This is a genomic window from Actinomadura rugatobispora (genome assembly GCF_055379765.1).
This window is the reverse complement of sequence record NZ_AP029191.1, coordinates 3,365,156-3,417,266: the sequence shown is the minus strand read 5'-3', so window position 1 is coordinate 3,417,266 and position 52,111 is coordinate 3,365,156. Positions and strand designations below refer to the sequence as shown.

71 protein-coding genes, 1 tRNA gene, 2 pseudogenes and 2 riboswitches (1 of these 76 only partly in view) are annotated in these 52,111 nt (G+C 72.5%); of the genes and pseudogenes, 34 read left to right on the top strand and 40 right to left on the bottom strand.

Annotated features, from left to right (window positions below):
- A protein-coding gene (locus tag ACZ466_RS14550; protein ID WP_378284620.1) for an MEDS domain-containing protein crosses the window boundary here: on the bottom strand, nt 1-356 show its 5' end (the start). The gene continues 568 nt to the left of window position 1, outside the view; 356 of the gene's 924 nt are visible here — the first part of the coding sequence; it begins with the start codon at nt 354-356; its stop codon lies beyond the left edge, outside the window.
- An 80-nt stretch (nt 357-436) separates the two neighbouring features.
- Nucleotides 437-1,426, bottom strand: coding sequence for an anti-sigma factor RsbA family regulatory protein (locus tag ACZ466_RS14545; protein ID WP_378284619.1), 990 nt, complete (start codon nt 1,424-1,426; stop codon nt 437-439).
- Between the two features lie 271 nt (nt 1,427-1,697).
- Here ACZ466_RS14545 and ACZ466_RS14540 point away from each other — a divergent pair.
- Nucleotides 1,698-1,782: transfer RNA gene (locus ACZ466_RS14540), tRNA-Leu, on the top strand.
- A 110-nt stretch (nt 1,783-1,892) separates the two neighbouring features.
- Here ACZ466_RS14540 and ACZ466_RS14535 read toward each other — a convergent pair.
- Genes ACZ466_RS14535 through ACZ466_RS14525 form a run of 3 tightly spaced genes read right to left on the bottom strand, consistent with a single transcriptional unit; the run spans nt 1,893 to nt 3,792 of the window.
- Nucleotides 1,893-2,075 carry a tyrosine-type recombinase/integrase gene (locus tag ACZ466_RS14535; protein WP_378284618.1) on the bottom strand — a complete coding sequence of 61 codons (183 nt, stop codon included), beginning with the start codon at nt 2,073-2,075 and terminating at the stop codon, nt 1,893-1,895.
- Nucleotides 2,036-3,154: a site-specific integrase gene (locus ACZ466_RS14530; protein ID WP_378284617.1), complete on the bottom strand. Its 1,119-nt coding sequence runs from the start codon at nt 3,152-3,154 to the stop codon at nt 2,036-2,038. Before ACZ466_RS14530 ends, ACZ466_RS14535 begins: the two co-directional genes overlap by 40 nt.
- On the bottom strand, nt 3,151-3,792 hold the full coding sequence (locus ACZ466_RS14525; RefSeq protein WP_378284616.1) for a helix-turn-helix domain-containing protein: 642 nt from the start codon (nt 3,790-3,792) through the stop codon (nt 3,151-3,153). Before ACZ466_RS14525 ends, ACZ466_RS14530 begins: the two co-directional genes overlap by 4 nt.
- Nucleotides 3,793-3,894: 102 nt before the next feature.
- On the opposite strand from ACZ466_RS14525, the gene ACZ466_RS14520 reads away from it, so the two are divergent.
- The 9 genes from ACZ466_RS14520 (at nt 3,895) to ACZ466_RS14480 (ending at nt 8,743) form a co-directional block, all read left to right on the top strand.
- A complete protein-coding gene (locus ACZ466_RS14520) occupies nt 3,895-4,116 on the top strand; it encodes a helix-turn-helix domain-containing protein (protein WP_378284614.1) in 222 nt (73 codons plus the stop codon).
- Nucleotides 4,113-4,526: a helix-turn-helix domain-containing protein gene (locus ACZ466_RS14515; protein WP_378284612.1), complete on the top strand. Its 414-nt coding sequence runs from the start codon at nt 4,113-4,115 to the stop codon at nt 4,524-4,526. The genes ACZ466_RS14520 and ACZ466_RS14515 overlap by 4 nt, the downstream gene beginning before the upstream one ends.
- 186 nt (nt 4,527-4,712) lie before the next feature.
- Entirely contained in the window at nt 4,713-6,128 is a 1,416-nt protein-coding gene (locus ACZ466_RS14510) for a DnaB-like helicase N-terminal domain-containing protein (RefSeq protein WP_378284610.1), read from the top strand.
- A gap of 216 nt (nt 6,129-6,344) precedes the next feature.
- A complete protein-coding gene (locus tag ACZ466_RS14505; RefSeq protein WP_378284609.1) occupies nt 6,345-6,551 on the top strand; it encodes a hypothetical protein in 207 nt (68 codons plus the stop codon).
- Nucleotides 6,541-7,203, top strand: a complete 663-nt coding sequence (locus ACZ466_RS14500) for a helix-turn-helix domain-containing protein (RefSeq protein WP_378284608.1) — start codon at nt 6,541-6,543, stop codon at nt 7,201-7,203. The genes ACZ466_RS14505 and ACZ466_RS14500 overlap by 11 nt, the downstream gene beginning before the upstream one ends.
- Entirely contained in the window at nt 7,200-7,403 is a 204-nt protein-coding gene (locus tag ACZ466_RS14495) for a hypothetical protein (RefSeq protein WP_378284607.1), read from the top strand. The genes ACZ466_RS14500 and ACZ466_RS14495 overlap by 4 nt, the downstream gene beginning before the upstream one ends.
- A gap of 103 nt (nt 7,404-7,506) precedes the next feature.
- Nucleotides 7,507-7,881: a helix-turn-helix domain-containing protein gene (locus ACZ466_RS14490; protein WP_378284606.1), complete on the top strand. Its 375-nt coding sequence runs from the start codon at nt 7,507-7,509 to the stop codon at nt 7,879-7,881.
- On the top strand, nt 7,878-8,588 hold the full coding sequence (locus ACZ466_RS14485; protein ID WP_378284605.1) for a hypothetical protein: 711 nt from the start codon (nt 7,878-7,880) through the stop codon (nt 8,586-8,588). Before ACZ466_RS14490 ends, ACZ466_RS14485 begins: the two co-directional genes overlap by 4 nt.
- A complete protein-coding gene (locus ACZ466_RS14480; protein ID WP_378284603.1) occupies nt 8,585-8,743 on the top strand; it encodes a hypothetical protein in 159 nt (52 codons plus the stop codon). Before ACZ466_RS14485 ends, ACZ466_RS14480 begins: the two co-directional genes overlap by 4 nt.
- A 551-nt stretch (nt 8,744-9,294) precedes the next feature.
- On the opposite strand, the gene ACZ466_RS14475 is transcribed toward ACZ466_RS14480, so the two are convergent.
- Nucleotides 9,295-9,573: a hypothetical protein gene (locus ACZ466_RS14475; protein WP_378284602.1), complete on the bottom strand. Its 279-nt coding sequence runs from the start codon at nt 9,571-9,573 to the stop codon at nt 9,295-9,297.
- Nucleotides 9,570-9,884 (bottom strand): hypothetical protein, encoded by a 315-nt coding sequence (locus tag ACZ466_RS14470; protein ID WP_378284601.1) that lies wholly within the window; start codon nt 9,882-9,884, stop codon nt 9,570-9,572. Before ACZ466_RS14470 ends, ACZ466_RS14475 begins: the two co-directional genes overlap by 4 nt.
- 140 nt (nt 9,885-10,024) lie before the next feature.
- On the opposite strand from ACZ466_RS14470, the gene ACZ466_RS14465 reads away from it, so the two are divergent.
- Nucleotides 10,025-10,816: a helix-turn-helix domain-containing protein gene (locus ACZ466_RS14465; protein WP_464043657.1), complete on the top strand. Its 792-nt coding sequence runs from the start codon at nt 10,025-10,027 to the stop codon at nt 10,814-10,816.
- Nucleotides 10,813-11,367, top strand: a complete 555-nt coding sequence (locus ACZ466_RS14460) for a class IV adenylate cyclase (RefSeq protein ID WP_378284599.1) — start codon at nt 10,813-10,815, stop codon at nt 11,365-11,367. The genes ACZ466_RS14465 and ACZ466_RS14460 overlap by 4 nt, the downstream gene beginning before the upstream one ends.
- 55 nt (nt 11,368-11,422) lie before the next feature.
- Here ACZ466_RS14460 and ACZ466_RS14455 read toward each other — a convergent pair whose 3' ends face one another.
- The 4 genes from ACZ466_RS14455 to ACZ466_RS14440 form a co-directional block, all read right to left on the bottom strand.
- Entirely contained in the window at nt 11,423-11,689 is a 267-nt protein-coding gene (locus ACZ466_RS14455) for a hypothetical protein (protein ID WP_378284598.1), read from the bottom strand.
- A 113-nt stretch (nt 11,690-11,802) separates the two neighbouring features.
- Complete coding sequence (locus ACZ466_RS14450; protein ID WP_378284597.1) at nt 11,803-11,979, bottom strand: hypothetical protein; 177 nt, start codon at nt 11,977-11,979, stop codon at nt 11,803-11,805.
- A complete protein-coding gene (locus ACZ466_RS14445) occupies nt 11,976-12,521 on the bottom strand; it encodes a hypothetical protein (protein ID WP_378284596.1) in 546 nt (181 codons plus the stop codon). The genes ACZ466_RS14450 and ACZ466_RS14445 overlap by 4 nt, the downstream gene beginning before the upstream one ends.
- A gap of 89 nt (nt 12,522-12,610) precedes the next feature.
- A complete protein-coding gene (locus ACZ466_RS14440; RefSeq protein ID WP_378284595.1) occupies nt 12,611-13,021 on the bottom strand; it encodes a DUF6011 domain-containing protein in 411 nt (136 codons plus the stop codon).
- A gap of 120 nt (nt 13,022-13,141) precedes the next feature.
- On the opposite strand from ACZ466_RS14440, the gene ACZ466_RS14435 reads away from it, so the two are divergent.
- Complete coding sequence (locus ACZ466_RS14435) at nt 13,142-13,390, top strand: hypothetical protein (protein WP_378284594.1); 249 nt, start codon at nt 13,142-13,144, stop codon at nt 13,388-13,390.
- A gap of 54 nt (nt 13,391-13,444) precedes the next feature.
- Here ACZ466_RS14435 and ACZ466_RS14430 read toward each other — a convergent pair whose 3' ends face one another.
- Both ACZ466_RS14430 and bcp read right to left on the bottom strand, forming a co-directional pair.
- Nucleotides 13,445-14,128: a DUF2637 domain-containing protein gene (locus ACZ466_RS14430; RefSeq protein ID WP_378284593.1), complete on the bottom strand. Its 684-nt coding sequence runs from the start codon at nt 14,126-14,128 to the stop codon at nt 13,445-13,447.
- 314 nt (nt 14,129-14,442) lie between these two features.
- Nucleotides 14,443-14,910 carry a thioredoxin-dependent thiol peroxidase gene (bcp, locus tag ACZ466_RS14425; RefSeq protein WP_378284592.1) on the bottom strand — a complete coding sequence of 156 codons (468 nt, stop codon included), beginning with the start codon at nt 14,908-14,910 and terminating at the stop codon, nt 14,443-14,445.
- A 128-nt stretch (nt 14,911-15,038) separates the two neighbouring features.
- On the opposite strand from bcp, the gene ACZ466_RS14420 reads away from it, so the two are divergent.
- On the top strand, nt 15,039-15,383 hold the full coding sequence (locus ACZ466_RS14420; RefSeq protein ID WP_378284591.1) for a DUF3618 domain-containing protein: 345 nt from the start codon (nt 15,039-15,041) through the stop codon (nt 15,381-15,383).
- Here ACZ466_RS14420 and ACZ466_RS14415 read toward each other — a convergent pair.
- The 7 genes from ACZ466_RS14415 to ACZ466_RS14385 are packed head-to-tail and all read right to left on the bottom strand — an operon-like array spanning nt 15,343 to nt 21,351.
- Nucleotides 15,343-15,651 carry a zf-HC2 domain-containing protein gene (locus ACZ466_RS14415; RefSeq protein ID WP_378284590.1) on the bottom strand — a complete coding sequence of 103 codons (309 nt, stop codon included), beginning with the start codon at nt 15,649-15,651 and terminating at the stop codon, nt 15,343-15,345. The two genes, ACZ466_RS14420 and ACZ466_RS14415, sit on opposite strands and share 41 nt — an antisense overlap.
- Nucleotides 15,652-15,694: 43 nt before the next feature.
- On the bottom strand, nt 15,695-16,855 hold the full coding sequence (locus ACZ466_RS14410; RefSeq protein WP_378284589.1) for a carbohydrate kinase family protein: 1,161 nt from the start codon (nt 16,853-16,855) through the stop codon (nt 15,695-15,697).
- A gap of 38 nt (nt 16,856-16,893) precedes the next feature.
- Nucleotides 16,894-17,571, bottom strand: a complete 678-nt coding sequence (locus ACZ466_RS14405; RefSeq protein WP_378284588.1) for an SIMPL domain-containing protein — start codon at nt 17,569-17,571, stop codon at nt 16,894-16,896.
- 34 nt (nt 17,572-17,605) lie between these two features.
- Complete coding sequence (locus tag ACZ466_RS14400) at nt 17,606-18,790, bottom strand: amino acid deaminase/aldolase (RefSeq protein ID WP_378284587.1); 1,185 nt, start codon at nt 18,788-18,790, stop codon at nt 17,606-17,608.
- A gap of 46 nt (nt 18,791-18,836) precedes the next feature.
- A complete protein-coding gene (locus tag ACZ466_RS14395) occupies nt 18,837-19,787 on the bottom strand; it encodes a CE1 family esterase (RefSeq protein WP_378284585.1) in 951 nt (316 codons plus the stop codon).
- Nucleotides 19,760-20,842 carry an LLM class flavin-dependent oxidoreductase gene (locus ACZ466_RS14390; protein WP_378284583.1) on the bottom strand — a complete coding sequence of 361 codons (1,083 nt, stop codon included), beginning with the start codon at nt 20,840-20,842 and terminating at the stop codon, nt 19,760-19,762. Before ACZ466_RS14390 ends, ACZ466_RS14395 begins: the two co-directional genes overlap by 28 nt.
- Nucleotides 20,843-20,877: 35 nt before the next feature.
- Nucleotides 20,878-21,351: an NUDIX hydrolase gene (locus ACZ466_RS14385; RefSeq protein WP_378284581.1), complete on the bottom strand. Its 474-nt coding sequence runs from the start codon at nt 21,349-21,351 to the stop codon at nt 20,878-20,880.
- A 60-nt stretch (nt 21,352-21,411) separates the two neighbouring features.
- On the opposite strand from ACZ466_RS14385, the gene purU reads away from it, so the two are divergent.
- The 3 genes from purU to ACZ466_RS14370 all read left to right on the top strand — a co-directional run bounded on the left by purU (nt 21,412) and on the right by ACZ466_RS14370 (nt 23,639).
- Nucleotides 21,412-22,320 (top strand): formyltetrahydrofolate deformylase, encoded by a 909-nt coding sequence (gene purU, locus ACZ466_RS14380; RefSeq protein WP_378284579.1) that lies wholly within the window; start codon nt 21,412-21,414, stop codon nt 22,318-22,320.
- Nucleotides 22,321-22,387: 67 nt separating this feature from the next.
- Entirely contained in the window at nt 22,388-23,083 is a 696-nt protein-coding gene (locus ACZ466_RS14375) for a DUF6286 domain-containing protein (RefSeq protein ID WP_464043648.1), read from the top strand.
- A gap of 1 nt (nt 23,084) precedes the next feature.
- Nucleotides 23,085-23,639, top strand: coding sequence for a hypothetical protein (locus tag ACZ466_RS14370; protein WP_378280691.1), 555 nt, complete (start codon nt 23,085-23,087; stop codon nt 23,637-23,639).
- Between the two features lie 110 nt (nt 23,640-23,749).
- Here the strand turns inward: ACZ466_RS14370 and ACZ466_RS14365 are convergent, their stop codons facing one another.
- Nucleotides 23,750-25,216 carry a cation:dicarboxylate symporter family transporter gene (locus ACZ466_RS14365; protein ID WP_378280692.1) on the bottom strand — a complete coding sequence of 489 codons (1,467 nt, stop codon included), beginning with the start codon at nt 25,214-25,216 and terminating at the stop codon, nt 23,750-23,752.
- A 219-nt stretch (nt 25,217-25,435) separates the two neighbouring features.
- Here ACZ466_RS14365 and ACZ466_RS14360 point away from each other — a divergent pair, with 219 nt between their 5' ends.
- The 11 genes from ACZ466_RS14360 (at nt 25,436) to ACZ466_RS14310 (ending at nt 32,744) form a co-directional block, all read left to right on the top strand.
- Nucleotides 25,436-27,118 (top strand): ATP-binding protein, encoded by a 1,683-nt coding sequence (locus ACZ466_RS14360; RefSeq protein WP_378280693.1) that lies wholly within the window; start codon nt 25,436-25,438, stop codon nt 27,116-27,118.
- Nucleotides 27,115-27,792 (top strand): response regulator, encoded by a 678-nt coding sequence (locus ACZ466_RS14355; protein ID WP_378280694.1) that lies wholly within the window; start codon nt 27,115-27,117, stop codon nt 27,790-27,792. The genes ACZ466_RS14360 and ACZ466_RS14355 overlap by 4 nt, the downstream gene beginning before the upstream one ends.
- 242 nt (nt 27,793-28,034) lie before the next feature.
- Nucleotides 28,035-28,472 carry an Asp23/Gls24 family envelope stress response protein gene (locus ACZ466_RS14350; protein WP_378280855.1) on the top strand — a complete coding sequence of 146 codons (438 nt, stop codon included), beginning with the start codon at nt 28,035-28,037 and terminating at the stop codon, nt 28,470-28,472.
- Nucleotides 28,469-28,810, top strand: coding sequence for a hypothetical protein (locus ACZ466_RS14345; RefSeq protein WP_378280695.1), 342 nt, complete (start codon nt 28,469-28,471; stop codon nt 28,808-28,810). The genes ACZ466_RS14350 and ACZ466_RS14345 overlap by 4 nt, the downstream gene beginning before the upstream one ends.
- Complete coding sequence (locus ACZ466_RS14340) at nt 28,807-29,034, top strand: hypothetical protein (RefSeq protein WP_378280696.1); 228 nt, start codon at nt 28,807-28,809, stop codon at nt 29,032-29,034. The genes ACZ466_RS14345 and ACZ466_RS14340 overlap by 4 nt, the downstream gene beginning before the upstream one ends.
- Nucleotides 29,035-29,046: 12 nt before the next feature.
- Nucleotides 29,047-29,250: a hypothetical protein gene (locus tag ACZ466_RS14335; RefSeq protein ID WP_378280697.1), complete on the top strand. Its 204-nt coding sequence runs from the start codon at nt 29,047-29,049 to the stop codon at nt 29,248-29,250.
- The gene (locus ACZ466_RS14330; protein ID WP_378280698.1) at nt 29,247-29,621 is read left to right on the top strand and encodes an Asp23/Gls24 family envelope stress response protein; all 375 of its coding nucleotides are present in this window, start codon (nt 29,247-29,249) and stop codon (nt 29,619-29,621) included. The genes ACZ466_RS14335 and ACZ466_RS14330 overlap by 4 nt, the downstream gene beginning before the upstream one ends.
- On the top strand, nt 29,618-30,256 hold the full coding sequence (locus ACZ466_RS14325) for a DUF6286 domain-containing protein (RefSeq protein WP_378280699.1): 639 nt from the start codon (nt 29,618-29,620) through the stop codon (nt 30,254-30,256). Before ACZ466_RS14330 ends, ACZ466_RS14325 begins: the two co-directional genes overlap by 4 nt.
- 51 nt (nt 30,257-30,307) lie before the next feature.
- The gene (locus ACZ466_RS14320) at nt 30,308-30,892 is read left to right on the top strand and encodes an alkaline shock response membrane anchor protein AmaP (RefSeq protein ID WP_378280700.1); all 585 of its coding nucleotides are present in this window, start codon (nt 30,308-30,310) and stop codon (nt 30,890-30,892) included.
- Nucleotides 30,893-31,218: 326 nt separating this feature from the next.
- Nucleotides 31,219-31,665: a winged helix-turn-helix transcriptional regulator gene (locus tag ACZ466_RS14315; RefSeq protein WP_378280701.1), complete on the top strand. Its 447-nt coding sequence runs from the start codon at nt 31,219-31,221 to the stop codon at nt 31,663-31,665.
- Complete coding sequence (locus tag ACZ466_RS14310) at nt 31,662-32,744, top strand: hypothetical protein (protein WP_378280702.1); 1,083 nt, start codon at nt 31,662-31,664, stop codon at nt 32,742-32,744. The genes ACZ466_RS14315 and ACZ466_RS14310 overlap by 4 nt, the downstream gene beginning before the upstream one ends.
- Here ACZ466_RS14310 and ACZ466_RS14305 read toward each other — a convergent pair.
- Entirely contained in the window at nt 32,741-33,451 is a 711-nt protein-coding gene (locus ACZ466_RS14305; protein WP_378280703.1) for an SDR family oxidoreductase, read from the bottom strand. The two genes, ACZ466_RS14310 and ACZ466_RS14305, sit on opposite strands and share 4 nt — an antisense overlap.
- Before the next feature lie 32 nt (nt 33,452-33,483).
- Nucleotides 33,484-33,828, bottom strand: coding sequence for a 2OG-Fe(II) oxygenase family protein (locus tag ACZ466_RS14300; RefSeq protein ID WP_378280704.1), 345 nt, complete (start codon nt 33,826-33,828; stop codon nt 33,484-33,486).
- Between the two features lie 20 nt (nt 33,829-33,848).
- Here ACZ466_RS14300 and ACZ466_RS14295 point away from each other — a divergent pair, with 20 nt between their 5' ends.
- The gene (locus ACZ466_RS14295) at nt 33,849-34,559 is read left to right on the top strand and encodes an isochorismatase family protein (RefSeq protein WP_378280705.1); all 711 of its coding nucleotides are present in this window, start codon (nt 33,849-33,851) and stop codon (nt 34,557-34,559) included.
- Here ACZ466_RS14295 and ACZ466_RS14290 read toward each other — a convergent pair.
- Entirely contained in the window at nt 34,542-35,153 is a 612-nt protein-coding gene (locus tag ACZ466_RS14290; RefSeq protein ID WP_378280706.1) for a GNAT family N-acetyltransferase, read from the bottom strand. The genes ACZ466_RS14295 and ACZ466_RS14290 overlap by 18 nt on opposite strands.
- 93 nt (nt 35,154-35,246) lie before the next feature.
- On the opposite strand from ACZ466_RS14290, the gene ACZ466_RS14285 reads away from it, so the two are divergent.
- A complete protein-coding gene (locus ACZ466_RS14285) occupies nt 35,247-35,879 on the top strand; it encodes a hypothetical protein (RefSeq protein WP_378280707.1) in 633 nt (210 codons plus the stop codon).
- A 4-nt stretch (nt 35,880-35,883) separates the two neighbouring features.
- Here the strand turns inward: ACZ466_RS14285 and ACZ466_RS14280 are convergent, their stop codons facing one another.
- The 6 genes from ACZ466_RS14280 to gcvT all read right to left on the bottom strand — a co-directional run bounded on the left by ACZ466_RS14280 (nt 35,884) and on the right by gcvT (nt 40,765).
- Entirely contained in the window at nt 35,884-36,267 is a 384-nt protein-coding gene (locus ACZ466_RS14280) for a type II toxin-antitoxin system death-on-curing family toxin (protein WP_378280708.1), read from the bottom strand.
- Nucleotides 36,264-36,473: a hypothetical protein gene (locus ACZ466_RS14275; protein ID WP_378280709.1), complete on the bottom strand. Its 210-nt coding sequence runs from the start codon at nt 36,471-36,473 to the stop codon at nt 36,264-36,266. The genes ACZ466_RS14280 and ACZ466_RS14275 overlap by 4 nt, the downstream gene beginning before the upstream one ends.
- A 37-nt stretch (nt 36,474-36,510) precedes the next feature.
- Nucleotides 36,511-37,884: an L-serine ammonia-lyase gene (locus ACZ466_RS14270; protein WP_378280710.1), complete on the bottom strand. Its 1,374-nt coding sequence runs from the start codon at nt 37,882-37,884 to the stop codon at nt 36,511-36,513.
- Between the two features lie 97 nt (nt 37,885-37,981).
- Nucleotides 37,982-39,253, bottom strand: coding sequence for a serine hydroxymethyltransferase (locus ACZ466_RS14265; RefSeq protein WP_378280711.1), 1,272 nt, complete (start codon nt 39,251-39,253; stop codon nt 37,982-37,984).
- Between the two features lie 3 nt (nt 39,254-39,256).
- Nucleotides 39,257-39,646 carry a glycine cleavage system protein GcvH gene (gene gcvH / locus ACZ466_RS14260; RefSeq protein ID WP_378280712.1) on the bottom strand — a complete coding sequence of 130 codons (390 nt, stop codon included), beginning with the start codon at nt 39,644-39,646 and terminating at the stop codon, nt 39,257-39,259.
- Between the two features lie 21 nt (nt 39,647-39,667).
- A complete protein-coding gene (gene gcvT, locus ACZ466_RS14255; protein WP_378280713.1) occupies nt 39,668-40,765 on the bottom strand; it encodes a glycine cleavage system aminomethyltransferase GcvT in 1,098 nt (365 codons plus the stop codon).
- Between the two features lie 66 nt (nt 40,766-40,831).
- Nucleotides 40,832-40,944: riboswitch (glycine riboswitch) on the bottom strand.
- A 1-nt stretch (nt 40,945) separates the two neighbouring features.
- Nucleotides 40,946-41,042: riboswitch (glycine riboswitch) on the bottom strand.
- 190 nt (nt 41,043-41,232) lie between these two features.
- Between gcvT and ACZ466_RS14250 the strand changes: the two genes are divergently transcribed.
- Entirely contained in the window at nt 41,233-42,525 is a 1,293-nt protein-coding gene (locus tag ACZ466_RS14250; RefSeq protein WP_378280714.1) for a M50 family metallopeptidase, read from the top strand.
- Between the two features lie 50 nt (nt 42,526-42,575).
- Here the strand turns inward: ACZ466_RS14250 and ACZ466_RS14245 are convergent, their stop codons facing one another.
- The 5 genes from ACZ466_RS14245 to cds1 all read right to left on the bottom strand — a co-directional run bounded on the left by ACZ466_RS14245 (nt 42,576) and on the right by cds1 (nt 46,622).
- Nucleotides 42,576-43,067: a MarR family transcriptional regulator gene (locus ACZ466_RS14245; protein ID WP_378280715.1), complete on the bottom strand. Its 492-nt coding sequence runs from the start codon at nt 43,065-43,067 to the stop codon at nt 42,576-42,578.
- A gap of 221 nt (nt 43,068-43,288) precedes the next feature.
- The gene (locus ACZ466_RS14240; protein ID WP_378280716.1) at nt 43,289-43,651 is read right to left on the bottom strand and encodes a hypothetical protein; all 363 of its coding nucleotides are present in this window, start codon (nt 43,649-43,651) and stop codon (nt 43,289-43,291) included.
- A 60-nt stretch (nt 43,652-43,711) separates the two neighbouring features.
- Nucleotides 43,712-44,215 carry a DoxX family protein gene (locus ACZ466_RS14235; RefSeq protein WP_378280717.1) on the bottom strand — a complete coding sequence of 168 codons (504 nt, stop codon included), beginning with the start codon at nt 44,213-44,215 and terminating at the stop codon, nt 43,712-43,714.
- A gap of 32 nt (nt 44,216-44,247) precedes the next feature.
- Nucleotides 44,248-44,913 carry an NAD(P)-dependent oxidoreductase gene (locus tag ACZ466_RS14230; protein WP_378280718.1) on the bottom strand — a complete coding sequence of 222 codons (666 nt, stop codon included), beginning with the start codon at nt 44,911-44,913 and terminating at the stop codon, nt 44,248-44,250.
- Between the two features lie 611 nt (nt 44,914-45,524).
- Entirely contained in the window at nt 45,525-46,622 is a 1,098-nt protein-coding gene (gene cds1 / locus ACZ466_RS14225) for an L-cysteine desulfhydrase Cds1 (RefSeq protein WP_378280719.1), read from the bottom strand.
- A 74-nt stretch (nt 46,623-46,696) separates the two neighbouring features.
- Here cds1 and ACZ466_RS14220 point away from each other — a divergent pair, with 74 nt between their 5' ends.
- Nucleotides 46,697-47,650 (top strand): hypothetical protein, encoded by a 954-nt coding sequence (locus ACZ466_RS14220; protein ID WP_378280720.1) that lies wholly within the window; start codon nt 46,697-46,699, stop codon nt 47,648-47,650.
- Here the strand turns inward: ACZ466_RS14220 and ACZ466_RS14215 are convergent.
- The 4 genes and pseudogenes from ACZ466_RS14215 to ACZ466_RS14200 form a co-directional block, all read right to left on the bottom strand.
- On the bottom strand, nt 47,647-48,891 hold the full coding sequence (locus tag ACZ466_RS14215) for a HEAT repeat domain-containing protein (RefSeq protein ID WP_378280721.1): 1,245 nt from the start codon (nt 48,889-48,891) through the stop codon (nt 47,647-47,649). The two genes, ACZ466_RS14220 and ACZ466_RS14215, sit on opposite strands and share 4 nt — an antisense overlap.
- 38 nt (nt 48,892-48,929) lie before the next feature.
- Complete coding sequence (locus ACZ466_RS14210) at nt 48,930-49,181, bottom strand: hypothetical protein (RefSeq protein ID WP_378280722.1); 252 nt, start codon at nt 49,179-49,181, stop codon at nt 48,930-48,932.
- A gap of 56 nt (nt 49,182-49,237) precedes the next feature.
- Nucleotides 49,238-49,462, bottom strand: a pseudogene (locus tag ACZ466_RS14205) (hydroxymethylbilane synthase); the annotation flags it as partial.
- 74 nt (nt 49,463-49,536) lie between these two features.
- Nucleotides 49,537-49,845, bottom strand: a pseudogene (locus tag ACZ466_RS14200) (hydroxymethylbilane synthase); the annotation flags it as partial.
- Nucleotides 49,846-50,068: 223 nt separating this feature from the next.
- Between ACZ466_RS14200 and ACZ466_RS14195 the strand changes: the two are divergent.
- Together ACZ466_RS14195 and ACZ466_RS14190 are read left to right on the top strand one after the other, a co-directional pair.
- The gene (locus tag ACZ466_RS14195; RefSeq protein WP_378280723.1) at nt 50,069-50,683 is read left to right on the top strand and encodes a UTRA domain-containing protein; all 615 of its coding nucleotides are present in this window, start codon (nt 50,069-50,071) and stop codon (nt 50,681-50,683) included.
- Nucleotide 50,684: 1 nt separating this feature from the next.
- The gene (locus tag ACZ466_RS14190; RefSeq protein ID WP_464043632.1) at nt 50,685-51,293 is read left to right on the top strand and encodes a Uma2 family endonuclease; all 609 of its coding nucleotides are present in this window, start codon (nt 50,685-50,687) and stop codon (nt 51,291-51,293) included.
- Here ACZ466_RS14190 and ACZ466_RS14185 read toward each other — a convergent pair.
- A complete protein-coding gene (locus tag ACZ466_RS14185; protein WP_378280725.1) occupies nt 51,247-52,065 on the bottom strand; it encodes an alpha/beta fold hydrolase in 819 nt (272 codons plus the stop codon). The genes ACZ466_RS14190 and ACZ466_RS14185 overlap by 47 nt on opposite strands.
- Between the last annotated feature and the right edge of the window lie 46 nt (nt 52,066-52,111).

The following is a 52,111-nucleotide window of genomic DNA, read 5'->3' as shown; positions in this document are numbered from 1 at the left end:
ACCGCGCGGAAGCCCTGGCCGAAGGTCTGCGCCGCCTCGTCGGCCAAGGTCTCGAGCATCCGCTCCGGCGAGAACCGGCCGGCGGAGTCGAGGCACGCCCGCTCGCGCGGGATGACCCGCAGCTGCCGCGACCCGGTGAGCTCGTGCAGGTCGAGCGGGGTCCGCAGGCGCATCCCGGGCAGGTCCTCCACCGGGGTGTCGGTCACGTAGACGACCTTCTCGTCGTGTTCGAGCCCCTCGCCGACGAACGCGCCGATCACGCGGTCGCGCTCCTCCGCTCCGGAATAGGCCAGCCAGGCATGGTCGCCGGGGCGTACCTCGCCGACGGGGCGTTTGGCGAACCAGGTGGTCTCCATGGCCTGCCCTACGGGGTCGTCTCGGTCTCGTTCAGCGTACGCCGGTCCGGCCGGATTGGAAGCCCAACGCATGGAGTCCCTCACGCTGTGTTGACGTCGGTCGATGGCCGGGCGGGCGCGGAACCCCCGCCCGGAGCGGGAAGCCGGAACCGCAACCGCACGGTGGTCCCGTGGTCGTCCGTCCGGATCTGGACGATGGAGCACAGCAGCCGGACCGCCCACAGCCCGAACATGCCGGGCCCTCCGTACCGCGGCGGGATCAGCCCGGGATCGGCGCCCGGCGCCCACCGGCCCGCGTCGGTGACCTGGCAGACCAGCGACCGGTCGGCGGGATCGGCCCACATCCTCAGCACGATGGGCGGGTGGCCGTGCCGCATCGCGTTGGTCACCACCTCGGTCACGGCCACCAGCAGCCGCTGCAGGCCGTCGCCGCCGAGCGGGACGCGCCGCGCGCAGTCGACGACCCACTGCCGCACCCAGTACAGGTCGGGCAGGTCGACGGGCAGCGTCTCCGCGCCGGCGGGCGGATCGTTCAGCGGCGCCCGGTCGCACTCCGCGCTGTAGGCCCAGGGGTCCATGTACCGGGGGTTGGCCAGGGCCTTGTCACCCTTGAGGGTCTCCGGGTGGGTGCGGTGCGACGCGGCGACCACGCCCGGCGGGAGGCCGCGCGCGTACGCGCACAGCAGCGAGGCGCCGGTTCCGCTGAACGCGACGTTCACCAGCGCCTCGACCCGCTGCCACTCCAGCACCTCCAGCGGGTCGCGGCCGGTCCACGCCGGCTCGCCCAGCAGCCGCAGCCGCCGCCCCTGCCAGGCCAGCGCCTCGGCCTGGCCCAGGCAGTCCGACAGCGTGCGGCAGGGATGCGCGTACCAGCGCGAGGACTCGGTGAACTCCACGGCGCCGGCCGCCGGGCCCAGCGCGTCGCGCAGCAGCAGCTCGCCGGCCGGCGGCGTCACCACGATGACGCGGTCGCCGGAGTCGATGCCGTCGCGCAGGAACGGGAGGGCACCGGCGAGATAGTCGTCCATCCCGTCGTAGGGAAGCACGCGATGGGTGAAGGGTTCGGTCACGATGACCCCACCTGCGTCGGCGGTCGCGGTGTCGCCCGCCGCGTGCGCGAGACCGCCCGGGGCGGTCGCCCGGCGCACGCGGGAGGGACCCGTCCAGCCTAAGCCGCCGCCCGCCCGATGCCGGGGCCGATTATCACCAACTGAGATATCGCCATTACGGACGGCTCTCCCCGGGGGATGCGGACGGCGAAAGTGATGTCGGACGGGCCGGTCGGGGCGCTAAGCTGTGCTCGCCTTTGTAGGTGACCGGGGCGAACGACCACGGCATCGGGCGGACGTGGCGAAATCAGGCATACGCGGCAGGTTTAGGTCCTGTTGGTGGAGACACCGTGGGGGTTCGAGTCCCCCCGTCCGCACAAGATCGATGCGGAGGACGAGCAGGTCACAGGCGTGCAGCGGTTCGGCGTCCGGGCGCTCAGAGGCCCGTTGATACTCCGCTGATACTTCCCGCCTGTGGATCATGGTTCTACGCCTCGGCGACCAGGGCGGCGAACGAGTCGGCCGCGGCGCGCTGGTTGCCGGGCAAGACGTGCGCGTAGATGTTCATGGTGATCGTCGCGCTGGCGTGGCCGAGGCGCTCGGAGACGACCTTGACCGGCGTCCCCTTGATCAGTAGCAGGGTCGCGTGGGTGTGCCGAAGGTCGTGCAACCGGATCGCCGGGGGCGCCTCCTGGCCGGCCTTGGCGAGGTGCTTCTCGCAGCGGGCGAGGTGCTGCTTAAACGCCTTGGCGAACGTCTCCGGGTGCCGGTGCGTGCCCTCGGCGTTCCCAACACCAGCGCGTCATCGCGGGCGAACTTCAGCGCCAGGCCGCCGCGCTCGCGCTTGTGCGCGCGCAGCAGCGCCACCGTGGTCTCGTCGATGTCGACCGTCCGGGGCTTGCTGGTCTTGGTGTCGCCCTCCTGAATGCGGTTCTTCTGCCCCTTCACCTTGATGACGCCGACCGACCGGCGGATTCTGAGCGTCCCGGCGTCCAGGTCGACGTCGCGCCAGCGCAGCGCGAGCAGCTCCCCGCGGCGCATCCCCGTCATGGCCAGGACCCACCACGCGGTGTGCAGGTGGGAGTGGCTGGCCGACCAGTCCAGGAAGGCACGGAGACGGACGGCCGTCCACGGGTGCATCTCCGGGGGCTTGGCCTCCTTCGCCGTGGGCGGGGTGGCCTTGTCCGCTGGGTTCTTCACCAGGAGGGCGGGCTCGGCGTCGACCGCGTCCTGGAGGGCTGAGCGCAGGATGGTGTGGATGTAGCGGACCGTCCGGGCGCTGAGCCCCGTGCCGGTCGTCTCGCCCTTGCCGTTGCGGCGCCCCGTGGTCTCCAACGTGCGGTACAGCGCGTCGATCTTCGCCGTGGTCAGGGACGCCAGCGGGACCGCGCCGAGGTACGGCTTCAGGTGGAGCCGGATGTTCTTCTTGTAGGACGCCACCGTCGAGTCACCGAGACGCAGGCCGGCCGCCCACGTGTCGAGGTACTCGCCTACCGGCTGCTTGGACGGGTCGACCCATTCGTCCCGGTCGACCTTCCCGAGCGCGTCACGCAGCGCTTTCGACGCGTCGGTGTAGGTCGTCCACTTCTCGCCGTTGGGGCCCCTGCGGCGGAAGACGGTCTTCGTCGTGCCGTCCTCCAGGGGGCGCTGGAACTTGATCCCGTACCGCTCGCCGGCCTTGGTCTTGTACGTGAAGACGCTCCCCTCCCCGGGGCTCCGGCGTCTCCGCTCCTTCTTCTTGGTCGTCACTTCTCCTCCGATCTGTCTCGCTTGGGAAGGTGGGGCTCCAATTCCTTCGCCAACTGCCGGGTGATGTGGCCTCGGCGTGTACGGCGCTGAGTGGGCGTCATCTGCCCGAGCTCGGCCAGCCGACGGTCACGCTCTTCATGCAGGGTTCGCCCGCCCCACAACTCCATTGCGGGGCGGTAGACGTCCTTGGGTTCCAGGCCCAGACGATCCGCCAACTCTGCATCCGCCTGAAACTGGATCTTCCCGTCATCGGGCATCGCGTCGAGAACCTTGCGGGCCGTCCGCCCGGTCATGGTCAGGGGCGGCTTGGGCACTTGCCGGTCGAGCCACCCGCGGTAGTACTCCAACTCGGCGCTGACCTCGGCGCCTAGTCGCACCTCGCCCTTACCCTCAAAGAACCGCGACGGCGGAACATCGTAGGCGAGGGCGAGCACGCTGAACGCGCCGATATCGATCGTCTCCCGCCGGCCGCTCTCGATTGATGCGATGTTCGCGGGCGTCCAGGCAAGTCCGAACCCGCGAACGAACGCCGCCGCCTCACGCTGGGTTTGGCCGCGCGCCTCCCGGAGTTCAGCGAGGTTCCGGCCGACTACCTGCCCGATCGTCCGCACGCGCAGTTTTGCGTCATCTCTTGCCATGGAGCGAACGGTATCAACTGCTCGCTGCTTTGACAGCAGCATGCAGGAGTGAGAGTCTGCTTGCTGTCATCAGTGCAGCATGCAACGACTTAGGCAGGTTCCATGTCTGCTCCCCCTACCACTGAGAGCCTCCTGCGCACGTGGCGCAGGAGGCATGCTCTTTCGCTAGAAGACGTGTCCGGTCTGTCCGGGCTCAGCGTTGCCACGATCAGCCGTGTCGAGCGTGGACAGCGCAACCTCGCCCCGCTCACCAAGGTCAAGGTCGCGCGCCGTCTCGGCGTCAACGTCCGGGACCTGTTCGAGGTCGAGGAACTGTCCGCGTGACCCCCGCCGAACTGCGCGCGCGGAACTTCCTGAGCGTCCGCGAGGCCGCCGAGTTCTTCGCCGACGACCAGCCGTGCGACGAACGCACCGTGCGGCGCGCCATCGAGCAGGGACAGATCCCCGCGGTCAAGGTCGGCACCAAGACCCTGATCCCCGTCGCGCCGCTCCTGGCGATGGTCCAGGCGCCGCCCCCGGCCCCGGCCGAGGCGCCCGCCACCGTCCCGACCGCCGATGCGGTGACGGCCGCGCGGGAAATCCTCCACGGGGCGCTCCGGGCGCTCGACGCGCTCACGGGGTATCACGGTCAGGATCACGGCCCCCTCGCCGAGGGCGGCACCGCTGGTCAGGCCGCCGACGCTGGGGGACCGGACGTCCCCCGACTCCCTTTCGGCGGTGCCCGTGCCTCCTGAGAAGCGAAGCGGCCCCGGGAGGTCACCGGTCCTCCGCAGGGCCGCCAGAACGTCACTCGGTTCGACGCGACATGACACCACCATCGTACGTCGTCACGGTCCGCCCCCGGAGGTACTCGACGACGTGCGCCCGGCCGCGCTGCTCGCGTGGCGCCAGGCCCGCGCGCACCTGCTCGACCAAGGGCTATGGCCCATCGTGCCCGCCTCGGTCGAGCACGCCCTGAAGCGCCGGGGGTGGTGGTGACCGACTTCGACGACCGGCCCCGGCCGCATGACATCGGCGCTGAACAGGCCACCCTCGGTGCCATGCTGTGGTCACCTGAGGCCGCGGCCAAGGTCGCCGAGATCCTTGCCCGTGACGACTTCTACCGGCCGTCACACCAGACGATCTACGAGCGCATCACGGCCATGCGGCGTGACGGAATCCCGGTCGACTCCGAGACCGTGCGGGCCGAGCTGGAGAAGCATCACGAGTTCTCCGGCGACTTCAAGCCGCCGTATCTGCACGACCTGATGACCGCGTGCCCGACCGTCACGAACGCCGACTACTACGCCCGCACCGTTGCGCGTCTAGCCTCACGCCGCCGCGTGCTCGAGACCCTGGAGCGCGCACAACAGCAGGCATGGACCGGGACCGACCTCGCCGAACTGACCGAGCGGGCAGCCTACGACCTGACCGTCGAAACGCGCCTGGCCGACGTCGAGCACGCAGTGACCGCGGTCGAGCTGGACGAGCTGCTCGCCGCTGAGGACGACACGGCCTATGACTGGGTCATCCCCGGCTTCCTGGAGCGCGGGGACCGGTTCGTCCTCACCGGCGCCGAGGGGTCCGGAAAGAGCACCCTCTTGCGCCAGGTGGGTATGCAGGCGTCCAGCGGCATCCACCCCTTCACCGGGGCGCACATCGCCCCCCTGCGCGTCCTCCAGGTCGACCTGGAGAACAGCGAGGCCCAGAGCCGGCGCGAGTTGCGCCCCCTGCGCCTGGCCGCCGGCGACCGCTACCGCGCCGGACACTTCTTCCTGCGCTCCCGCCCCGAGGGGATGGACCTCACCGGGCAGGCCGACCGCGAATGGCTGCGCCGCCTCGCCGAGACCGTTGCCCCTGACCTGCTGATCATCGGCCCCCTGTACAAGATGGCCAACGGCTCACCCATCGAGGAAGAGTCGGCAAAACCCGTCGCGGTCACCCTCGACGCGCTCCGCGTGCAAATCGGCTGCGCCCTGCTCATCGAGGCGCACGCCTCCAAGACCATGCACGGCACCCGCCGCGCCATCGAGCCCTACGGCTGGTCGGGGTGGCTGCGCTGGCCGGAATTCGGGTTCCACATCGGGAAGGACGGCCAGCTCACCCCCTGGCGCGGCCAGCGCGACGCGAGCCGGGACATCCCCGCCGCCCTCCAGCGCGGCGGCACCTGGCCATGGTCGCCCCTCACCCGGCCCCGTGACATCCTCTGGGCCCGCATCGTCGGCTACTGCGAACAGATCGGTGACCGTCCCTCGTACCGCGACCTCGCAGAGATGACCGGCGCATCCGTAGGCGCCGTACAGAAGGCCATCGCAGAGCACCGTGCCGAGTGGGACACGCTCGGAGGTGCCGAATGACCCTCGTGTACGCGCGTATTCGGCCGGTGTATCCGCCCTCTGAACTGCTCGAACAACAGGCGGATACGGATTCGCTGTATCCGCTCCTCTTCGCACACCTTCTGACCTGCGGTGTATCCGCGTATTCGCGTGTACCCCTACGGGGGGCCTTTGGGGGATACGGCCCCCAGGGGCGCGGCCGGTCCCCGGCGCGGCACGCCGCCCGGGAGGTAACCCGTGATTGACGACCAGGCCGCCGACGAACTACGGGCCGCCGTCGACGAGCGGCTCGCCGCACGCCTCGCCGACGCCCGCCGCCGCCGCGAGCAACGCGAGGCCGACCGCAAAGCCAAGAACGCCCGCCGCGCGGCCGGCCTACGCGCCCGCCACGCCCGCATTCTCGCCCGCCGCACCGCCCAGGAGGTGACCACCGATGACCGCTGACGCGCTGCCCGACATGATGCCGCCCGGCGCGGTGGCGGGTCCCTCGCGCGCACGCGCGTGTGTTAGGCGTCCGGCGTCTGTGCGACCGGTCGCGTACCTGCCGGACCCGGACGAGCGCGAGCGCCTGGCCGCCACGCTCGGCGAGACGCTGCGCCGGCTCCGGGCCGAGGCCGGTCTCGGGACGCGGGCGCTGGCGGTCAGGGCGGCGACGACCCGTTCCACCGTGGTCCGGTTGGAGCGGGGGGAGCGTCGGCCGCGCCGGTCGATGCTGTCGTCTCTGGCGATGGGGCTCGATCCCGATCGGCATGTCGAGCTGCTGGAGGTGCTCGCCGCGGCGGCCGGTCCGTCGCTGCGCCCTGAATCGGATGGTTCGGCGCGGTTCCGGCGGCGCCAGATCGAGGCGGGGATCCTGGCCGGCCGGGTGCCGTTGCCGAGCAACATCGCGCGTCCGCTGGCGTTGCACCGGCAAGCCGATGCCGCGTCCCGCAAGGCCGAGCGGATCCTTGCCCGGCCGGGCGCGCTGGATGACGCCGAGGCGCTCGCTGTGGTGAACGAGCTGATGGACGTCGCGCGGCGGCTTCGGGAGCAGGCCGGGCGGCCGTTCACGCTGTACCTCGGTAAGCACAGGATCCGGGTGGGGTACCGGTGGTGACCGGCCCGGAGAAGACGCCCCAGGAGCGGCTACGGGAGTTGCGGCAGTGGCTTGCCGAGGAGCGGCGGCAGCTCGGCGAGGAGGAGGTACGCCGCGGCCGGCGCGGTCCGCGTACCCGTCGGGAGATCGAGATCTGGGAAGAGGCCCGGAAGGGGCGCCGCCCGGCCGCCGACGATGAACCCGGAGAGACGTCCGGATGACTCCCGCACGTGCCATCACCGTGCCATCGGCGCTCATCATCGCAGGTTGCCTGCGGCGGCACCGCTCCATCAAAGCGGTTCCCGAGATGTGCGGCCGCCCGTGATGGCCGAGCAGGAAGCGCCCGCGGTCGTGGTACCGCCGGGCCTGGCCGGGCCACTTCTGCGCGTCCTGGTGCGCGCGTTGGCCCGGGAGGTGCGCGAGGACGGAGGGATGATCCCGCCCGGCCTGGCTCCGTTCCTGTCCGAACTGGCCGCCGTCGCCGACCGGCCGCCGGTTGCCGACAACGGCAACCGCGGGGAGGCGGCGGAGATGATCGATGGTGCCGGGTGGGTCACGGTTGCCCAGCTTGCCGCCGACTCCGGGCACCCTGCCCGGACACTGCGGCACTGGGCGTCCACCGGCCGTCTCCAAGCGCGCCGCGTGGCCCGTACCTGGTTGATCGATCCCGAGTCGCTGAAACGAGGTACCCCACGATGACCGCCACCAAGACCACCCGGAGGACGCCCGCCGCGGCGCCGCGCGACCCGGCCGACGACGTCGCCCAGGCCGAGGCCGAGGCGACCGAGGCCGCCGCACTGGTCGACGCCCTGGAGGAACGCGTCCGGGCTGGCGACGACGCGGTGACCGCGGCCGAGCTGGACGACGCGCACAGGCTGTCGCGGTTCGCCCGGCTCCGCCGCGAGGCTGCCGAACGCAAGGCAACCGTGGCCCGGACCGCCATGGTCGCCGACGCCCGCAAGACGCGCGCCGAGGAGATCAAGGCCGCGGCCCGGTCCGGCGCCTTGGACGTCGAGCCGCTCGCCGCCGCCTACGCGACCATGCGCGACGCCGTGACCGCGTTCGTCTCGGCGGCCAACACCTACAACCAGGCGTGGCAGCAAGCCCGCGACGGCATCGAGGGCTACCCGTTCCGGGAGGAGGAGGGCGGCCCGGCCATGGCCGATCTCGGCGTCAGGGTCGACAGCACGTTCTCGGGGCGCCCTCGGGTGATCGCTGACGGCATCGCCCGGTTCCCGCTGCGGACCAGTGAGCACCTGGCCCGCGTGGTCGTCGACGCCGAGTCGTCCATCTCACCACGGCACGGGCAGCTCCTCCGGCCGGTGGCCGAAGGGATGGCCCGCCACGCCACGATGTATCAGCCCGACCTGGCCGAGGCCGGCGAGGCGGACGGGGGCGCCGCGTGAACCTGGAACAGGCCATCACCCGCCACTATGCCGAGCAGGCCGAGGCCGAGGCGAGCAAGCCCACCAGGACCACGACCGGCCCGCCCGCGACGCTGGAGCACGCCGTCCGGGCCGCGCTGCCACCCCCAAGGCGACGGCGCGTGGCCTCACGGTGAACGCGCTGGTTTACGGCGGCATTCGATCGGCTCGGGACCGCATGTGCCCGACGACCTGGACGACGTAGCCGCGGCTGAAGTATCAGCGGCGGTATCGCGCCCTCGGCCTGCTGGCCGGGGGCGTGTTCCGTTCCTGGTCAGAGGCTCACGGCCTCGGCGCGGTGGGGGACGAACGCTCCCCCCACCCATTCCAGACGGGGCGTGACGGCCGTCGGGTGCTGAGGGGACAGCGCGTCCCGACGACCGCCACGCGCGGAGGCCGTGGTCCCGGCCCCGCTCGCGCATGAGGAGATCCGGGACCACGGGGCTTGTGCGGGGCGGTCCGGCTGCCGCGCCGTTCCGGCCAGGCCGCCCCGCGTCCAGGTGGGGCGGCCGGGGGATTCCACCCCGCCCGGCCGCCCCGATGTGAGCCCCGGTTGAGCTTCCCCGGCCGCCCGGGGCCCACGGTGGTGCCGTACGGCCGCGTGACGACAGGGAGGGACGCACGGCCGTACGACGTGGTCACCCGCGGCCCCAGGTGCGCGCCGCAACCTGCGCGGGCCGCGGGCTGTCTACGCGGGCGCGCGCGGGTGGACGAGCGCGCCGAGCTCGCGGTCGATGTAGTCGACGGCGCCGGGGATGTCGTCGCATCGGGCCATGAGCGCGCCCGTGGACGAGCGGAACCACGGGCCGTCCGGCTCACACGTGACGTTCACGGTCTCGCCGACGACCGGGTTGGACGGGTGCCAGACCCGCAGCCTGATCGGCACCTCGTGATACCGCGGCATGGCGCACCAGTCCTCACCGATCAGGGCCACGGCCAGGGCGCCAAGGAGTTCGGTATCGCTCACGTGCCGCTCTCCGGGACCTGCTCGTCGGTGTCGTCCGCCGTCCGCCACGTCACGCCCTCAGGGTCACGGCGGGCGTAGGAGATCAGGCCACCATCTCGGTATTCATGGCCCGCAATGTGCAGCCGCCGCACTGACCCGGTCGTCCCGGCCGGGGCGGTCTCCAGTTCGTCCTGGACGCGCCCGGCGGCGCGCTGCACGGAGTCGGTGACGCCGCCCGCACCACAGCCGGGGACGTCCCAACCGTAGATCTGCGGCGGCGCCCACCCGTAAAACTCCGCGATGCCTTGTCCGTCCGCGGGTGTTTGGGTCATGACGGAACCATGCCGTCACTCTCCGGCCACACTCGATCCCCCGACGGGTATCTCACGGTGAGATGTAATCTCACGGTGAGATGGAGAGCGCAGCGTACGGGCCCGTAGAACTGCCCGCCTCGGCATGGCGGCGGGCCGATTTGCGCAGCGCGCTCGCTGCCCGCGACATCGCCGCCGTGCTCCGCTTCGCTCAGCAGTATTCCGGCGCCAGTCAGGCCCGCCTCGCCACCGCGACCGGCATGGGCCAGGGTCGCCTGAATGAGATCATCAACGGCAAGCGGACCGTGACCAAGCTGGACGTGTACGAGCGCATCGCGGACGGCCTGGCGATGCCGGACGCCGCCCGCGCGCTGCTCGGTCTCGCGCCGCGGCGCGCCGAGGCCGGCGCGCTGGCCGGGCACGCCGAGATAGCCAACGTGTACGGCAGCCAGGCCGACGTCGCTCGCGAACTGCGTGAGCACGCGGGTACGGCCGAGGCTCTCGACATCCTGGCCGTCCGCGTCCTCGGCTTGGTCGCCATGAACGACTCCCTCCTTCGCGGGCCGCTCACCGGGCGGAAGACGCCCGTCCGCGTCCGCGTGCTGCTGCTGGACCCGGACGCGCCGGCGGCCGCGATCCGTGCCGAGGAGATCGCCGAGTCCGTCGAGTCGTTCACGGCAGGGATACGGTTGTCGCTGGCGCGGCTGGCCGAACTGGACGGGCACCCGCGGATGCGGCTACAGGTCCGGCTGTACGACGACCTTCCGACGTGGCGCATGCTGTCGTTCGACGGGACGCTGTACCTATCGGCGTTCGGGTCCACGCACGAAGGGCACCGGTCCGGGGTGTACAAGCTCACGGCAGCGGCCGATGGCGTGCTGCATGCAGGGTTCAGACGGCATTACGACGACGTGTGGCGGCGGGCACGGCGCCCAGGAGGGGATGACCGGTGATCGAGGCTGAGCTGAAGGCGCGGGTACGCGACCCTGAGGGACTGCGCGAGCAGCTGCGGAAGCGCGCTGAGGAGGAGCCGAGCGTCTACCGGGACACCTACTACGACCGGGTGGACGGTTCGCTGACCGCCGAGGGTCGGGAACTGCGGATGCGGGTGGTCGACCGGAGCGGCACGCGTCAGACGATCCTGACCTACAAGGAGCCGGCCGTGGACGAGGCATCCGGGTCCAAGCCTGAGCACGAGACGAAGGTGGCGGACCCGGCCGTGGTGGACACGGTGCTCCGTGCTCTGGGCGCTGTGGAGCACGTCCGGCTGACGAAGGACTGCGTGAACTACCGGTTCAACGCGCGCGGCATGACCATGCTTGCGACGGTGGTCACCGTGCCCGAGCTTGACGGGACGTTCGTCGAGTTGGAGACGCTCGCCGCCGAGGACGAACTTGCCGAGGCGCTCGGCGCCGTCCGCGCGGTCCTGGCTGAGCTGGGCATCACGGACGCGGACCTGACGACCGAGCAGTACACCGACGCGGTACTTCACGCCCGCGCATGAACGTGCGAGAGCCCCGCCGGTCGGTGACCGTACGGGGCTCCTGTGAGGGCCGGTTCTAGCCGCTGTAGTCGACAGGGAACGGGCGCACCGAGTCGTAGCCACGGCACCACTGCCGGAACTGTTCACGCTCGACCGCCGTCACGGCGTCGAGCCGGTACGGGCATGTCCACAACGTGAACGGCTCTCCGGCCGTCGCGGCATCCCGGCCGCGGCCGTAGGCGTCCCACACCACTGACCACACCCCCGACTCCCCATCGGCGAGCGCTTGGGCGCAAAGCTCGGGACGGGTTTGGGCGTAGGTGCGGCCCCAGATGAATCGCATGGCACGGTCGCGGCCGGCGCGCCCGCGCCACGGGTACGTCTCGAGCGGCAGTCCGCGGCGGGCGGCCACGCTCGCGCAGACTCGCGCCGTACGCCGATCCTGCTCCGACAGGCTCACGACCGGCCGCCCGTGATCACGCGGAAGCTCCGGCGACGCTCAGCCGCGGCCACTGATACCAGCGGCCCCGCCTCGGCCTCGGCGCGCTTGCGCGCGGCCCGGACGCGGGCGAGTGCGTTGGTCAACTCGGCCTCCAGGGCCTGCAACTCGTCGAGTTGCTCGACGCTGGTCACGCCGTGATCGCGTCGAGAACCAGGCGGACCGCCTCGGCGAACGGGTCGCCACCGGGGCCGCGGGTCATCTCCAGGACGGCCAGGAGTTCGCGCGCTTGGCCGGCGGTGAGGACCGCGGCCACGTCGTTCGGGCCGTCCACCACCACGCGGGGCAGCATTCCGGGAACCTGAAAGGGCAGCACCTCGGCCAAGGTGAGCCCGTCGCCGTCTCGGCGGGCGATGAGCACTGGCATGCCCCGGTGGTGGTGGTGCCGCTTGGGGCCTTCGATGCACCAGGCCGGGCAGACGCTCGCCTCGGCGTCCCGCACCGTGGCGGGTTCGCCGGCGGGCCAGTCGTTCGACTTGCCCTCGGCGGCCGGTTCGGTGTGCGAGGCGCAGGCGAACACCTGGGCGCCGTTCACGGTGCCCACGGGGACGCTCGGGATGCCCTGGGCCTCGGCGAGGTAGTCGGCTTTGCAGACCACGCACGCGGTTCCGTCGGCCTGACCGACGGACAGGCGCGCCGGGGTGAACGTCACGCGGTGGGTAGGCTTCTGAGCCATGGGTGAGACCTCTCTTGCAGGTTGAGCCCAGGGGCCCGGCCAGCGCCGGAATCGCTGCGTCCGGGCCCGCCTTGTCAGCGGGGGAAGGGTCAGGCCGCGACGAGTGCGGCGAAGTGGTCAAGGATGTCGGCGGCCACCAGGTGGTTGCAGCGGCCGAGGCGCTGCCCGGCCTTGCAGGTGCATGACCGCTCGGTGGTGTCCACGAGGTAGGTCGAGACGCCGTCCGAACCGTTGGCGAGGTACTGGCCCTCGAACCGGGTCCGAACGATCGCGCCGTCGTCGATCAGCTGCTCGGCCTTGTCGAGCACGCGAGCGCCGTCCTTGAAGGCGGACACGTCGGCGGCGCGGGTGGCGGTGGTGAGCGCCTGGCGCTCGGCGTCCTCGCGACGCTTCAGGGCCCAGCAGCGGGCGCCGTAGCCGCGGGCGACGGAGCGGGCGTTGGTGAGCAGGCCGCGGCAGCGCTGGCAGTTCGCCGTCGGAACCTTGGTCCGCTTCGCCATGTCGCGCTCCCTTGCTCGCTTGCCCTAACCGGGTAGCTACATGGTATGCACAAACCTGGTAGCTACACAACGGGTGTGCGAGGATTCTCCGTAGCTACACGAGCGACGGAGGATGAGCCCGTGGACGACCAGAAGCTCCCACCAGCCAAGACGCCGACCAGACCTATCCGGGTCCCCATCCCGATGTGGGAGGCGTACGGCCGCGTGTGCGCCCGACTTGGCACCGACCGCACGCCCGACCTCCTCGACCACATGCGTGAGCGAATCCAGCAGCACGGGGACGCCCAGGACCTCGCCGACCTGGAGAGCGCAGAGCAGGAGCTGGCCGAGCGTCGGTCACGCAAGGGCGGTCGGCCGCGGCGCACCTGAGCAGCAGCGAGGGCCGTCACCGGCAGCTGGTGACGGCCCTCGGCGTGCTGCTGGCTACGCGCCCTCGGCGAGCGCCTCGCGGATCGCCACGGCGCGCGGGTACCCGACCCGCATCTCTCGGCGGACCGCTCGGACGGACGGCACCGCGCCGGCCGCGAGCACCTCGGCGAACCGGTCGCGGGCGGTCGCGATCACCTCGGGATCGGCGGGACCGTCATCCTCGGCAGGCTCGGACACATCGCCGTTGACCAGCGGCCCCTGGCGGTCGCGACCGTTCGCGACCACCCCGGCCGGCGCCGCGACCGGCACTGTGGGGAACGGTGGCCACCACGTCAACGCCCGCGGCGCCGCCTCGGCCCGGCCGAGCCGGATCATCCCCATGAGCAGCTCGACGACGACCACGAGCGTGACCGCCGGCCAGGCGGCGATGATCGCGCCGATGGGGCCGTGAGCGATGCCGTGCAGGACGTTGACGGCCACCGTTGCCCCGATGCCCAGAGCGAGCGCGACGCGCGCCAGGACGGGCGCTGAGACCCGGCGGCGGGCCGCGTCGAGCAGCACGAGGGACGCGACGAACACAAGCCCGTCGATGGTGAGGGGTAGGAGGCGGCCGGTGGTGCCGGTCTCGCCGTGGGCGATGGCTACGCCGTAGGCGTGCCGGTAGGAGATGAAGGCCGCGATGGCGCCGATGGCTACCACGGTGGCCGCCGCGCTCGCGCGGATGAAACGATCGTGCATGGGTCCGGGACTCCTCCGGGCCAAGGCCCCGGCCGGTGGTTGCATCACCGCGTCCGGGGCCGTCTGCTGTGGACGGCTTCTCCCCCCCGGAGTCCTGGTGTGGGGGAGCGCGGGCGTGATCCCTACGGTGATACTTCGCGTGATACGGCCGCCCGTGTATCGGGATGCTCCCGGATGTGCCTCGTACGGGGCGGGGGCGGCGAAGTGGCAGCGTACGGCGCGGTTCTGGGTATCTGCGGGACGGGGGGTGTATCACCCTTTGGGGGAGTTCGAGTCCCCCCGTCCGCACAGCACCCCGCCGGCCGCGCGGCGCCTCACAGCTCCAGGTCGCGGCGCAGCCGCTCCACGTGCCCGGTGGCCTTCACGTTGTAGTACGCCTTCTCCACCTTGCCCTCGGCGTCGATGATGAAGGTCGACCGGATCACCCCCACCACCACCTTGCCGTACAGCTTCTTCTCGCCGTACGCGCCGTAGGCCTTCAGCACCTCGGTGTCGGGGTCGGACAGCAGCGGGAACGTCAGCCCCTCCTTCTCCCGGAACTTGGCCAGCTTGGCGGGCTTGTCGGGGGAGACGCCCACGACCGTGACGCCCGCCGCCTCCAGTTCGGCCAGGTTGCTCTGGAAGTCGACCGACTCCTTGGTGCAGCCGGGCGTCATCGCCGCCGGGTAGAAGTAGAGGATCACCCGCCTGCCGCGCAACGACGCCAGGGTCACCGGGGCGCCGTCGGCGTCCAGCAGCTCGAATTCGGGTGCGACGTCGCCGGGCTCCAACCGATCGGACACCGGGTACCGCCTTTCTGTGGGATGGTCGGCTCCACCGTACCGGCTGGGGTGGAGCGGGCGTTTCCCGGCAAGACCTGCAAGACTGTTCGGATCATGCGTGGCTGAGGCTCGAACGAGAAGGAACTGGCATGGCTGACAGGTCCCGCGACCCGGAGGCGCTGGAACGGCGGATCGAGCGCACCCGCCAGGAGCTCGCACAGACGATCGACGAGCTGGCGGAGCGGGTCAACCCCCGCAACGTGGCCCAGCGCGGCGCCGAGCGGCTGAAGGACGAGGCGGGCCAGGTCGCCAAGGCCGTCAACGCGATGATCTCCCCGGCGTTCGACGGGGCCGGCGGCAAGGACAAGAACGAGGACGAGGACGACGTGCCCGGCGCGGGCGGCGGCGTCGACCCCCGGCTGGTCCTGGCCGGAGTGGGCGCCGCGGTCATCGTCACCGCCCTGGTGGTCTGGAGGCGGCGCAGGCGCCGTTGAGCAGCCTGGACGAGGCGCCGGAGGGCCGCGTGCGAGCGCGGCGCCCGGCGCCTCGTTCCGTGCGGGGCGCCGCGGCCGCCTCGCCGTCGGCGGGGGCCATCGTCCGGGTCAGCAGATCGGCCACCGCGCGAAGCTCGTCCAGCTCGGCCCGGCAGCCGCCGCAACCGGCCAGGTGCTCGCGCAGCACGGCGGCCTCGTCCCCGGCCAGCCGCCCGATGGCGTAGACGCCGAGGCCGACCCTGTACTCCCCGCAGTCGGTTCCTCCCACGCCCTCAGGTACGCGCCGCGCCCCGCGGGCGTTCACGCGATGTTCAGAACGCGCCGTGCCGCAGGGTCGGCTCGGCCCTGGTGACCGAGTCGGCGCCGCGTTCCAGCTCGGCCTCGGGAATGTAGGGCACCACGAACGCGTACCGCTCCAGCACCTCCGGCGGCACCTCCCCGTCCTCGCCGAACGCCGCGATCTCGCCCCAGCACGGGGCGCCCAGCGAACCGCTGTGATGCCGCACCGACAGGCCCGCGCACAGGTTGGCGAAGCGCAGCCGGTGGTCCAGCGACCAGCCCGCGAGCGTCCCGTACACGAAACCCGCGGCGAACACGTCCCCGGCGCCGGTCGGGTCGAGCGCGGTCACCGGCAGCGCCGCGGCCGACGCCCGCTCCCCGGTCGCCGAGTCGACCGCGATCGCCCCCTGCGCCCCCTGCTTGACCACCACGACCGGGACCCGCTCGGACAGCGCGGCCAGCGCGTCCTCCGCGGTGCGGGTGCGGGTGTAGGCCATGGCCTCCACGGCGTTGGGCAGGAACACGTCCACATGCTCCAGCCGGTCCAGCACGTCGGTCGACCAGGTCTCCGTCGGATCCCACCCCAGGTCGCCGAAGACCAGCGCCCCCGTGGCGCGCAGCGCCCGCGCCCACCCCGGCACGGGACGATCGATGTCGACGAAGCAGGTCGCGGCCCGCGGCGGCCCGGCGACCAGATCGTCGGCCGGCAGCGGCAGCGGCCGCGCGAACGTCACCATGCTCCGGTCGGAGGCGTAGGCCAGCGACACCGTCACCGGGGTCGACCAGCCCGGGACCCGCCGCGCCCAGCGCAGATCGACGTTCTCCTGCTCCGACAGCGCGCGCCACAGGTAGGCGCCGAACATGTCGTCGCCGAACGCCGCCGCCAGCCCGGTGCGCAGCCCGAGCCGGCTCATCGCGACCGCGATGTTGGCGACCCCGCCCGGAGCCGAGCCGAGCCCGTCGGTGACCAGCTCCGTACCGGGCGGCGGCAGCCCCGGCAGCCCGGTGAAGATCATGTCCATGAACACCTGGCCGGTCAGGAACACGTCCAGCTCGCGCGCCGCGGTCTCGGGCCGCCCGTGCAGATGCAGCAGATCCCCGGCGGGGACCCGCTCACTGCAGGGATCCTCCAGCGACGGCTCGGGCGCCCGCCCGATCCCCGGTGGTGCCGCCGTCTCCTTTTCTGTGGTCATCTACCCCCTCTTTTCATTGTGGGGGGTCACTGTGGGTGTCAGTCCAGGTCGGGGGATGTGGCGGTGAAGCGGGCCTCGACGGCGGCGCGGACGATCTGGGTGGCGGGTTCCAGGTCGATGGACGGGGGTTCGGCGCCCTCGGCCACGGCGGCCGGGGCGCCGTAGCCGGCCATGAGGGCCATGGGCTGGGCGGGGGCGCGGGTGTCGCTGGTCAGGCCCTCGTCGGCCAGCTCGACCAGGCCGGTGAGGCGGGCGCCCAGGGCCTCGGCGTAGCTGCGGGCCCGTTCGACGGCCTCGCCGGCGGCCTGGCGGGCGGCCTGCTTGTAGATCTCGCTGTCGCGGCGCAGGCCCCAGTCGGGGCCGTGGACGTAGGCGCGCTCCAGGTCGCCCAGCCGGGTCACCAGCTCGCCGAGCACGGCGAAGTCGGTGACGGTGAAGCGGATCCAGACCGTGCCCTGGTAGGCGCGGATGTCGCCCTCACGGCGCCGGTACTTCAGCTGCGGCGTGATCGACAGGCCGCCGGTCTCCAGCTTCTCGATCGCGTCCCCGTACGACCTGATCAGCTCCAGCGCGGCCTGGTTGCGTTCCACCAGCCGGTCGAGCGCCTCCCGCCGGTCGCGTTCCTGGGACTGGACGTGTACCGACAGCCGGGCGATCTCCGGCTCGACCTCCAGGACCGCCTCGCCGCGAACGCTGATCAGGGGTGCGTGGGTCATACGGGCCAACGTAGCCGGTCAGGGCCCCTCCGGGTCAAAGGAACGTGGCGCCCTCGCCGCGGTAGGTGGGGACGGTCCGGACGAGGCGGTCGCCCTCCAGCAGATGGAGCGTAGCGAAGCGCTCGCACAGCTCGCCGGCCTTGGTGTGGCGGAACCAGACGCGGTCGCCGAGGTCGAGGAGGTCGGCGGTGGCGCCCACCAGCGGGGTCTGGACCTCCCCGGCGCCCTCGTCGGAGTCGTAGGAGAGCCCGGTCGGCAGGTAGGGCTGGGGGAGCCGCAGCGGGTCGGCGGGGCCGGAGGCGAGGTAGCCGCCGCCCAGGCAGGTGACGACGCCGGGTCCGGGGCGGCGGACGACGGGCAGCGCGAACAGGGCGGCCGGGCGGCCCTGGAAGTTGGAGTAGTGGTCGAACAGGTGCGGCTGGTAGAGCCCGGAGCCGGCGGCGATCTCGGTGATGGCACGTTCCCGGGCGGTCTTCTCGACGCTGCCGGTGCCGCCGCCGTTGACGAACTCCAGGTCGGCCAGTTCGCGGACGGCCCGGACGATCTCCGCGCGGCGGATCGCCAGCTCCAGCCGGGAGCGGTGCTGCATCGCGCGGATGGCGCGGGCCCGCGCGGGCTTGCCGGGCGGGGTGTCGCCGACCCCGGCGATCTGCGACTCGTAGGCCATGAGCCCGGTCAGCCGCAGGCCGGGCCGCTGGACGATCTCCTCGGCGAACGCGTGCGCGTCGGCGGCGGTGCGCAGCGGGGAGCGGCGGGCGCCGAAGCGGAGGCGCCCGCCCAGCGGGCGGTACGAGGCGTCGATGTCCACGCAGACCCGGATCGGCCGCCCGCCCGCGTTCTTCTCGATCAGGTCGAGGTGGGCGGGGGAGTCGACCATGAGGGTGACGGTGGCGGCGGCGCGGTCGTCGGCGGCGAGTTCGGCGATGGCCGTGCGGTCGGCGGTGGGGTAGGCGACCAGGATGTCGTCGCTGGTGCCGTGCCGGGAGAGCCAGAGCGCCTCGGGGAGGGTGAACGCCATGACGCCGGCGAAGCCGTCCATCGCGAGCACCTCGTCCAGGAGGGCCCGGCAGCGCACCGACTTGCTGGCCAGCCGGATCGGTGTGCCGGCGGCGCGGCGGACCAGGTCGGCGGCGTTGGCGCGGAACGCGGCGAGGTCGACGGCGGCGAACGGCGCTTCCAGCGTGGCGGTGGCGGCGTCGTAGCGCTCCCGGAGGTTCATGGGGACCACAGTATCGGGAGAACGGGAAGGTGAAAACTTCTCGCGTTTACCGTCGCGGATGGTCGGCGAAGAAGTTCCACAGCATCCGGCTCGCCCCCGCGGGCCAGCGGTGCGTGCCGCCCTCGATCTTGCAGAACGTCACCTCGGCGCCGCGCGCGCCCTTGCCCGTCCCGGAGCACTCGGCGCCGTTGCTCAGCCCGCGCAGCGGCCGTTTCGGCGCGGGCAGGTCGCCGACCCGCCGCCAGAAGTCGACCGCCTCCGACACCGGCGGGAACGGGCGGCCGTCGTTGAAGTCGCGGCGCCCGCCGCCGTCGAACGGCACGCTCTTGTCCGCGGTGCCGTGCACGATCATCGCCGACACCGGCCGGTCCGGCTCGCACGGCGTGACCAGGGCGCCCTCGACCACCCCGATCCCGGCCACCTTCGCGGGGCGCTCGCAGGCCAGCCGGTAGGCCATGCCGGCGCCGTTGGAGAACCCGGTGACGTGCACCCGGTCGGGGTCGGCCAGCCCGGCCCCGGTCAGCTCGTCGATCAGCTTGCTCAGGAAGCCGACGTCGTCGATCTTCCCGAGCTTGGCGGCGCCGCAGCAGTCGCCCGCGTTCCAGGTGGTCATGAACCCGTCGGGGTAGGCGACCAGGAAGCCCTTGTCGTCGGAGATGGCGTCGTAGCCGGTCAGGTCGCGCATCTGCTGCATGGTGGCCAGCCCGCCGTGCAGCGCGAGCACCAGCGGCAGCGGCTTGGCCGGCTTCCCGTCGCGCCAGGCGCCGCGGGTGAGCTTGGGCGGTACGTGCAGCAGGTACTCGCGGTGACCGAAGGTGCCCACGTCCAGCTTCCGCTTGTGCGTGCCGGGGGCGGTGGGGATGCCCTTCACCTTCTCGGGCGGCTTCTCGGTCGCGTCGGGTGTCTTCCTGAACTCCGGGTCGCCGGCCCGGTCGGGGCTGGAGCAGCCGGCCGCGAGCAAAGTCAGGGTCAACGGGAGGGCAAGGAGTCGCCGCATGCGAGCGAATGTAACCCGAGCGGCCCGCGCGAAACTACCGACGGGTAGGAATCCGGGGTCAGCCCGGCGAGCTGCGCCAGCCGGCGGTGCGACTCCAGCCGCAGCGCCCGGTCGTGGGTGCTGGTGTGGACGAGGATCTCGTCCGCGCCGCTGCGCTCGACGAGGTCCTCCAGGGCCTCGGCCACCTCGTCCTCGGTGCCGTGCAGGTGGCCGCGCAGCGCCTGGTCGAAGAACCGGCGCTCGCGCTCGCCCATGTCCAGCGCCAGGATCCGCTCGGCCGGGGCCAGCGGCGGAAACTCGCCGTGGACGCGGGACCACGCGCTCGACCAGGCCTCCGGGACCAGCATCCGCCACGCCTCCTCGCGCGTGTCCGCGATCGCGACCGTGCCGGAGACGACCACGTACGGCTCCTGCCCCCACGCGGTCGGACGGAAGCCCGCCCGGTACCGGTCGATGGCCTCCAGCATCCGCGCCTCGCCGCGGGCCGCCGCGATGACCAGCGGCAGCCCGAACGAGGCCGCCAGGTCCGCGCCCGATCCGGTGGCCAGGACGAACGCCGGCACCCGCAGCCCCTCGGCCGGCCACGCGTGCACGCCGGGGTGGACGTCCTGGTCCCCGGTGAAGTAGCCGAGCAGTTCCCTTAGCCGAGCCGCGAAGTCGTCGGCGTCGCGCCGGTCGTGGCCGAGCGCGCGCCGTACGCCGCCGGTGAAGCCCACGGACCGGCCAAGCCCCATGTCGATGCGCCCGGGGTGGAGCGACTCCAGGACCCCGAACTGCTCGGCGACCACGAGCGGCTGGTGGTTGGGCAGCATCACCCCGCCCGTGCCCACCCGGATGCGGGAGGTCGCCGCGGCCACGGCCGCCGCGAGGACGGTCGGCGCCGGCCCCGCCACCCCCGGCACGCCGTGGTGCTCGGAGACCCAGAAGCGGTGGTACCCCATCGCCTCGGCCTGCCGCGCGAACTCCACCGTGTCGCGGAGCGCCCGGGGATGGCCCTCGCCCTCGCGGGTCCGGGACCGGTCGAGGATCGAGAAGCGGATCGTGCGAAGGCTCACCTTCTCGTCAACATCCTGCGTGGTGGTGCATTCCGTCAGCGAGCGAGGAGCGACGAGACGACCGCGGGCAGTTCCGGGGGCTCCAGGACGCCGGACGCGGCGAGCCCGGCCAGCTCCTCCTGAGCGAACCAGCGGAGCTCCAGGAATGTCTCGTCCTCCTCCGGGGTGAACGCCGCCGGGGCCGCCTCCGGGACTCCGTCGAACCGGGCCAGGAAGAACGGCTCGGTCTTGACGTACCGCGTGCCGAGCCAGACGGTGTCGCGCCGCACCGGCACCGACACGTCCCGGACGGCCTCCGGCGGCAGCCCGGTCTCCTCGTACAGCTCTCGGCGGGCGGCCTGCAGCGGGCTCTCGCCGGGCTCCACGCCCCCGCCCGGCGGCTCCCAGAACCTGTTCCCCGTCAGGGTGTCCTGCCAGCGCATCAGCAGGACCCGCCCGCGCCCGTCCAGGCACACGACTCGGACGGCTTCACGCCCCTCTGGCGCCGCCGCGGCTTCTTCGGCTACCACCCCGGCACCACACCCTCCGCGTAAGCTCGTATATCTCCAGACCTCATTTCACCAGCGAAAGTGGCGCCCGTGTCCGAATTCGTGCTGACGCTCTCGTGCCCGGACCGTCCCGGCATCGTCGCCGCGGTGTCCGGTCTGCTGGCCGAGCGCGGTTGCAACATCCTTGAGAGCCAGCAGTACAGCGACCGGGGGGTGCGGGGGGTCGACCCCCCGCAAGCGGCAGGTGTGCGCGAGGATGGGGACGGCGGGCGGTTCTTCATGCGGGTGCAGTTCACCGGGCTGCCCGACACCGACCCCGACGAGCTGCGCGGCGCGTTCGCCTCGCTGGTGCCCGAGCTGGGCCTGGAGTGGAACCTGACCGAGACCGCCCGCCGCGAACGCGTGCTGATCATGGTGTCCAAGGCCGGCCACTGCCTGAACGACCTCCTCTACCGGCAGCGGTCCGGGCTGCTGGACATCGAGATCGTCGGGGTCGTCTCCAACCACCCCGACCTGCGCCCGCTCGCCCAGTCGTACGGGCTCGACTACCACCACCTGCCGGTGGCCCGGGGCGGCAAGGCCGCGCACGAGGCCGAGGTGCTCACGCTGGTCGACCACTACCGGGCCGACCTGGTGGTGCTCGCCCGCTACATGCAGATCCTGTCCGACGACTTCTGCGGCAAGCTGCCCGGCCGGATCATCAACATCCACCACTCGTTCCTGCCGGGCTTCAAGGGCGCCCGCCCGTACCACCAGGCGCACGCGCGCGGCGTCAAGCTGATCGGCGCCACCGCGCACTACGTGACCGCCGACCTGGACGAGGGCCCGATCATCGAGCAGGAGGTCGCGCGGGTCGACCACACCCACAGCCCGGAGGACCTGATGGCGGTGGGCCGCGACATGGAGTGCCTGGCCCTGGCCCGCGCCGTGCGCTGGCACGCCGAGCACCGCGTCCTGCTGAACGGCGACCGCACCGTCGTCTTCCGCTGAGGTGACGCCGGCGCGGCATGCCGGGTTTCACTGAGCGTCGCCATGCGTCACCATGGGTGATCGTTGCTTGAGCGCCTCGGGGGTGGTGATGGGCGACACGCTGGTCTCGACGACGGGCGGCCCGGACAGGGCCGGTGAGTCGCGCGCGGCGGCCGCCGCGCGGGAGCGGGAGGCCGCCGCGGCGGCGGCCCGGCGGCGGGCGCGGCGGCTGGCCGCGCGCGAGTTCCGCCCGCGCGCCTCGCCGATCGGACTGGTCGCCGCGCCGCTGCTGGCGGCGGCCGGCGGGGCGGCCACCGTCGAGGTGGTGACCGCGCTGGTCGGCGAGCCCGCCGGGCTGCTGCCGGTGGACCGCTGGGCGGCCTGGCTGCGCGCGACCGCGTGGGGCGACCCGTCGATGCGCCGCGCCGCCGCCGTCATCGCCGTGGCCGGCGCGCTCCTGCTGTGCGCGCTGCTGCCGCGGCGCCGTCCGCGGACGCTGCCGCTGCACGGCGCCGGGCCGCTGATGGCCGCCGCGATCGGCCGCAGGACGCTCCAGCGGGCGCTGGCGGCGGTCGCGCTGGCCGTGCCGGGCGTCATCCGGGTGCGGGTGCGGGTGCGCGGCGGGCGGTTCAGGCGGCGCGTGACGGTGCGCGCCTTCAGCGGCTACCGGAACCCGGCCAACGTCCAGGAGATGGTCCGGGACGCGGTCGAGGCGCGGCTCGCCGAGATGGGGCTGATGGACGGGCGGCAGGTGCACGTCCGGCTGACCTGGCGGAGGGACTGACATGAGGGCCGGTATCGCGTTGGTCGGGTCGGTGCCGCTGGCCGCCGGGCTCGGCATGCTCCTGGCGGGGTACGGGGCGTTCGGCGCCTCCCTGGAGGCGGCGCCCGTGCTGGACCCGGCCGTGTCGCGGTTCGCGGCGGGGCAGGCGTGGTTCTGGCCGCTGGCGGGCGCCGTGACCGAGGGCGTCGCGTTCGCCGCGCTGGTCTGGCTCATCGTGCAGGTCCAGGCGCTGCTGCGCCGGTGGCGTCCCTTGCTGGACGCGCCCACCCGGCATCTGGCCGGGGTCGCGGCGGGCGAGCTGCTGCGCGACACGCGGCTGATCCCCGGGGTGCGGGAGGCGCGGATCCGGTTCACCGGCAGCCCGTCCAGGCCGCGGGTGCGGGTGGAGGTCACCTGCCGCGCCGACGCCGCGCCCGCCCGGATCCACGCCGATCTGGCGAGCGGGCCGGTCGAGCGGTATTGCGCCGCCATGGGCATGGACGATCTGGTCGCGGTGATCCGCTTCCGGCTGGACGATCCGCCTCCGCCGCCGAAGCCCGTGCGCGAGCTCGTCTGAGCCCCTGACCCGGTCGTGGCACGCCGGGCGGGGGCACGGGCGGCGGGAAGGCCGCCCGTGCCCCCGGCTCGGGCACGTGGGAGCTCGAGCCCCAGCCGGGGGCGGCGGGTCTAGGAGGACCGGTGCGCCTGGGTGGCGGTCGGTTCCTCGGTCTTCTCCCCGGACGGGGCGTCCCCGTCGGACGGGGGCGCCGTCACGGGGGCGGGGCCGGGCGAAGACGTCCCCGGCTCCGAGCGGGAGGGGCCGGGGACGTCGACCAGGGTCGCCTCGTTGAAGGGGTCCTCGCCGGCCAGCACCCGGCGGGCGCGGTCGGAGTCGATCTCGCCGGTCCAGGTGCCGACCAGGACGGTGGCGACCGCGTTGCCGGCGAAGTTGGTCAGGGCGCGGGCCTCGGACATGAACCGGTCGATGCCGACGATGAAGCCGACGCCGTCGACCAGTTCGGGCTTGTGCGACTGGAGCCCGCCGGCCAGCGTGGCCAGTCCGGCGCCGCTGACCCCGGCCGCGCCCTTGGAGGCGATGATCATGAAGAACAGCAGGCCGATCTGCGAGCCGAGCGACAGCGGCTCGTTCTGCGCGTCGGCGATGAACAGGGTGGCCATGGTCAGGTAGATCGCGGTGCCGTCCAGGTTGAAGGAGTACCCGGTGGGCACGGTGATGCCGACCACGGGGCGGCTGATGCCCAGATGCTCCATCTTGGCGATCAGCCGCGGCAGTGCCGTCTCGGAGGACGAGGTGGACAGGATGAGCAGGAACTCGCGGCCCAGGTAGCGCAGCAGCGTCAGGATGTTGATCCGGGCGCCCATCCACAGCACCGCGCCGAGCACGACGAACACGAACAGCACGCAGGTGATGTAGAAGCCGAGCATGATGACGGCCAGGCTGCGCAGCGCGTCCCAGCCGGTCTCGCCGACCACGGCGGCGATGGCGCCGAACGCGCCGACCGGGGCCGCCCACATGATCATCGCGAGGATCTTGAAGACCCAGCGCTGGGCCAGTTCCACGCCCCGCCGGATCGGTTCGCCCGCCGGTCCCATCTGCTGCAGCGCGAACCCGGCCAGCAGCGCGACCAGCAGGGTCTGCAGCACCTCGCCCTCGGTGAGCGCGGACACCAGCGTGCTGGGGATGATGCCGAGGAGGAAGTCGGTGGTGCCCTCGCCCCCCTTGGCCTGCTCCTGGGCCTCGGACGCGCTGGCGGGGTCGAGGTTCATGCCGGAGCCGGGGTCCAGCAGGTTGCCCACGGCCAGCCCGATGGCCAGCGCGAAGGTGGACATCACGAGGAAGTAGACGATGGCGATCAGCCCGACCCGGCCGACCTTGGCGGCCCGGGCGACCGAGCCGATGCCCAGTACGATGGTGCAGAAGATGATCGGCGAGATCATCATCTTGATCAGGTTCACGAATCCGGTGCCGAGCGGTTTGAGCTCGGCGGCCAGATCCGGGGCGACGAAGCCGACGAGCACGCCGAGCAGCACCGCGACGATCACCGCGATGTAGAGGTAGTGCACGCGGTCGCGGCGCCCGGTCGGCTGCTGCGTCTTCTGGCCCGGGGGCGGGCCGGCGGGCTGGTCGGCCACGGCTGCCTCCCTGCGGTCGGTGGCGGGCGGTGGCCCGCTCGTGATCGGCTGTACGTGAGGGCGGAATCGCATTCGGTGATACGGGGTCCGCAGGCGACTATGCGCGGGTCTGTGATAGCGGTCACGCTTGTGTACATTTCGTTCACGGCGTTCGGCGTCCGGACCGTCCGAAATGGGGGGTCTGTACCGTGACCTGGTTCCGAGTGCAGAGGTGATGCGGTGTCGGGCAGGGGCTGGAGCCTCGCGCGGCAGCTGCTCGCGCTGCAGGCCGTGATCGTCGGCCTGCTGGTGACCGTGGGCGCGGCGCTGGCCTACCTGGACTCGCGCCGCGCGGCCGACGACCGGGCCCGGGAGACGGTGACGGTGGTCGCGCTGACGGTGGCGGACGCGCCGAGCGTGCGCGCGGCGCTGTCGCTGCCCGATCCCAGCCGGGCGCTACAGCCGTACGCCGAGCGGGTGCGCCGCGACACCCGTGTGGACTTCATCACCATCATGGACACCCGGGGGATCCGCTACACCCATCCCACGCCGGGGCGGATCGGCCAGCACTTCATCGGCAACACCGCCCCGGCCCTCCAGGGCAGGACGTTCAGCGAGACCTTCACCGGGACGCTGGGCCCGTCGGTCCGCACCGTCACCCCCGTGTTCGACGACTCCGGGCGGGTGGTGGCCATGGTCGCGGTCGGGATCACCATCCGGGCGATCTCCGCCGACCTGCGCGAGCGGCTGCTGCCGCTGGTGGGGGTGGCGGCGGCGGTGCTGGTGGCCGGGATCGCCGGGAGCTGGCTGGTCGCGGCCCGGCTGCGGCGGCAGACCCGGGGCGTGGCGCCGGCCGAGCTGCGCGGCATGTTCGACTACTACGAGGCGATCCTGCACGCCGTGCGGGAGGGGCTGGTGCTGCTCGACCGCGACGGCCGGGTGGTGATGTGCAACGACGCCGCCCGCGAGCTGCTGGACCTGGAGCGCGATCCGCGCGGCGAGGCGGTGGACGGTCTCGGGCTGCCGACGGAGCTGGCCGCGGCGATGGGGTCGGCGGAGCCGCGGTCCGACGAGATCCATGTCGGCGACACCCGCGTCCTGGTCGTCAACACGGCGCCGGTGCGGTCCCGCGACCGGGCCATGGGCAACGTGGTGACGCTGCGCGACCACACCGAGCTGCAGGCGCTGATGGGCGAGCTGGACACCGTCCGCGGGTTCGCCGAGTCGCTGCGCTCGCAGGCGCACGAGGCCGCCAACCGGCTGCACACGGTGGTGTCGCTGGTCGAGATCGGCCGTCCCGGGCAGGCGGTGGAGTTCGCCACCGCGGAGCTGCGCACGGCGCAGCGGCTCACCGACCGGGTGGTGGGCGCGGTGCGGGAGCCGGTGCTGGCGGCGCTGCTGCTGGGCAAGTCCACCGAGGCCGCCGAGCGCGGGGTGGAGCTGGAGGTCGCCGAGGACACCACGATCGACGGCACCGTGGGCGTGATCGAGCCCCGCGACCTGGTGACCATCCTGGGCAACCTGATCGACAACGCGGTGGACGCGGCGATCGAGGGCCCGGCGGAGGGCCGGTCGGCCGACGTGCCACCGCGGGTGCGGGTGTCGGCCCGTACGGGCGCGTCCGGGCTGGTGATGGAGGTGCGCGACAACGGGCCGGGCCTGGACGGCGACACGGCGCAGGAGATGTTCCGGCGCGGCTGGACGACGAAGGCGTCCGACGGCCCGGCCGGCCCGCGCGGGCTGGGGATGGCGCTGGTCGGGCAGGCGGTGCGGCGCTACCGGGGCGCGATCGAAGTGGAACGTGACGGCGGCGCGGTGATCCGGGTCCGGCTCCCGCTGCCGAACGCGGACGCGGACGCGGGCGCGGTGCCCGCACTGCCCGCGGCGGCGGCAGCGGCGGCGGGGGAGGCGGACGGCTCGTGATCAGGGTGCTGGTGGTGGAGGACGACCGGGTCGCGGCCGAGGCGCACCGGCAGTACGTGGAGCGGGTCGCCGGGTTCGGCGTCGCCGGGGTGGTGCACTCGGGGGCCGACGCGCTGCGGTTCTGCGAGCGCGAGCCGGTGGACGTGGTCCTGCTCGACTTCTACCTGCCGGACACGCACGGGCTGACGGTGTGCCGGGCGCTGCGCGCGGGCGGCCTGGCGGTGGACGTGATCGCGGTGACCTCGGCGCGCGATCTGACGGTCGTCCGCACGGCGGTGTCGGTCGGGGTGGTGCAGTACCTGCTCAAGCCGTTCACGTTCGCGTCGCTGCGCGACAAGCTGGAGGGGTACGCGCGGTTCCGGCAGCGCGCGGAGCGCACCGGGGAGGCCAGCGGGCAGGCGGACGTGGACGGGATGCTCGCCGCGCTGCGCACCACCGACCAGCGGTCGCTGCCGAAGGGGATGAGCGGCGAGACCCTGGAGGCGATCACCGAGGTGCTGACCGAGGCGCCGGACGGGCTGTCGGCCGCGGCGGCGGCGTCGCTGACCGGGGTGTCGCGGGTGACCGCGCGACGCTACCTGGAGTACCTGGCCGAGAACGGGCTGGCGCAGCGCCGTCCGAGCTACGGGCAGGTGGGACGGCCCGAGGTGCGTTTCTACCCGGTCTCCGCATAGCGGTCGCATCCGGCAAAGCCGAGTTGACCTGGTTATTGTTGCCTTTGGTGGTTTTGGTGTGACGATTTGTGAGCATGAACCTGCACACCATCGACCATCAATGGGGGGTTGCGGTCGTGAGTGAGGGAAAAGTCCGGTCGTCCACCACGGAACGGCCCGCGGAGACGTCGCTGCCGAGCCAGGCGCCGCGTCCGGGATCCGAGCAGCAGGCCGCGCCGGAGGGCGCGAGGGCCGGTAAGGGCCTGGAGCGGCCGTCCGGCACCGGCGCCAGCGAGCTGGTGACCCAGCAGGGCCGCACCAAGATCGCCGACGGGGTGGTGGCGAAGATCGCCGGCATGGCGGCGCGCGAGATCGGCGGCGTGCACGACATGGGCGCGGGCATGTCCCGCACCTTCGGCTCGGTCCGCGGGCGGCTGCCCGGCGGCATGGGCCGGCAGAGCATGACGCAGGGCGTGGCGGTGCAGGTCGGCGAGAAGCAGGCCGCCGTGGACCTCGACCTGATCGTCGAGTACGGCAGCTCCATCCCCGATCTGGCCACGGCCGTGCGGGACAACGTGATCAACGAGATCGAGCACATGTGCGGCCTCGACGTCGTCGAGGTCAACATCGCCGTGGCCGACATCCACGTGCCCGGCGAGGAGGAAGCGGAGCCCGAGCCGGCCGAACCGCGCGTGCGATGAGCGCGGGGACCCGGGCGGAGCCGTCCGCCCGGACGGCTCCGCGCGCGGAGCCGCGCGCCGAGCGGGCCGAGCGGATCGGCGCCGCCGTGCGCGTGCTGCCCGGCGTGGCGGGCCTGACCGCCGGGCCGCGCGGCTACGTGGTGACCTACCGCCCCGGGCCGCCCTACGAGGGCGTCGCCGTCCGCGACGGCGAGATCGAGGTGGGCGTGGTCGCCCGCGCGGGCCTTCCGCTGGAGGAGGTCGCCGAGTCGGTGCGCCGCGCCGCGCGGCCGCTGGCCGGTGACGTGCCGGTGAACGTGCTGATCGGCGACATCGCCTACGGCGGGCCGCCCGGATGATGACCGCCGAGGACCGCGCGGCGTTCCGCGCGTGGGTGCGGGCGCACCACCCCGACGTGGGCGGCGACCCGGCGGAGTTCGCCGCCGGTCTGCGCCGGATGCGCGCCGCCGCGGCCCGGTCCCGCGGCCGGGCCCCGGTCGAGGTCGTCCGGATCGGCCGCGGCCCGCTCGCCCGGCTGACCCGGTGGCGGGAGCGCCGCAGGCGCGCGCGCCGCCTGCTGTGAAGGGGAAGTGACATGGACGCAAGGACGGCCTGGCCCGCGATCGGGCTGGGCTTCGGGACCGCGCTCGGGTTCGCCGGGGCGTTCGGGGGGTTCGGCACCTTCGTGATCGTGCTGGTGCTCGGCGTGCTGGGCCTGCTGGTCGGGCTCGCGGCCACCGGCGATCTGGACCTGGTCGAGCTGTTCTCCTCGTTCCGTGCCCGCAAGGGCCCGTCATGACGTCGCCGGACACGCGCGGCCACACCACGATCGCGGAGCGGGCGGTGGCCCGGATCGTCCGGCACGCGCTCCGCGAGGACGCGGGCGGGCTCGGCGAATCCGTCTCCGGCCGCGGCGTGGGCCGGGGCCCGATCAAGGGCCGCGGACCGCGCGTGGACGTGAGCGTCAAGGGCACCCTGGTCACGGCCCGCGTGCGACTGGCCGTGATGTACCCGGAGCCGGTGCGTGAGGTGGCCTCCCGGGTGCGCGAGCGCGTGCGCGACCGCGTCCAGGACCTCACCGGACTCACGGTGCGGCAGGTGGACGTCGACGTGGCCGGGCTGGAGCGCCGCGAGGCCGGGCCCGAACGCTCTCGGCGGGTGGTCCGGTGACCACGCACGCCGGGCAGCTGCCCAAGCACGGCCCCGGCGGTGCCAGTGCGGCGCCCTCCGGACGGACCGCGGCCCGCGCCGCCGACCGCGCGGCCCGCCGCGCCTTCCGCTCCCGCCGGCTCTGGCTCGCGCTGCCCGCCGCCCTGCTGATCACCGTCGTGGGCGTGCTCACCGCCATCGAGACGATCTCCGCGCTGGCCGGGAGCCCGGCGCGGCTCGTCCCGTACGAGCGGGTGGCCGCGTGGGCGACAGGCGCGCGGTACAAGGACTGGGCGCCGCTGCTGATCTCCGCGGTCCTGGCGCTGCTCGGGCTGCTCCTCCTGCCGGCGGGCCTGCTCCCGGGACGCGGGCGGCTGGTGCCGCTGCACGGCGACGACCCCGAGCTGGTGGTCGGCATCACCCGGCACGGCCTGCGGAACGTGGTCGCCGACGCGGCCCGGAGCGTGGAGGGCGTCGAGGACGTCCACCGCGCGAAGGTCCGGCGGCACCGGGCGAAGGTGGTCGTGGGCACCGCGATGCACGAGCCCGGGGACCTGGACGAGCGGGTGGCCGAGGCCGTGCGGCGGCGGCTCGACGAGATCGGGCCGATGCCCGCGCGCCGCGTGGCCGTCGCCGTCCGCCGTCCCGAGCACTGAGCCCCGAGCACTGAGCCCCGAGCACTGAGCACTGAGCACTGAGGAGCCCGGATGAACCGTCACGCTTCCCGGCCCAACCATGTGGGCCTGGCCCTGCTCGGCCTGGTCCTGCTGGTCGCCGGGATCCTCGGGCTCGCCCGCGGGCTGGGCGCGTTCGGCCGGGACGCGGCGGCCGATCCGCTGATCACCGACGCGATGCGCCGCTACGCCGCCGGACAGGGCTGGTTCTGGCCGGCCGTGGCCGCCGGCGGGGTGGTGCTGGCGCTGCTGGGGCTGGCGTGGCTGCTGGCGCAGGCGCGTTCGGAGCGGCTGCCGGGCCTGGCGCTGGAGCCCGACCCGTCCGCGGGCGCGACCCGGGTGTCGGGGCAGGCCGTCACCGCGACGCTGGAGGAGGAGATCGCGGAGTACCCGGACGTGCAGGGCGTGCGCGCCCACCTGCTCGGCACGTCCCGCCGCCCGCGGCTGAACCTCAGCGTCGCCTACGGCGGCCGGGCCGATCTGGACGCGCTGCGCCGCCGGATCGGCGAGGAGGCCGTGCCCCGGCTGCGCGTGGCACTGGAGCGCGAGTCGCTGCCCGCCGTGGTCAAGCTCCGGCCGCTGTCGGGCGGCGGGCGCGAGCGGCGGACGGTGGTCTGAGGCGATTTTGACGGATTTTGGGTGATTCAATCCCTGAATCCGCAGGTCACTGAGCTATCGTCCGAGAGGAAACGGCGTCGAGGGGACGGAGGTTCGCTTGCGAAACGTCCAAGGAGAACGGCCGGCTCCATGAGGAGCCCTTCGACGTTACGGAGGGATAATTCACACGCATCAAAGCACGGGCCCCTTCCACTGAGCGGCCCGTCCCTCGGAGGCCGTGACGCGCACAGTCCGGTCTCCGAGTTTTATGACCGGTGGGTCGCGTTCTCCAACCGAGCCCGCCGAACCTGGTACGACCGCCGCCGAACGTTCCTAAGATGAGAGGCATGCCGAAGGACGCCGATCCGCGCCCCTGCTCGATCGCCGACACGCTCGACATCATCGGCGAACGCTGGACGATCCTCGCCGTCCGCGAACTCTTCCACGGGGTACGGCGGTTCGACGCCATGGTCCGCAACACCGGCGCGTCCCGCGACATCCTCACCGCCCGCCTCCGCAAGCTGGAGGCCGCGGGCATCATCCGCCGCGAGCGCTACAGCGACCACCCGCCCCGCCACGAGTACCACCTGACCGCCTCCGGGCGGGAGCTGGGCGAGGTCCTGACCGCGCTCATGAAGTGGGGCGACCGCCACATCAACCCCGACGACCCGCCCGTCCGCTGGCACCACTCCTGCGGGGAGCTCCTGGACCCCGTCCTGATCTGCGCGCACTGCGGGCGGCCCGCCATGGAGGGCGCCCACACCCCGGTCGGCCGGGGCGTGCTGTCCCGGTGAGCCACGACGACCTGCTGGCCGCGATCGGGGCGGCGCTGGGGCTGGACGGCCCGTACACCGAGACGCCCCCGCCGGGCAGCGGAGGCATCTCCCTGAAGACGATGAGCGGGCTGCCCGCCGGCGCGGGCCTGGAGGTTCTGGGCGGTACGGTCGACGCCGCCACCGGCCGCGTCGCGTGGGTCGAAGAGGTCACCGGCGAGCCGGTGCGGGGCATCGTCCCGGTCGACCTGACGATCAACGTGGCCGGCCCGGGGCTGCCGCGCGTCCGGGTGGACGTCCAGACCTACAATCCCTACTTCGGGTGCCACGTGCACGGCATGGGCTTTTTCGGCGACGCGCTGGTGGTCCTCTACACCGAGAAGCACGACACGATCGCCGCCCGCGTCGACCTCCCCTCGGGCGAGCAGAGCCTGGCCGGGGTGGGCGGCCGGTGCGCGCTGATCGGCGATCTCGTCTGCCACGTCCCCTACGGCGGCGACCGCGTCGAGATCCTGGCCGTGCCGGACTTCACCCCGTGCGTGCCGCTTCCGCTGGGGGAGGACCTGGAAGCACGGCTCCCGGGCCCCGGCCGGCGCGGCAGGCCCGACGGCGACGCCGTCCACGCGGGGCTCCGCCGCGCCTTCGCCGAGATCGGCATGGGCGACGAGGACGCCGACATCCTGATCGGCACGGCCGCCGTCCCCTTCCTCCACATCTCGCGCACCACGTCCAAGACCTACGGCCATCTGGCCAAACCCAAGCCGGGCGCGGCCCCGTGGTGGTTCCCGGTCGCCTGGCACCACCACCTGACCCGGGAGGGCCGTCCGTCCCGCTGGCCCGAGTGGCTCGACGCCCTGGCCGCCCCCATGCCCGCGGGCTGGCAGGACCACTGGGACGTGGACGAGGGCGCCGTCGAGCTCACCCTCGCCCACATCTCGGCCCAGGCCGCCGAGATGGCGGCGGCCTGCCACGAGCGCCACCTCCCCGCGGAGATGGAAAAGGCCTGGAAGGAGGGCTGGCGGCACCCGCTGCCCATCGAAGCGTTTCCCGCGGGCTTCCGCCGCGCCTGGAACCGCCTCCCCGGCCCCTCTTCCCCCTAGCCCGCGCGCCCCTGGCGGTTCTGGGACAGGGAGGACGCGACCGCGCGGCTGATGCCGTCCGCGAGGACCTCCTGCTCGCCCGCCTCGACGGCGTCGAGGGCCTGCGCTGCCACCTCGGCCGGGCTGATCTTGGGCGCGTCCACATGCGCCGCCATGTCGGTGTCGATGAACGCGGCGTGCACGGCCACCACCGACGTGCCCTGCTCGCGCAGCTCCGCCCGCACCCCGTTGGTCATCGACCAGGCCGCGGCCTTGGACGCCGAGTACGACGCCGCCCCGGGCAGCGTGATCCACGACAGCACCGACAGCACGTTCACGATCGCGCCGCCGCCGTTGCGGGCGAGCACCGGCGCGAACGCCCGGCACATGGCGAGCGTGCCGAAGAAGTTGGTCTCCATCTCGGCGCGGGCCGCCTCCATCGAGGGCGCCGTGACCAGGCCGCTGCCGCGCCCGATCCCCGCGTTGTTGACCAGCAGGGTGACCTCGCCGCACGCCTCGGCCGCCGCCTCCACCGCCTTCGGGTCGGTGATGTCGAGCGAGACCGGGACCAGGCCCGGATCGGTCACGGAGCCGGGGTCGCGCTCGCCCGCGTAGACCGTCCGGGCGCCCCGTTCGCGCAGCGCCAGCGCCAGGGCCCGCCCGAGCCCCCGGTTGGCCCCGGTGACCAGTGCCACGCTGTCCTGGATCTTCAAGCCGGTGGAGTGCATAACGGACACCCTTCCACCTGCGAAGTTGGAAATCAAGACTCACTCGGAACGATGCCCTGGCCCGGCTCGTACTCGTTGATGATCGCCTGGTCCGGCTCGCGGTCCATGACGCCCTCGTCCACGAGGCGCGCCCCCAGGCGGCGGGCCCACCCGGGAAGCGGCGGCGCGGCGCCGGCCCGCGCGTCCGCCGCCAGACCGCGGCGGCCGTAGTCGTAGCGCCGCCCGTAGTCGTAGCGCCGCCCGTAGTGCTGGACGCGCCGCCGCAGCTCCGTGGACCACTCGGCGGCGTCGATGAGCGGGAGCAGGGACGCGCACGCGCCGGGCGCCAGCCAGTCCGCGACATACCGCAGGCCGGGAACACCAAAAGACTCGGACATGGCGGAACACTAGTGAGCCGGTGCGACACGAAGAGGTGGCCATGGGGGACGCGGAGCGGACGCACGACTGGCGGATCGAGACCCGCGAGTACGAGCGGCACGAACAGAGGCGGGGCCGCCGCTTCGCCTTCACCCGGCTCGTGCCGGAGCGCACGGCGCTGGTCGTCATCGACATGGTGCCGTTCTTCGTGGCCACCAACCCGTACTGCCGCGGCATCGTGCCCGCCATCGGCGGCCTCGCGGACGCGCTCCGCGCGGCCGGCGGCACGGTCGCGTGGGTGCTGCCCGGGGCGGGCGCGCGGACGCCGGCGACCGAGGAGTTCCACGGCCCGGAGGCCGCCGAGGCCTACCGCACGGCCGGCGGCTCGGGCCCCCTGGAAGGGCGGCTGTGGCACGGGCTCGCGCCGCGTCCGGACGAGGACCTGTTCGTGGAGAAGTTCGCCCCCAGCGCCTTCTTCCCGGGACGCTGCGCCCTGCCCCGCCTGCTGGAGGAGCGTCGGGCCGACACCGTCCTCATCACCGGCACCGTCACCAACGTGTGCTGCGAGTCGTCGGCGCGCGACGCCTCCACCCTCGGGTTCCGGGTCGTGATGGTCGCCGACGCCAACGCGGCCCGCTGCGACCGGGACCACAACGCGACACTGCACACGATCTACCGCTCCTTCGGCGACGTCCGCCCGTCCACCGACGTCCTCACCATGATCGAGGCGGCGTCACGGCGGGAGGACTGATCCGCGGCGCGGACGCCGGATCATCGACCAGGTCGTCAGGCCGCCGAGCGGCAGCGGGTACTCGGCCGTCACCTCGAAGCCGAGACGCTCGTAGAACGCGACGTTGCGGGCCTCGGAGGTCTCCAGGAACGCGGGGACGCCGTCGCGCTCGGCGGCCTCCAGCCCCGGGCGGATCACCGCGCGGCCCAGCCCCGAGCCCTGCCGCGCGGGATCGACGCCGACCACGCCGAGGAACCAGACCGGCCCGCGCGGCCGGTGGGCCGCCATGGCCGTCTCCGCCGTCTCGTACGCGGCCAGCCGGTCACCGGCCAGCTCCGCGAACCGGGACGCCAGCTCGGCGAAGATCTCCGGGCCGGTCTCCGGGGTCGTCCACACCGACACCGCCTCCACGTCTCCGGCGACCCAGACCCGCCCGTGCGGGAGGCCGATCCGGGCGACGAACAGCTCCTGGAACTCCTCCAACCGACGCAGATGGTCGTCGGCGGCGATGACGTGCCGGGTGAAGACGTTGTCGGCGAACGCCCGCCGCAGCGTCCGGGCCGCGCGGGGCACGTCGGCGATCTCGGCGGGTCGTACCGCGGCGTCGGACGGCAAGGCGGGCTCCAGGACCGGATCGGTGCGGGTGGCGGCACACAGGCTATCCGCCGCCCGGTCACCGGCACCCGCATGATCGGTTAGCGTGGCGTCATGGACCCCGTGACCGCCGACGACCTCGACCGGGCCGTCGGCCTCGCCGTCGCCGCCCTGCGCGAAGCGCCCGCGGACCCACGGGCCTGGGACGCCAAGGCGGGCTCCCTGGAATGGACGTGCTGGGAGACCGCCGAGCACCTGAGCGACGACCTCTTCTCGTACGCGGCCCAGCTCGGCCTCCGGACGCCGCCGCTCGACGGCCACGTCCCGTTCGTCTGGGAGAGCCGGCGTCCGGGCGGCCCCGCCAACGCCGTCCACGCCGACCGCGGCGCCGGGCCCTCGGGGCTGCTGCAGGTGCTCCAGGCGAGCGGGGCGCTGCTGGGCGCCATGGTGCGCACCACCCCGCCGGACGTGCTGGCCCACCACGTCTACGGCGACTCCGACGCCGAGGGCTTCGCCGCGATGGGGATCGTGGAGACCCTCGTCCACACCCACGACCTCGCCCAGGGCCTTGGACCGGCGTGGGAGCCGCCCGCCGACCTGTGCGCCCGCGTGCTCACCCGGCTGTTCCCGGACGCCCCGACCGGCGCCGACCCCTGGCCGACCCTGCTGTGGGCCACCGGCCGCGGCGAACTCCCCGGCCACCCGCGCCGCACCCAGTGGCGCTGGCAGGGGCGGCCGCGCCACTGACCGTTCAGGCGGGGATGTCGGCCACGTTCAGGGCCGCCGCGATCTCCTTGACCTCGATCTGCGAACACGATGTCGCGACCCGCACCACCAGCTCGAACGCCTCGTCGTCGGTGAGCGCCGGACGCTTGTCGTGGAGGGCCAGCATGACTCGGGCGGCGGTCCAGGCGGTCCGCTTGTTGCCGTCGACGAAGGCGTGATTGCAGATCACCGAATGGAGCAGTGCGGCGGCCTTCTCCTCCAGGGTGGCGTACGCCTCGACGCCGAACGCGACGGTGGCCGGGCGCATCGCCGAGGAGGACACCAGTCCGGCGTCGCGGACGGCCGCCGTGCCGCCCAGCACGGCGGCGTTGATCTCGATCAGGTCGTCCGCCGTGAGGTACTCGGTCACGCGTCGGCCAGCCGGTCGAGCAGAGCCGCGTCCTCGGCCATCACCTGTGCCGTGACGGCGCGGACGCGGGCGCGGTGCCCGCGCATCCGCGCCCATTCCTCGACGGCCTGGACCACGGCGGCGTTGACGGAGATGTGCTCCTCCTGCGCGGCCTTGATCAGCAGGGCGTCGATGTCGTCGGGGATGCGGACGCTACGGGTGGTCATGATGTCGAGCATACCAAGATGGTATCACCACGCTCTGTCAGCATTCGACTACATTGACCGCAAGGCCGCCGCGGCTGGTCTCCTTGTACTTGTCGAGCATGTCGCGGCCGGTGTCCTTCATCGTCTTGATGGCGCGGTCGAGCGAGACGAAGTGCCGGCCGTCGCCGCGCAGCGCGATGCGGGTGGCGCTGATCGCCTTGACCGCGCCGACCGCGTTGCGCTCGATGCACGGCACCTGGACGAGCCCGCCGACCGGGTCGCAGGTCAGGCCCAGGTTGTGCTCGATGCCGATCTCGGCGGCGTTCTCCACCTGCTCGGGCGTGCCGCCGAGGACCTCGGTGAACCCGGCGGCGGCCATCGAGCAGGCCGAGCCGACCTCGCCCTGGCAGCCGACCTCGGCGCCGGAGATGGACGCGTTCTGCTTGAACAGCACGCCGATCGCCCCGGCGGTGAGGAGGAAGCGGGCGGCGCCCTCGTCGGAGGCGCCCGGCACGAACCTCGCGTAGTAGTGCAGCACCGCCGGGACGATGCCCGCCGCCCCGTTGGTGGGCGCGGTGACGATCCGGCCCCCGGCGGCGTTCTCCTCGTTCACGGCCAGGGCGAACAGGGTGACCCAGTCCATCGCGTGCAGCGGGTCGGCGCCCTTGTCGGCCACCAGCTGCCGGTGCAGCTGCGGCGCGCGGCGGCGGACCTTCAAGCCGCCGGGCAGCAGGCCCTCGCGGGAGCAGCCGCGGTCGACGCACGCCCGCATGACATGCCACAGCTCGACCAGCCCGGAGCGGATCTCCGCCTCGGTGCGGCCGAAGGCGCGCTCGTTCTCCAGCATCAGCGCCGAGACCGACAGGCCCGTCTCCCGGCAGCGCTCCAGCAGCTCGGCGGCGGTGTCGAAGCGGTGCGGCAGGACGGTGTCGTCGGGCTGGATCCGGTCGGCGCCGGTGGCGTTCTCGTCCACGACGAACCCGCCGCCGACCGAGTAGTAGACCCGGGAGCGGAGCTCCTCGCCCCCGGCGGCGTACGCGGTGAAGCGCATCCCGTTGGGGTGGCCGGGCAGCGACTCCTTGCGCTCGAACACCAGGTGGTCGTTCACCGCGAACGGGACGTCGTGCGCGCCGAACAGGCGCAGCGCGCCGCGCGAGCGGATCGCGGCCAGCCGGTCGTCCACGGTGTCGACGTCGACGGTCTCCGGCTTGTCGCCCTCCAGGCCGAGGATGACGGCCTTGTCGCTGCCGTGGCCCTTGCCGGTGAGGCCGAGCGAGCCGTACAGCACCGCCCGCACGGACGCGGTCCGCGCCAGCAGGCCGTCCCGCTCCAGGCCGCGCGCGAAGCGGTGCGCGGCCGCCATCGGGCCCCCGGTGTGGGACGACGACGGCCCGATACCGATCTTGAAGAGGTCGAAGACGCTGATCGCCATGGATGCCACCTTCCCGTCCCCTCCGGGTCGCGGGCGGGGGACGAAGGCCGCCCGCGGACCGGGGTCTCCGGCCGGGGCGGCCCGTGCGGGGGTCGGCTTACAGGGTCGGGTAGAGCGGGTGCTTGACCGCCAGCGCCCGCACCCGCGCCGCCAGCGCCTCCCTGTCGAAGGACGGCTGCAGCGCCAGCGCGATGACGTCGGCCACCTCGGTGAAGTCCTCGGTGGTGAAGCCGCGGGTGGCCAGGGCGGGCGTGCCGATCCGCAGGCCGGAGGTGACCATCGGCGGGCGCGGGTCGTTGGGCACGGCGTTCCGGTTGACGGTGATGCCGATCTCGTGCAGCCGGTCCTCGGCGTCCCGGCCGGTCAGCTCGGAGTCGACCAGGTCGACCAGGACCAGGTGGACGTCGGTGCCGCCGGTGAGGACCTTCACGCCGGCCTTGGCCGAGTCCTCGGCCAGCAGCCGCTCGGCGAGGATCTTCGCGCCCTCGACGGTGCGCCGCTGCCGGTCCTTGAACTCCTCGGACGCGGCGATCCTCAGCGCCACCGCCTTGGCCGCGATCACGTGCTCCAGCGGGCCGCCCTGCATGCCGGGGAACACCGCGGAGTTGATCTTCTTGCCGTACTCCTCGCGGGCCAGGATCAGCCCGCCGCGCGGACCGCCCAGCGTCTTGTGCGTGGTGGTCGTCACGATGTCGGCGTACGGCACCGGCGAGGGGTGCAGGCCCGCCGCCACCAGCCCGGCGAAGTGCGCCATGTCCACCATGAGCAGCGCGCCCACCGAGTCGGCGACCTCGCGGAACCGGGCGAAGTCGAGCTGCCGCGGGTACGCCGACCAGCCCGCCACGATCATCTTCGGCCGGTGCTCGGCCGCCAGCGCGGCGACCTCGTCCATGTCGACCAGGCCGTCCTCGGCGCGCACGTGGTAGGGCACCACGTTCAGCACCTTGCCGGAGTAGTTCAGCCGCATCCCGTGGGTGAGGTGGCCGCCGTGCGCCAGGTCCAGGCCCAGGATCGTGTCACCGTGCTGGAGCAGCGCGAAGTAGACGGCCGTGTTGGCCTGCGCGCCGCTGTGCGGCTGCACGTTGGCGTGCTCGGCGCCGAACAGCTCCTTGGCGCGGTCGATCGCCAGCTGCTCGGTGACGTCGACGAACTCGCAGCCGCCGTAGTAGCGCCTGCCCGGATAGCCCTCGGCGTACTTGTTGGTCAGGACCGACCCCTGGGCCTCCAGCACCGACACCGGCGCGAAGTTCTCCGAGGCGATCATCTCGAGCGTGGACTGCTGCCGGTCCAGCTCGGCGGCCACCGCGCGGGCGACCTCCGGGTCGGCGTCGGCCAGCGACTCGTTCAGCGGGTTCTTCGGGGACGGCACGGCTCAGGACTCCTCGATCAGCTTGCCGTAGGCCTCGGCGTCGAGCAGATCGCCGGGCTCGTCGGAGATCCGCACCTTGAAGATCCAGCCCTCGCCGTACGGATCGTCGTTGATCACCTTGGGCTCGTCGATCACGGCGGCGTTGATCGCGGTGATCTCCCCGCTGACCGGCGAGTAGATGTCGCTCACCGACTTGGTGGACTCGACCTCGCCGCAGGTCTCGCCGGCCTCGACCGCGTCGCCCTCCCCGGGCTGCAGTTCGAGGAAGACGATCTCGCCGAGGGCGTCGGCGGCGTGCGCGGTGATCCCGACGGTGACGATGCCGTCCTCGTTGCCGAGGCCCGACACCCATTCGTGCTCTTCGCTGTAGCGCAGCTGCTCCGGAACGCTCACGGTGGTATCTCTCTCCAGGTCTCAGGAACGCTTGTAGAAGGGCAGGGCGACCACGTCGACCGGCTCCCGGCGGCCGCGCACGTCGACGGCGAGTCCGCTCTCGTCCACCCCGTTGTCCACGTACGCCATCGCGATCGGCGTGCCCAGTGTGGGCGACGGGGCGCCGCTGGTCACCACCCCGCACGGCGTGCCGTCCGAGGTGACCACCTCGTACCCCTTGCGGGGCGCCCGGCGGCCGCGTGCGACCAGCCCCACGAGCCTACGGCCTGGCGGGGTCTGCGCCTGCGCGGCCAACGTGGCCTTTCCCACGAAATCTACGGGCTTGTCCAGCTTGACCACCCGGCCCAGGCCCGCCTCGAACGGGTTGGTCTCCGCGGTCAGCTCGTTGCCGTACAGCGGCATGCCCGCCTCCAGCCGCAGCGTGTCGCGCGCCGACAGCCCCGCCGGGGTCACGCCCTCGACCGCCGCCAGCTCCTTCCACAGCGGCACCGCGTCCCCGGCGGACACGAACAGCTCGAAGCCGTCCTCGCCGGTGTAGCCGGTACGGGCGATCAGCGCGTCCACGCCCGCGACCTCGTCCGCCATGATCGCGTAGTAGCGCAGGTCGGCCAGCGGCGCGGCGGTGAAGCGGGACAGGATCCCCTGCGCGTCCGGGCCCTGCAGCGCGATCAGCGCGTACTCGTCGGACCGGTCGACCACCCGCGCGCCCGGGAAGCCCGCCGCCCGCTCGGCCAGCGCCTCCCGCACGGTCGCGACGTTGGCGGCGTTCGCCACCACCATGAACGTCTCCGCGGCCAGCCGGTAGACGATCAGGTCGTCCAGCACCCCGCCGTCGGCCCCGCAGATCATCGTGTAGCGGGCCTTGCCGACGGCCATCGGGGACAGGTTGCCGACCAGCGCGTGGTCGAGCGCGGCCCCGGCCTCCGGCCCGTCCACGAAGACCTCCCCCATGTGGGACAGGTCGAACAGCCCCGCCGCGGCGCGGACGGCGCGGTGCTCGGCGGTCTCGCTCGCGTACCGCAGCGGCATCAGGAAGCCGGCGAAGTCGACGAGGTGGGCGCCGAGGTCGCGGTGGACGTCGTACAGCGGCGTCTTCCTGCCGGGCGCTGTGCTGGACATGGGTCGGCTCCTTCGTCGCGGGCGCGTGGTCCAATCGTCCCACCCGCACCGGGCGTGGTCGGTGCCTCCCCCTCTGTCATCGGCCGGTCGCGGCGCCTGAGAGCTTCACCCCGCGCCGACGAGGGCGGAGGGGCTTTCACCTTCGGCGGGGGACGGTGCGTCCCCGCTTTCCAGAGGTACCTGGTCCGCGCGGTCCTGGGGCCTGAGAGGTTCCGGGGAGGATTTGCTCCTTCGGCGTCCCCGGCTGGCTGCCAGGGCACTCTCCCGCGCGGGATCAACGGCTGGTCGCCAGGCTAGCAGCGGCGACGTCCCGCGACCAGACGCCCCCCGCCCCCCTGGGGGTGAACCGAAAGGCCCGGACGGCCGTATCACCGGCGGGTGCGGGTGCGCGAGTACGCGGCCGCCGAGGACCCGGATCACGTAACCTGAACGGGTCGCTGGAGATCACGACGGAGGGACGGGCGGGCATGGGCTGGTTGGCGGGAGTGCTGATCCTGTTCTTCGGCCTGCTGGCCTCGATCGCGCTGCACGAGCTGGGCCACTTCTCCTTCGCCAAGCTCTTCGGCGTCCGCACCCCGCAGTTCATGGTCGGCTTCGGCCCCACCCTCTGGTCGCGGCACAAGGGCGAGACCGAGTACGGCGTCAAGTGGATCCCGCTCGGCGGCTACATCCGCATGATCGGCATGCTGCCGCCGCGCAAGGGCGACCGGCCCGGCGAGGTCCGCCAGATCAGCACCGGCCCCTGGCAGGGCCTGATCGAGTCGGCCCGCGGCGCGGCGCTGGAGGAGGTCCGCCCCGGCGACGAGAACCGGGTCTTCTACGCCAAGAAGTGGTGGCAGAAGCTCATCATCATGTTCGCCGGGCCCGCGATGAACCTCATCCTCGCGGCGATCTTCTTCGGGATCCTGCTGATGGGCATCGGCACCCCCACCCCGCAGCCGGTGATCGGCTCGGTGGCCAAGTGCGCGATCCCCGCCGGCTCCAAGCTCACCGACTGCCCGCAGGGCTACACCCCGACCCCGGCCGCCTCCGTCGGCCTCCAGGCCGGCGACCGCATCACCTCCTACGACGGCCGCGCGATCACCTCCTACGACCAGCTGCAGGGCCTGATCCGCGACTCCGGCGGCCGCACCGTCGCGGTCACCGTCCAGCGCGACGGCAAGCCCGTCCCGCTGCAGGTGCCCGTCACCCGCAACCAGATGTACGACCTGAAGGACACCGACAAGGTCGTCAACGTCGGGTTCCTCGGCATCACCCCGCTCCAGGAGCGCGAGCGCCAGGGCCCGGTCGCGGTCGCCGGCTACATGGGCGAGCTGACCGCGCACACCGCCGGCGCCCTGCTGCGGATGCCGGAGAAGATGGTCGGGGTCTGGCAGGCCGCGTTCGGCGACGAGAAGCGCGACCCCAACGGCCCCATCGGCGTCGTCGGCGTCAGCCGCCTCGGCGGCGAGATCGCCGCCTCCGAGAGCCCCACCGTCGAGAAGGTCGCGATGTTCGTCGCCCTGCTCGGCTCCCTCAACCTCGCCGTCGGCATGTTCAACCTGATCCCGCTGCTGCCCCTGGACGGCGGCCACATGGCCGGGGCCCTCCTGGAGGGCCTCAAGAAGGGCTTCGCCCGCCTCTTCAAGCGCCCCGACCCCGGCTACGTGGACGTGGCCAAGGCGCTGCCCGTCACCTACGTGATGGCCGCCGTGCTGATCGTCATGGGCGGCCTCCTCATCTACGCCGACCTGGTCAACCCCATCCGCTTCGCCGGCTAGCGCGGGCCGTGTTTCAGGCCCGGCCCACGGCGCTCGGGCGAATCAGGTTCTCAGTCGGTGACGAGGTCATCGGTGGCCCGCCGACCGGCCGATGTCGTGCGGCCGAGGAAGTCGACCAGAAGTTCGAGTTGGTCGGCTGTGTACTCGGCACATATCCCGTCCATCGACGCATTCATGCCGGAAAGCAGCCGGAACAGGTCGGAATTGCGGTCGCGAAGAGCGCGGACGACGACCGCGCGACGGTCGACGGGGTCGCGCTCCCGGGCGATCCAGCCACCGCGTTCGAGCCGGTCGAGGACGCCGGTCATCGTGGCCGGATGCATGCCGGTGCGCCGTGCGACGGCCGTGGGGCTGAGCGGGCCTTCCCGGTTGATCAGGTCGAGGCACTGCAGGTCGGCGTCCTTCAGCTTGAGATGCGCGCTGACGTGGTGGTTGAGCAGCGACAACTGGATGTTCATCTCGCGCAACGACTCCTTGAGCGCATTGCTCAGCCGCCGGTGGCGTCGCCTCTCGTCAGCGCCACCAGAAACCTCGGGTCCCATATACCGCGCTCCCCGTACCGTATGAATCGCCGATCAGAGCGTATCCGCAAGCACGAACGCGGCTCGGGGGCGCGGCATGTGCCGTGGTCGGCGGAGGGCCGGCACCACGCGCGGAACGGTGGGCCACGCGCATCCGGCCGGTCGGCACGGTTCGCCGGCCGGATGCGCGTTCTCCGGTGCTCTCAGTCACCCGCTCGGGCCCACGGGCGGATCAGCGGCGGTCACCACGAGCCGTGGGCGGGTGACCAGAAGATCGCCACCCCGATGTCGATGACGCCCAGGACGAGCAGCGCGGCCCACAGCCGGGTCGCGATCTGCTCGCGCCGCAGGTTCGCGAGCGTCAGTACGAGGATGAGGACGCCGATGCCGAGCTTCACCGCGATCTTCGCGATATCGAGGTCACCGCCGTCCGCCTGGATGACGGCGGTGAGGGCGACTCCGCTGACGACGGCGACGCCGGCTCCGTCACGCACCGGCCCGGTGATCATCTTTGTCGCCTGCGACCGCTGGGCGATCAGAGCGCCGACGAAGGCGACGAAGCCGAGTACATGCAGCAGCAACAGGATGAGGCGGACGGCTTGCATGCGCTTCTCCTTGGGGGGCGGTCGTGCGTGGTTCTCGTCCCGCGACTGAAGGGACGCCGGTCACGCCGCCGTCATCGCTTCCCGTCCGTCCTCTTCCTTGGCGGGTTGCGTGGCCCTGGTCAGGAAGACGATGTTGACGATGACCGCGGGCACGAGGACGAACAGGATCGGGACGAGCACGTCCTCGGACACCGAGGGCGCCGTGGCCAGCTCGTCCCACCGGGCGATCGCGATCGTCGCCGCGAGCGACGCCCACAACGCGGTCTCGAGAGTGGCGAGCCATTCCCGGGCGCGCAGGTGGAAGCCGCTGGCCATCAGCGAGATGACCGCGATCCCGACGGCGGCGAGCGGGGTGGTCCATTCGAACCGGTCGATCAGCAGCGGGACGACGAGGGCGACGGCTCCGAGGACCTCGGTGACGCCGATGATGACGGTCATGATTCGCGGTACCTGGTCGAAACCGACCCAGCGGTCGATGCCCCTGCCGGCGACCTTGGGCAGCCCGGCGGCGAAGAAGAAGAGCGCGAGGAAGCTCTGGGCGATCCAAACGGTGCTGTTGAACACGGATTGTCTCCTGGAGATCTGGTCGGTGCGGGTCAGTAGGAAACGCTGATGGCCTTCTTGAAGGTCGCCGGATCCTCGAGGGCGCGGACCATGAAGTGGGCGACATCGGGGCGGCCGATGCGAAGACCACGGCGTACGTTGCGTTCGAGGGCGGTCCGGTAGGTGCCGGTCAGCGGCCGGTCGACGAGGAATGTCAGACGTACGGCGGTCCAGTCGAGGTCGCTGGCGCGCAGGAGATCCTCCATCAGCGCGAAGTCGACGAAGCTGTATCCGAGTGCTCGCCGGGCCAGCGGGGTGGCGAAGTACCGGTTGTACCAACCGGCGCCCGGCTCGCGCTTCGGTGGATTCGGACGGTCCGGTGTGCGCGCCGTGGACACGCCGGCGCCGCTGACGGTCAGGGTGCGCCGGCAGCCGGCACGTCGCATGGCCGTGACGATGGCCGTGGTCCCCGGCGTGACGACGCCGTACTCGCGCTTGTCGCGGGGCCCTAGGCAGGAGATGACGGCGTCGGCCTTCATGACGGCGCGGCCGAGTTCGTCGAGGTCGGGATCGGTGAGGTCGACGGCGACCGCGTCCACGTCGCGGTGCAGGTTGGCGGGCGTCCGGACGGCCGCGGTGACGGTGTGCCCGGAGTCCAGTGCCTGGTCGAGGACGTGGCGGCCGACGCGTCCCGTGGCTCCGACGACCGTGACATGCATGACGACACTCCAAGGAGGGCTCGGGGCGGCCAGGTGGCCACCTCATCAGTACGCGTACGACTTTATATGAGTTGGATAGTATCTGAATCCCCGAATATATGAATCTCGTTGCGAACCGGCGCCGACGCTCTGCGCCGAGTGCACGCTGGGCGATCCCAGGCCACCGGACGGATGGCGCTGGCCGTAGGAGGGGCCGGACCCGCGCGTCGCCCTTGGCGAGACGGGCGGCCTGCACCTCATCGACGCCGAGATCGACGGCTTCACGGCCTTCCGGGGCGCCGCGCCGACCGCCGATGCCGGTCGCCCGGCGGGCCGTCGACAACCGGCAGCCCGGCGACATCGCCACGGGTATCGACTCGTTCGGCAGGTGGGACCCCAGGCCCCGTCCGATCCCTGGGTAGGGCGGCCGTACCGCCAGGCAGCGCGGAGGAGCCGTCGTCTCCTCACGACGACCTGCTTGTTGTGGTTGACGTGGGTGGCGCGCCGGGCCTCACGGCGGGCACGCCTCTTCGGCCGCCGCGGCTCCACCGGATCGGTGGCCGTCCAGGGACGCCTTACAACCCATCTCCAAGGCTCGGAAGCAGCCTGGGCCGCGTCCACCTAAAGATCGATCACCGGGGCGCGGGGGCCTCGCCCGTCTTGTGGAAGGTGCGCAGCGCCTCCACGTACGGGCCGACCGCGAGGCCCTGCCCGGCGAGCCACGCGTCCGACCCGTAGGTGCGGGCGTACCGCTCACCGCCGTCGCAGATCAGCGTGACCACGCTGCCGCGCTCGCCGCGCTCCAGCATCTCCGCGACCAGCTCCGCCACGCCCCACATGTTGGTCCCGGTCGACCCGCCCACGCTCCGGCCCGTCACCTCCCGCGTCCACCGCATCGCCGCGATCGACGCCGCGTCCGGCACCTGGATCATCCGGTCGATCACCGTGGGCAGGAACGACGGCTCCACCCGGGGCCGCCCGATCCCCTCGATCCGCGACCCCGCCGCGGTACGGTCCCGGTCGCCGTCCTCGAACGCGCCGAAGAACGCCGAACCCTCCGGGTCGACCACCGCGACCCGGGTCCCGAACCTCCGGTAGCGCGCGTACCGGCCGATGGTGGCGGACGTCCCGCCCGTCCCGGCGCCGACCACGATCCAGGACGGCTCGGGGAACCGCTCCAGCCGCAACTGCTCGAAGATCGACTCGGCGATGTTGTTGTTGCCGCGCCAGTCCGTCGCCCGCTCGGCGTAGGTGAACTGGTCCATGAAGTGCCCGCCGCACTCCTCCGCCAGCCGCCGCGACTCGGCGTAGATCGCCGACGGGTCGGCCACCAGATGGCACCGCCCGCCGTAGAACTCGATCAGCTCGATCTTCTCCAGGCTGGTGCGCTCCGGCATCACCGCCACGAACGGCAGCCCCACCAGCCGCGCGAAGTACGCCTCGCTGACCGCCGTGGACCCGCTGGACGCCTCGATGATGGTGGTGCCCTCCCGGATCCAGCCGTTCGCCAGCCCGTACAGGAACAGCGACCGCGCCAGCCGGTGCTTCAGCGACCCGGTCGGGTGCACCGACTCGTCCTTCAGGTACAGGTCGATGCCCCATTCGGGCGGTAGCGGGAAGACGTGCAGGTGGGTGTCGGCGCTGCGGTTGGCGTCGGCCTCGACCTTGCGGATGGCCTCGGCGATCCATTCCCGGCATCCCGGGTCGCACCGGTCCACGAAACGGCCCATGCCCCGTCCCCCTTCGTTCGCCCTCACGATATCCACGCATGTCACAAGGCATCATGGGATGGTCAGGGGGTTCGTTGTCCGAGTTCTTCTCCGTGCGCGTGGCCGATGCCGGGCGCCTGCCGCTGTTCGCCTTCTTCGTCTCCTTCATCGTCACGTTCGTGCTGACCCGCGTCAACGTGCGGCTGATCCGCGCGGACGTCCGCTGGTGGTTCCGCAACGTCAAGGCGGGCGACCTGCACATCCACCATGTCGTGTTCGGCGTCGTCCTCATGCTGGTCGGCGGCGTGATGGGATTCGCCGTCCCGGACGCCTACCAGGGGTTCGTCATCACCGCCGCCGTCATCTTCGGCGCGGGCGCCGCCCTGGTGCTGGACGAGTTCGCGCTGATCCTGCACCTCAGCGACGTCTACTGGACGGAGAAGGGGCGCGCGTCCGTCGACGCCGTCTTCGTCGCGATCGCCGTGACCGGCCTGCTCCTCCTCGGCATCCGGCCGGTCGGGTTCGAGGGCCTCGAACCCGACCCCGACGGCACCCTCAGCCGCCCGCTGCTGATCGCCGTCTACGCCGGGTCGCTGACCGTCAACCTGATCCTGGCCGTCCTCACCCTGCTCAAGGGCAAGATCTGGACCGGCCTGGCGGGGCTGTTCCTGCCCCTCCTGCTGGTGATCGGAGCCATCCGCGTTGCCCGTCCCGGCTCGCCGTGGGCCCGCTGGCAGTACGAACCGGGCTCGCGCAAGGCCCGGTCGGCGGAATGGCACGAGGAACGCTTCCGCCGCCCGCTGATCAGGGCCAAGATCTGGATCCAGGAGTTCATCGCGGGCCGCCACGACCTGATCCCGCCCGAACTCCTGCACCGCAGGCCGTCCACCCGCCGCCGCGCCGCCCGCAGGGCCCCGTTCAACGCCGCCCGCCCCCGCAGGACCACGCTCGCGCGGGGCGAGCGCCGCCCCCTGCGCTCCGCCGTCCGGGGCCGCTCGCCCCGCCGGGGGACCCGCTCATGGAAACCCCGCCCGCCACGCGACGACTAGTCGAACCCCGCGTATTCGCGCAGCGCCGCGCGATCCTCGGGCAGCCCCCACGTATTGAGCAGCCGACGGAAGCCGGGCCCCTCCCAGACCTCCGGGGGCTGCCCGGCCAGGGCCAGGACGGTCTCGCGCTGCTCGTCGTCCAGGTCCTCGAACGGCTCGGGCTCGTCCGCGACCTGCGTGACGTCCTCGACGATCCCGAAGGCCAGCGCCAGCGCCGCCGCGGCCATCGCCGCCCGCCACGCCGGCGGGCCGTCCCGCAGCCCCGCCAGGGCGTTGCCGAGCGAGCCGTCCTCCACCCCGCACCCCTCCAGGAGCCCCATGATGTCTTCGGTGTTCCGCGACGAGACGATCGTGCTGAAGGGATTCGGCAAGCCGCCGTCACCCCAGTAGGCGGTGGCGGCGGCGTGCGCGATGGCGCCCACCACCGTCTCGTCCACCTCGTCCAGGGCGATGAGCGCCACGGCCGCCGCCAGCCGGTGGAACAGGTCGCCGTACAGGAAGTCGCGGAACAGCGGCACGGCCGGGCGGTGCCCCAGCAGACCGAGCGCGCTGATCAGCTCGCTGATGACGAGATCGTCGGTCTCCCGGTCGAGCAGCCCGTCCAGCATCGGCACCGACTCGGCCGCCTCCTCCGGAAACCACGCCAGCAGCCGCACCACCCCTGCGCGCACGGCGGAGTCCTGGTCGTCCAACAGCGGGCGCAGCGCGGGGACACCCGCCCGGACGGCGTCGTAGACCTCGAGTTCGATCTCCAACCGCCGCAGCTCCGCGACGGGGTCGAACTTCTCCTGCCGCCGCTTCCGCCACGACCGCATGACCTCGTCGGACGCCTCGTCCACCCAGGTGTCGAGCCGCCGGCGCTGCTCCTCGGGGTCGGTGGCGCGGCGGTACTCCATGTCGGCACGCCACGCCGCGGCGTCGATCCCGCGGGGGAGATGGTCGGACGCGTAGCCGGTCACCAGGGCTTCGAGCAGGAACAGGATCTGCTCGCGGTCGCGCGTGGCGGGATCGGCGGCCAGCCGCACCAGGAACCGGGCCGCCGGGACGCTCGCCGGGTACCGGGTGCCCTGGTGCCAGATGCTGTGCCAGAGCCCCTCGTCCATGGCCGCCTTGCGTTCATCGGCCGACTCGGACCGCAGCGCCCGCAACGCCTCCGGAACCTTCTCCGCCGAACCGTAGGCGTGCCCCAACCCCGCCCAGTCGATGTCGTCCAACCCGTCCAGCGGACCGCTCCCACTCATGCCGAGCCACTCTTGCACCCGCCACCGACAGCCGGGCCCTAGCACGAAACCCCGTCGATCAACCCACGAGCCCCTTCCCGCACCAACTCCTCCGCCACGAGCACCCCCAACGCCACCGCCTCACCGGCCTCCGCTCGACCCTCGGCCCGCACGACCCGGGCGCCGTCCTGGGTGAAGACCATCCCGCGGAGGCGCAACCGCCCATCGCCCTCCAGCCGCGCATGCCCGGCGATGGGGCTGTTGCATGCCCCTGGAGCCCGCGCAGCATGGCCCGCTCGGCGTTCACGCACTGCCGCGTCTCGGCGTGGTCCAGCAGTCGCACCAGGTTCACGACCCCTGGATCGGAGCGGCGGCAGTCCACGGCCAGTACTCCTGCCCCGACGGCCGGGACGATGTCCAGCGCCTCGCCCGGCCGCTCGATCCCCAGCCGCGTCAGGCTCGCCCGCGCGAGCACGATGGAGTCGAACTCCTCCCCGGCGTCCAGCCGCCCGAGCCGCGAGTTGACGTTCCCCCGCAGGAACTCGATCCGCAGATCAGAACGGATCCGCCAAAGCTGGGCTCGCCTGCGCACCGCCGACGCCCCCCCCGCGCACCGGGGGTCAGCCCGCCCAGAGACCCGGCTCCGCCCCCGGCCGGGAACACCATCACATCGGACGTGTCGTCCCGCTCCAGGTAGGCCGCGAACTCTAGCCCCTCCGGGCGAGGCTCGTCCCCGGGAACGTCCTTGAGGCAGTGCACCGCCACATCGACCCGCTCCTCCACCAGCGCCCGGTCGATCTCGCGCATGAACGCGCCTTTGCCGCCCAGCGCCTCCAGGCGCCCCCGATGCCGATCACCCGACGTCTGGATCCCGACCACCTCGATGCGTACACCGGCCAGCCGTTCGAGCCGCTCGGCGACCCCGCGAGCCTGCGCCATCGCCAGCGGCGATGTCCGAGTCCCCACCCGCAGCATCCGCGCCCTCCTCCCGCACGCCCTCCACGTCCATCCTGTCGCCCCACCTCACCGAGCGGGACACGGGGCCGCCGTCAGGACGTGTCCGCTGCCACAAACCTCGTGCGGGTTCGTCACTAGGCTTCACCGCGTCAACCCGATGCGAGGAGGCGGACACGTGGGGTCGGCTCGATGCGACGAGACCGCCGGTGGCCTGCGTCGCCCTGCGCATCGCAAGACGATCATGAGAACGGACGTGGTCAGGCGCAACACCAGGCACGTGAAGGACGGGCGGGAAACTGCGGGCGGGTACAGCTTTCCCGCCGCCATGGGCAACGAGTTGTGGGTTCATCACGGCAAGCCGCAGGTCGGCAAGGCGCCCATTGCGGACGCCAGGCTCGCGCACATGCTGAACGTGCCGGTCGGTGATCTGGTCATGAGACGGCTGCGCGTGACCGGCCCCGAAGGCGAGCCCGCCTTCCAGATCTCCACGACCTGGATCCACCCGAGGATCACCGCTGAGACGCCGGAGGTCGAAGAACCCTTCGGCACGGGACCGGGGGCCTGGATCGACGCGATCGAGGCGATGGGCCACGGTCCCTTGGAGTGGCTGGAACGCCGCCGCGTGCGCATGCCGACCGTTGATGAGGCCCGGCTCCTGCTCATCCCCGTCGAACTGCCCGTCTGGGAAATCGTCCGTACCAGTTACAGCGCGAAGGACGAGAACGCCGTCGATGTCACCCAGGTCGTCATCCCCGGCGACCGGATGGAGGAGGTCTCCCGCCTGCGGCGCGACGCGTCCGCCCGTTGGCCGCACCAGGACGACGGCCCGGACGGGCCGCCGATCGCCCCGCGGTGACATGCGAGTACGTATGCCGGCGCCGACGCTTCGGTTGCCGTCCGGTGACACCTGGACTCGGGCAGAGTACGAGGCGTTGCCCGACGACCTTCCGGTACGCGTCGGGGTCGTCTACGGAGAACTTGTCGTGAAGCCGCGGCCTCGCCCGATCCAGCGGCGCGTCGCGCGGCGTCTGGCGACCCGGCTCGAGGACGCGGCTCCTGTTGGTTGGCAGGTTGACGCCGACGTGGACGTTCTCCTGGATGACGACGAGGTGGAGCCGGTCGAACTCGCCCCCGACGTCGTCGTCTACTCCAGCGACCACGATCCCTATGAGCGGCCCATCTCCGCAGACCTGGTCACGCTTGTCGTCGAGGTGGTGTCGCCGTTCAGCAGGCGGGTGCGGCCGTCCCTGTACGCGGAGGCGGGGATTCGGCACTACTGGCGGGTGGAGACCGACCAGACCGCACCGGCGTTCGCGATCTACAGCTACGAACTCGACGATGCCACCGGCCTGTACGTCGCGACCGGTGTGCACCACGATCGCATTGCCGTCACCTTGCCGTTCGAGCTCGACATCGAGCTCAAGGGTGTTCGCGAGCCTCGAAGAAGGCGGCGAGCGGGTCGATGAGTTTTGGGCGTGCTCTGTTGAGGCCGTCGTGGCCGCTACGGGGAAGCCGCAGGGTACGGGCCTGGGGGAGGACGCGAGCCAGCGCCTCATTGCTTTCGGCGTAGTAGGGGGCGCTGTTGGCGCCGCAGACCAGCAGCATGGCGGCGGTGATTCCCGCCCACTGTTCGGCGGGGCCGTCATGGCGCAGTATCTGGTCGCCTTCGTCCAGGGTCAGCGGCAGCAGTTCGCCCATGGTCCGCCCGATCCGGGTGCGCATGAAGGCGCGGATGACGGCGACCTGGATGCGGAGCGGAAGCTTCGAAGCCGCCATCTGGGGGTTGATACCGGAACTGACGATCGCGAGGGCTCGCGCGGTGTCGCCGTCCCGCGACGCCTCCTTCGCGGCCTCCATCCAGTGGGCGGGGAAACTGCCGTCGATGGAGATCGCCGCGTCGTAGAGCGCGAGCCGGTCGATCGGCAGCCGGAGTGCCGCCTTCAGCGCGATGAAGCCGCCTGAGCTGTGCCCGATGACGTTGCCCGTCCGGGTGTGCTCCATGACGGCCGCGAGGTCGTCGATGTCCTGCTCGATGGTGTGGGGCTGTGACGCGGGCGGGGCGTCGGCCCGTCCCCGGCGGTTGTAGAGGTGGACGGTGAACCGGTCGGCCAGCGCCGAGGCGAGCCGGCGGTAGTCGTCGATGGTGACCCCGCCCCCGTGCACCACCACGATGCCTGGTCCGCTGCCGGTGGAACGCACCGTGATGTCGGCGCCGTCGCGTGCCCTGATCCGCTTCATGGCCGGCCCTTCAGGTAAACCGCAAACGATGTTCGCAGTTTATCGT

Coding starts and splice junctions, on each gene's coding strand:
- ACZ466_RS14185 (WP_378280725.1), bottom strand. CDS start 52,065: ATGAAGCGGATCAGGGCACGCGACGGCGCCGACATCACGGTGCGTTCC.
- ACZ466_RS14335 (WP_378280697.1), top strand. CDS start 29,047: ATGGACGCAAGGACGGCCTGGCCCGCGATCGGGCTGGGCTTCGGGACC.
- ACZ466_RS14315 (WP_378280701.1), top strand. CDS start 31,219: ATGCCGAAGGACGCCGATCCGCGCCCCTGCTCGATCGCCGACACGCTC.
- cds1 (WP_378280719.1), bottom strand. CDS start 46,622: ATGGGCCGTTTCGTGGACCGGTGCGACCCGGGATGCCGGGAATGGATC.
- ACZ466_RS14190 (WP_464043632.1), top strand. CDS start 50,685: ATGCGAGTACGTATGCCGGCGCCGACGCTTCGGTTGCCGTCCGGTGAC.
- ACZ466_RS14400 (WP_378284587.1), bottom strand. CDS start 18,790: ATGAACCTCCGGGAGCGCTACGACGCCGCCACCGCCACGCTGGAAGCG.
- ACZ466_RS14485 (WP_378284605.1), top strand. CDS start 7,878: ATGACCGCCACCAAGACCACCCGGAGGACGCCCGCCGCGGCGCCGCGC.
- ACZ466_RS14320 (WP_378280700.1), top strand. CDS start 30,308: ATGAACCGTCACGCTTCCCGGCCCAACCATGTGGGCCTGGCCCTGCTC.
- ACZ466_RS14510 (WP_378284610.1), top strand. CDS start 4,713: ATGGCCCATCGTGCCCGCCTCGGTCGAGCACGCCCTGAAGCGCCGGGG.
- ACZ466_RS14420 (WP_378284591.1), top strand. CDS start 15,039: ATGGCTGACAGGTCCCGCGACCCGGAGGCGCTGGAACGGCGGATCGAG.
- gcvT (WP_378280713.1), bottom strand. CDS start 40,765: ATGTCCAGCACAGCGCCCGGCAGGAAGACGCCGCTGTACGACGTCCAC.
- ACZ466_RS14305 (WP_378280703.1), bottom strand. CDS start 33,451: ATGCACTCCACCGGCTTGAAGATCCAGGACAGCGTGGCACTGGTCACC.
- ACZ466_RS14245 (WP_378280715.1), bottom strand. CDS start 43,067: ATGGGACCCGAGGTTTCTGGTGGCGCTGACGAGAGGCGACGCCACCGG.
- ACZ466_RS14445 (WP_378284596.1), bottom strand. CDS start 12,521: ATGGCTCAGAAGCCTACCCACCGCGTGACGTTCACCCCGGCGCGCCTG.
- ACZ466_RS14520 (WP_378284614.1), top strand. CDS start 3,895: ATGTCTGCTCCCCCTACCACTGAGAGCCTCCTGCGCACGTGGCGCAGG.
- ACZ466_RS14395 (WP_378284585.1), bottom strand. CDS start 19,787: ATGCGGCGACTCCTTGCCCTCCCGTTGACCCTGACTTTGCTCGCGGCC.
- ACZ466_RS14500 (WP_378284608.1), top strand. CDS start 6,541: ATGACCGCTGACGCGCTGCCCGACATGATGCCGCCCGGCGCGGTGGCG.
- ACZ466_RS14430 (WP_378284593.1), bottom strand. CDS start 14,128: ATGCACGATCGTTTCATCCGCGCGAGCGCGGCGGCCACCGTGGTAGCC.
- ACZ466_RS14490 (WP_378284606.1), top strand. CDS start 7,507: ATGGCCGAGCAGGAAGCGCCCGCGGTCGTGGTACCGCCGGGCCTGGCC.
- ACZ466_RS14285 (WP_378280707.1), top strand. CDS start 35,247: ATGGACCCCGTGACCGCCGACGACCTCGACCGGGCCGTCGGCCTCGCC.
- ACZ466_RS14370 (WP_378280691.1), top strand. CDS start 23,085: ATGAGGGCCGGTATCGCGTTGGTCGGGTCGGTGCCGCTGGCCGCCGGG.
- ACZ466_RS14230 (WP_378280718.1), bottom strand. CDS start 44,913: ATGCATGTCACGGTCGTCGGAGCCACGGGACGCGTCGGCCGCCACGTC.
- ACZ466_RS14275 (WP_378280709.1), bottom strand. CDS start 36,473: ATGACCACCCGTAGCGTCCGCATCCCCGACGACATCGACGCCCTGCTG.
- ACZ466_RS14345 (WP_378280695.1), top strand. CDS start 28,469: ATGAGCGCGGGGACCCGGGCGGAGCCGTCCGCCCGGACGGCTCCGCGC.
- ACZ466_RS14250 (WP_378280714.1), top strand. CDS start 41,233: ATGGGCTGGTTGGCGGGAGTGCTGATCCTGTTCTTCGGCCTGCTGGCC.
- ACZ466_RS14215 (WP_378280721.1), bottom strand. CDS start 48,891: ATGAGTGGGAGCGGTCCGCTGGACGGGTTGGACGACATCGACTGGGCG.
- ACZ466_RS14455 (WP_378284598.1), bottom strand. CDS start 11,689: ATGCGATTCATCTGGGGCCGCACCTACGCCCAAACCCGTCCCGAGCTT.
- ACZ466_RS14330 (WP_378280698.1), top strand. CDS start 29,247: ATGACGTCGCCGGACACGCGCGGCCACACCACGATCGCGGAGCGGGCG.
- ACZ466_RS14440 (WP_378284595.1), bottom strand. CDS start 13,021: ATGGCGAAGCGGACCAAGGTTCCGACGGCGAACTGCCAGCGCTGCCGC.
- ACZ466_RS14405 (WP_378284588.1), bottom strand. CDS start 17,571: ATGACCCACGCACCCCTGATCAGCGTTCGCGGCGAGGCGGTCCTGGAG.
- ACZ466_RS14195 (WP_378280723.1), top strand. CDS start 50,069: ATGAGAACGGACGTGGTCAGGCGCAACACCAGGCACGTGAAGGACGGG.
- ACZ466_RS14340 (WP_378280696.1), top strand. CDS start 28,807: ATGATGACCGCCGAGGACCGCGCGGCGTTCCGCGCGTGGGTGCGGGCG.
- ACZ466_RS14270 (WP_378280710.1), bottom strand. CDS start 37,884: ATGGCGATCAGCGTCTTCGACCTCTTCAAGATCGGTATCGGGCCGTCG.
- ACZ466_RS14300 (WP_378280704.1), bottom strand. CDS start 33,828: ATGTCCGAGTCTTTTGGTGTTCCCGGCCTGCGGTATGTCGCGGACTGG.
- ACZ466_RS14410 (WP_378284589.1), bottom strand. CDS start 16,855: ATGACCACAGAAAAGGAGACGGCGGCACCACCGGGGATCGGGCGGGCG.
- ACZ466_RS14470 (WP_378284601.1), bottom strand. CDS start 9,884: ATGACCCAAACACCCGCGGACGGACAAGGCATCGCGGAGTTTTACGGG.
- ACZ466_RS14240 (WP_378280716.1), bottom strand. CDS start 43,651: ATGCAAGCCGTCCGCCTCATCCTGTTGCTGCTGCATGTACTCGGCTTC.
- ACZ466_RS14525 (WP_378284616.1), bottom strand. CDS start 3,792: ATGGCAAGAGATGACGCAAAACTGCGCGTGCGGACGATCGGGCAGGTA.